The sequence below is a fragment of the Ureibacillus sp. 179-F W5.1 NHS genome, assembly GCF_045369345.1.
GTDB lineage: Bacteria > Bacillota > Bacilli > Bacillales_A > Planococcaceae > Ureibacillus > Ureibacillus halotolerans.
Map to the genome: position 1 here is coordinate 1 of NZ_JBIQFG010000006.1, position 57,671 is coordinate 57,671.

Annotated in this window: 64 protein-coding genes and 1 other annotated feature (1 of these 65 running past the window's edge); of the genes, 55 read left to right on the top strand and 9 right to left on the bottom strand. The window is 35.1% G+C overall.

Annotated elements, in window-relative coordinates:
• The first annotated feature begins 193 nt into the window (after positions 1 to 193).
• The 6 genes from ACH0B5_RS04515 (at position 194) to ACH0B5_RS04540 (ending at position 3,546) form a co-directional block, all read left to right on the top strand.
• A complete protein-coding gene (locus ACH0B5_RS04515) occupies positions 194 to 955 on the top strand; it encodes a tRNA threonylcarbamoyladenosine dehydratase (protein WP_122971413.1) in 762 nt (253 codons plus the stop codon).
• Positions 956 to 1,047: 92 nt separating this feature from the next.
• A complete protein-coding gene (locus ACH0B5_RS04520) occupies positions 1,048 to 1,470 on the top strand; it encodes a hypothetical protein (RefSeq protein WP_122971412.1) in 423 nt (140 codons plus the stop codon).
• Positions 1,471 to 1,660: 190 nt separating this feature from the next.
• Positions 1,661 to 2,176: a hypothetical protein gene (locus ACH0B5_RS04525; protein ID WP_122971411.1), complete on the top strand. Its 516-nt coding sequence runs from the start codon at positions 1,661 to 1,663 to the stop codon at positions 2,174 to 2,176.
• A 458-nt stretch (positions 2,177 to 2,634) separates the two neighbouring features.
• Positions 2,635 to 3,183 (top strand): sigma-70 family RNA polymerase sigma factor, encoded by a 549-nt coding sequence (locus tag ACH0B5_RS04530; protein WP_158599672.1) that lies wholly within the window; start codon positions 2,635 to 2,637, stop codon positions 3,181 to 3,183.
• The gene (locus ACH0B5_RS04535) at positions 3,176 to 3,337 is read left to right on the top strand and encodes a YvrJ family protein (RefSeq protein WP_122971409.1); all 162 of its coding nucleotides are present in this window, start codon (positions 3,176 to 3,178) and stop codon (positions 3,335 to 3,337) included. The genes ACH0B5_RS04530 and ACH0B5_RS04535 overlap by 8 nt, the downstream gene beginning before the upstream one ends.
• A 2-nt stretch (positions 3,338 to 3,339) precedes the next feature.
• On the top strand, positions 3,340 to 3,546 hold the full coding sequence (locus ACH0B5_RS04540) for a hypothetical protein (RefSeq protein WP_122971408.1): 207 nt from the start codon (positions 3,340 to 3,342) through the stop codon (positions 3,544 to 3,546).
• Between the two features lie 187 nt (positions 3,547 to 3,733).
• Here the strand turns inward: ACH0B5_RS04540 and ACH0B5_RS04545 are convergent, their stop codons facing one another.
• Positions 3,734 to 5,020 carry a replication-associated recombination protein A gene (locus ACH0B5_RS04545; RefSeq protein WP_122971407.1) on the bottom strand — a complete coding sequence of 429 codons (1,287 nt, stop codon included), beginning with the start codon at positions 5,018 to 5,020 and terminating at the stop codon, positions 3,734 to 3,736.
• Between the two features lie 119 nt (positions 5,021 to 5,139).
• On the opposite strand from ACH0B5_RS04545, the gene cymR reads away from it, so the two are divergent.
• From cymR to ACH0B5_RS04570, 5 genes are all read left to right on the top strand, one after another.
• Entirely contained in the window at positions 5,140 to 5,559 is a 420-nt protein-coding gene (gene cymR / locus ACH0B5_RS04550) for a cysteine metabolism transcriptional regulator CymR (RefSeq protein WP_122971406.1), read from the top strand.
• 44 nt (positions 5,560 to 5,603) lie between these two features.
• Positions 5,604 to 6,746, top strand: coding sequence for a cysteine desulfurase family protein (locus tag ACH0B5_RS04555; RefSeq protein ID WP_406927468.1), 1,143 nt, complete (start codon positions 5,604 to 5,606; stop codon positions 6,744 to 6,746).
• 21 nt (positions 6,747 to 6,767) lie between these two features.
• Positions 6,768 to 7,889, top strand: coding sequence for a tRNA 2-thiouridine(34) synthase MnmA (gene mnmA, locus ACH0B5_RS04560; RefSeq protein WP_122971405.1), 1,122 nt, complete (start codon positions 6,768 to 6,770; stop codon positions 7,887 to 7,889).
• Positions 7,890 to 8,013: 124 nt separating this feature from the next.
• Positions 8,014 to 8,673 (top strand): tetratricopeptide repeat protein, encoded by a 660-nt coding sequence (locus ACH0B5_RS04565; RefSeq protein ID WP_122971404.1) that lies wholly within the window; start codon positions 8,014 to 8,016, stop codon positions 8,671 to 8,673.
• Positions 8,674 to 8,949: 276 nt separating this feature from the next.
• Positions 8,950 to 10,164, top strand: coding sequence for a NupC/NupG family nucleoside CNT transporter (locus ACH0B5_RS04570; RefSeq protein ID WP_122971403.1), 1,215 nt, complete (start codon positions 8,950 to 8,952; stop codon positions 10,162 to 10,164).
• Between the two features lie 122 nt (positions 10,165 to 10,286).
• Here the strand turns inward: ACH0B5_RS04570 and hisA are convergent, their stop codons facing one another.
• Complete coding sequence (gene hisA, locus ACH0B5_RS04575; protein WP_122971402.1) at positions 10,287 to 11,045, bottom strand: phosphoribosylformimino-5-aminoimidazole carboxamide ribotide isomerase; 759 nt, start codon at positions 11,043 to 11,045, stop codon at positions 10,287 to 10,289.
• Between the two features lie 182 nt (positions 11,046 to 11,227).
• On the opposite strand from hisA, the gene recD2 reads away from it, so the two are divergent.
• The 5 genes from recD2 to ACH0B5_RS04600 all read left to right on the top strand — a co-directional run bounded on the left by recD2 (position 11,228) and on the right by ACH0B5_RS04600 (position 16,250).
• Positions 11,228 to 13,705 carry an SF1B family DNA helicase RecD2 gene (gene recD2, locus ACH0B5_RS04580; protein WP_122971401.1) on the top strand — a complete coding sequence of 826 codons (2,478 nt, stop codon included), beginning with the start codon at positions 11,228 to 11,230 and terminating at the stop codon, positions 13,703 to 13,705.
• Positions 13,706 to 13,717: 12 nt separating this feature from the next.
• Positions 13,718 to 14,113, top strand: coding sequence for a VOC family protein (locus ACH0B5_RS04585; RefSeq protein WP_122971400.1), 396 nt, complete (start codon positions 13,718 to 13,720; stop codon positions 14,111 to 14,113).
• A 71-nt stretch (positions 14,114 to 14,184) separates the two neighbouring features.
• Positions 14,185 to 14,835: an SIMPL domain-containing protein gene (locus ACH0B5_RS04590; RefSeq protein ID WP_122971399.1), complete on the top strand. Its 651-nt coding sequence runs from the start codon at positions 14,185 to 14,187 to the stop codon at positions 14,833 to 14,835.
• 149 nt (positions 14,836 to 14,984) lie between these two features.
• The gene (locus ACH0B5_RS04595) at positions 14,985 to 15,413 is read left to right on the top strand and encodes a DUF1801 domain-containing protein (RefSeq protein WP_122971398.1); all 429 of its coding nucleotides are present in this window, start codon (positions 14,985 to 14,987) and stop codon (positions 15,411 to 15,413) included.
• A gap of 66 nt (positions 15,414 to 15,479) precedes the next feature.
• Positions 15,480 to 16,250, top strand: a complete 771-nt coding sequence (locus ACH0B5_RS04600) for a sporulation protein (RefSeq protein WP_122971397.1) — start codon at positions 15,480 to 15,482, stop codon at positions 16,248 to 16,250.
• A 35-nt stretch (positions 16,251 to 16,285) separates the two neighbouring features.
• On the opposite strand, the gene yeiL is transcribed toward ACH0B5_RS04600, so the two are convergent.
• Entirely contained in the window at positions 16,286 to 16,948 is a 663-nt protein-coding gene (gene yeiL, locus ACH0B5_RS04605; RefSeq protein WP_241559283.1) for a transcriptional regulator YeiL, read from the bottom strand.
• Between the two features lie 167 nt (positions 16,949 to 17,115).
• Here yeiL and ACH0B5_RS04610 point away from each other — a divergent pair, with 167 nt between their 5' ends.
• Positions 17,116 to 18,270, top strand: a complete 1,155-nt coding sequence (locus tag ACH0B5_RS04610; protein WP_122971395.1) for an MFS transporter — start codon at positions 17,116 to 17,118, stop codon at positions 18,268 to 18,270.
• A 9-nt stretch (positions 18,271 to 18,279) separates the two neighbouring features.
• Here ACH0B5_RS04610 and ACH0B5_RS04615 read toward each other — a convergent pair whose 3' ends face one another.
• Positions 18,280 to 18,963 carry a TerC family protein gene (locus ACH0B5_RS04615; protein ID WP_122971394.1) on the bottom strand — a complete coding sequence of 228 codons (684 nt, stop codon included), beginning with the start codon at positions 18,961 to 18,963 and terminating at the stop codon, positions 18,280 to 18,282.
• Between the two features lie 150 nt (positions 18,964 to 19,113).
• Between ACH0B5_RS04615 and ACH0B5_RS04620 the strand changes: the two genes are divergently transcribed.
• The 15 genes from ACH0B5_RS04620 (at position 19,114) to mtnN (ending at position 32,501) form a co-directional block, all read left to right on the top strand.
• Positions 19,114 to 19,350 carry a hypothetical protein gene (locus ACH0B5_RS04620; RefSeq protein ID WP_406927469.1) on the top strand — a complete coding sequence of 79 codons (237 nt, stop codon included), beginning with the start codon at positions 19,114 to 19,116 and terminating at the stop codon, positions 19,348 to 19,350.
• A 227-nt stretch (positions 19,351 to 19,577) separates the two neighbouring features.
• A complete protein-coding gene (locus ACH0B5_RS04625) occupies positions 19,578 to 19,895 on the top strand; it encodes a GNAT family N-acetyltransferase (protein WP_406927494.1) in 318 nt (105 codons plus the stop codon).
• 66 nt (positions 19,896 to 19,961) lie between these two features.
• Positions 19,962 to 20,192, top strand: a binding site (T-box leader).
• Positions 20,193 to 20,317: 125 nt separating this feature from the next.
• Positions 20,318 to 22,978 carry an alanine--tRNA ligase gene (gene alaS / locus ACH0B5_RS04630; RefSeq protein WP_406927470.1) on the top strand — a complete coding sequence of 887 codons (2,661 nt, stop codon included), beginning with the start codon at positions 20,318 to 20,320 and terminating at the stop codon, positions 22,976 to 22,978.
• A 138-nt stretch (positions 22,979 to 23,116) separates the two neighbouring features.
• Entirely contained in the window at positions 23,117 to 23,383 is a 267-nt protein-coding gene (locus tag ACH0B5_RS04635) for an IreB family regulatory phosphoprotein (RefSeq protein ID WP_122971392.1), read from the top strand.
• A 7-nt stretch (positions 23,384 to 23,390) separates the two neighbouring features.
• Positions 23,391 to 23,807, top strand: a complete 417-nt coding sequence (ruvX, locus tag ACH0B5_RS04640) for a Holliday junction resolvase RuvX (RefSeq protein WP_122971391.1) — start codon at positions 23,391 to 23,393, stop codon at positions 23,805 to 23,807.
• A 184-nt stretch (positions 23,808 to 23,991) separates the two neighbouring features.
• Complete coding sequence (locus ACH0B5_RS04645) at positions 23,992 to 24,300, top strand: DUF1292 domain-containing protein (RefSeq protein WP_122971390.1); 309 nt, start codon at positions 23,992 to 23,994, stop codon at positions 24,298 to 24,300.
• 75 nt (positions 24,301 to 24,375) lie between these two features.
• Positions 24,376 to 24,891 (top strand): DUF1292 domain-containing protein, encoded by a 516-nt coding sequence (locus tag ACH0B5_RS04650; RefSeq protein ID WP_122971389.1) that lies wholly within the window; start codon positions 24,376 to 24,378, stop codon positions 24,889 to 24,891.
• Between the two features lie 261 nt (positions 24,892 to 25,152).
• Positions 25,153 to 26,274 (top strand): endolytic transglycosylase MltG, encoded by a 1,122-nt coding sequence (mltG, locus tag ACH0B5_RS04655; protein WP_174232656.1) that lies wholly within the window; start codon positions 25,153 to 25,155, stop codon positions 26,272 to 26,274.
• Positions 26,275 to 26,585: 311 nt separating this feature from the next.
• Positions 26,586 to 27,218, top strand: coding sequence for an O-methyltransferase (locus ACH0B5_RS04660; protein WP_122971388.1), 633 nt, complete (start codon positions 26,586 to 26,588; stop codon positions 27,216 to 27,218).
• 6 nt (positions 27,219 to 27,224) lie between these two features.
• Positions 27,225 to 28,157, top strand: a complete 933-nt coding sequence (locus ACH0B5_RS04665) for a peptidase U32 family protein (RefSeq protein ID WP_406927471.1) — start codon at positions 27,225 to 27,227, stop codon at positions 28,155 to 28,157.
• A gap of 31 nt (positions 28,158 to 28,188) precedes the next feature.
• On the top strand, positions 28,189 to 29,454 hold the full coding sequence (locus ACH0B5_RS04670; RefSeq protein ID WP_341362974.1) for a peptidase U32 family protein: 1,266 nt from the start codon (positions 28,189 to 28,191) through the stop codon (positions 29,452 to 29,454).
• Positions 29,455 to 30,093 (top strand): uridine kinase, encoded by a 639-nt coding sequence (udk, locus tag ACH0B5_RS04675; RefSeq protein ID WP_122971385.1) that lies wholly within the window; start codon positions 29,455 to 29,457, stop codon positions 30,091 to 30,093. It begins immediately after the preceding gene.
• Between the two features lie 241 nt (positions 30,094 to 30,334).
• Positions 30,335 to 30,820: a transcription elongation factor GreA gene (greA, locus tag ACH0B5_RS04680; protein ID WP_122971384.1), complete on the top strand. Its 486-nt coding sequence runs from the start codon at positions 30,335 to 30,337 to the stop codon at positions 30,818 to 30,820.
• Between the two features lie 202 nt (positions 30,821 to 31,022).
• Positions 31,023 to 31,739, top strand: coding sequence for a YrrS family protein (locus tag ACH0B5_RS04685; protein WP_406927472.1), 717 nt, complete (start codon positions 31,023 to 31,025; stop codon positions 31,737 to 31,739).
• Positions 31,740 to 31,808: 69 nt separating this feature from the next.
• Positions 31,809 to 32,501, top strand: coding sequence for a 5'-methylthioadenosine/S-adenosylhomocysteine nucleosidase (mtnN, locus tag ACH0B5_RS04690; protein WP_122971382.1), 693 nt, complete (start codon positions 31,809 to 31,811; stop codon positions 32,499 to 32,501).
• A 255-nt stretch (positions 32,502 to 32,756) separates the two neighbouring features.
• Here mtnN and sigK read toward each other — a convergent pair whose 3' ends face one another.
• Together sigK and pssA are read right to left on the bottom strand one after the other, a co-directional pair.
• Positions 32,757 to 33,500, bottom strand: coding sequence for an RNA polymerase sporulation sigma factor SigK (sigK, locus tag ACH0B5_RS04695; RefSeq protein WP_122971381.1), 744 nt, complete (start codon positions 33,498 to 33,500; stop codon positions 32,757 to 32,759).
• Positions 33,501 to 33,622: 122 nt separating this feature from the next.
• A complete protein-coding gene (gene pssA / locus ACH0B5_RS04700; RefSeq protein ID WP_122971380.1) occupies positions 33,623 to 34,162 on the bottom strand; it encodes a CDP-diacylglycerol--serine O-phosphatidyltransferase in 540 nt (179 codons plus the stop codon).
• Positions 34,163 to 34,275: 113 nt separating this feature from the next.
• On the opposite strand from pssA, the gene ACH0B5_RS04705 reads away from it, so the two are divergent.
• From ACH0B5_RS04705 to ACH0B5_RS04760, 12 genes are all read left to right on the top strand, one after another.
• Entirely contained in the window at positions 34,276 to 35,058 is a 783-nt protein-coding gene (locus ACH0B5_RS04705) for a phosphatidylserine decarboxylase (RefSeq protein WP_122971379.1), read from the top strand.
• 77 nt (positions 35,059 to 35,135) lie between these two features.
• Positions 35,136 to 35,654 carry a YqeG family HAD IIIA-type phosphatase gene (locus ACH0B5_RS04710; RefSeq protein ID WP_122971378.1) on the top strand — a complete coding sequence of 173 codons (519 nt, stop codon included), beginning with the start codon at positions 35,136 to 35,138 and terminating at the stop codon, positions 35,652 to 35,654.
• On the top strand, positions 35,654 to 36,757 hold the full coding sequence (yqeH, locus tag ACH0B5_RS04715; protein ID WP_122971377.1) for a ribosome biogenesis GTPase YqeH: 1,104 nt from the start codon (positions 35,654 to 35,656) through the stop codon (positions 36,755 to 36,757). Before ACH0B5_RS04710 ends, yqeH begins: the two co-directional genes overlap by 1 nt.
• Positions 36,758 to 36,797: 40 nt before the next feature.
• Positions 36,798 to 37,631 (top strand): shikimate dehydrogenase, encoded by an 834-nt coding sequence (gene aroE / locus ACH0B5_RS04720; protein ID WP_341362364.1) that lies wholly within the window; start codon positions 36,798 to 36,800, stop codon positions 37,629 to 37,631.
• 16 nt (positions 37,632 to 37,647) lie between these two features.
• Positions 37,648 to 37,953, top strand: a complete 306-nt coding sequence (gene yhbY, locus ACH0B5_RS04725) for a ribosome assembly RNA-binding protein YhbY (RefSeq protein ID WP_122971375.1) — start codon at positions 37,648 to 37,650, stop codon at positions 37,951 to 37,953.
• 12 nt (positions 37,954 to 37,965) lie between these two features.
• Positions 37,966 to 38,538 (top strand): nicotinate-nucleotide adenylyltransferase, encoded by a 573-nt coding sequence (locus tag ACH0B5_RS04730; protein WP_122971374.1) that lies wholly within the window; start codon positions 37,966 to 37,968, stop codon positions 38,536 to 38,538.
• Positions 38,525 to 39,088, top strand: a complete 564-nt coding sequence (gene yqeK / locus ACH0B5_RS04735; RefSeq protein ID WP_122971373.1) for a bis(5'-nucleosyl)-tetraphosphatase (symmetrical) YqeK — start codon at positions 38,525 to 38,527, stop codon at positions 39,086 to 39,088. Before ACH0B5_RS04730 ends, yqeK begins: the two co-directional genes overlap by 14 nt.
• 29 nt (positions 39,089 to 39,117) lie before the next feature.
• Entirely contained in the window at positions 39,118 to 39,465 is a 348-nt protein-coding gene (rsfS, locus tag ACH0B5_RS04740) for a ribosome silencing factor (protein WP_122971372.1), read from the top strand.
• Positions 39,465 to 40,208 carry a class I SAM-dependent DNA methyltransferase gene (locus ACH0B5_RS04745; RefSeq protein ID WP_406927473.1) on the top strand — a complete coding sequence of 248 codons (744 nt, stop codon included), beginning with the start codon at positions 39,465 to 39,467 and terminating at the stop codon, positions 40,206 to 40,208. Before rsfS ends, ACH0B5_RS04745 begins: the two co-directional genes overlap by 1 nt.
• Before the next feature lie 76 nt (positions 40,209 to 40,284).
• Entirely contained in the window at positions 40,285 to 40,971 is a 687-nt protein-coding gene (locus tag ACH0B5_RS04750) for a helix-hairpin-helix domain-containing protein (RefSeq protein ID WP_406927474.1), read from the top strand.
• A 76-nt stretch (positions 40,972 to 41,047) separates the two neighbouring features.
• Positions 41,048 to 41,620: a ComE operon protein 2 gene (locus ACH0B5_RS04755; protein WP_122971370.1), complete on the top strand. Its 573-nt coding sequence runs from the start codon at positions 41,048 to 41,050 to the stop codon at positions 41,618 to 41,620.
• Complete coding sequence (locus ACH0B5_RS04760; protein ID WP_406927475.1) at positions 41,604 to 43,913, top strand: DNA internalization-related competence protein ComEC/Rec2; 2,310 nt, start codon at positions 41,604 to 41,606, stop codon at positions 43,911 to 43,913. Before ACH0B5_RS04755 ends, ACH0B5_RS04760 begins: the two co-directional genes overlap by 17 nt.
• 25 nt (positions 43,914 to 43,938) lie before the next feature.
• Here the strand turns inward: ACH0B5_RS04760 and ACH0B5_RS04765 are convergent, their stop codons facing one another.
• Positions 43,939 to 44,103, bottom strand: coding sequence for a YqzM family protein (locus ACH0B5_RS04765; protein ID WP_122971368.1), 165 nt, complete (start codon positions 44,101 to 44,103; stop codon positions 43,939 to 43,941).
• 174 nt (positions 44,104 to 44,277) lie between these two features.
• Here ACH0B5_RS04765 and holA point away from each other — a divergent pair, with 174 nt between their 5' ends.
• The 3 genes from holA to ACH0B5_RS04780 all read left to right on the top strand — a co-directional run bounded on the left by holA (position 44,278) and on the right by ACH0B5_RS04780 (position 47,419).
• Positions 44,278 to 45,288: a DNA polymerase III subunit delta gene (gene holA, locus ACH0B5_RS04770; RefSeq protein ID WP_341362361.1), complete on the top strand. Its 1,011-nt coding sequence runs from the start codon at positions 44,278 to 44,280 to the stop codon at positions 45,286 to 45,288.
• 128 nt (positions 45,289 to 45,416) lie between these two features.
• Positions 45,417 to 46,106 (top strand): hypothetical protein, encoded by a 690-nt coding sequence (locus ACH0B5_RS04775; RefSeq protein ID WP_406927476.1) that lies wholly within the window; start codon positions 45,417 to 45,419, stop codon positions 46,104 to 46,106.
• Positions 46,106 to 47,419: a hypothetical protein gene (locus ACH0B5_RS04780; RefSeq protein ID WP_406927477.1), complete on the top strand. Its 1,314-nt coding sequence runs from the start codon at positions 46,106 to 46,108 to the stop codon at positions 47,417 to 47,419. The genes ACH0B5_RS04775 and ACH0B5_RS04780 overlap by 1 nt, the downstream gene beginning before the upstream one ends.
• A 115-nt stretch (positions 47,420 to 47,534) precedes the next feature.
• Here the strand turns inward: ACH0B5_RS04780 and rpsT are convergent, their stop codons facing one another.
• Complete coding sequence (rpsT, locus tag ACH0B5_RS04785) at positions 47,535 to 47,786, bottom strand: 30S ribosomal protein S20 (RefSeq protein WP_122971364.1); 252 nt, start codon at positions 47,784 to 47,786, stop codon at positions 47,535 to 47,537.
• Positions 47,787 to 47,951: 165 nt separating this feature from the next.
• Here rpsT and gpr point away from each other — a divergent pair, with 165 nt between their 5' ends.
• From gpr to lepA, 3 genes are all read left to right on the top strand, one after another.
• On the top strand, positions 47,952 to 48,980 hold the full coding sequence (gene gpr / locus ACH0B5_RS04790) for a GPR endopeptidase (RefSeq protein ID WP_122971363.1): 1,029 nt from the start codon (positions 47,952 to 47,954) through the stop codon (positions 48,978 to 48,980).
• 48 nt (positions 48,981 to 49,028) lie between these two features.
• Positions 49,029 to 49,892, top strand: a complete 864-nt coding sequence (spoIIP, locus tag ACH0B5_RS04795) for a stage II sporulation protein P (protein WP_406927478.1) — start codon at positions 49,029 to 49,031, stop codon at positions 49,890 to 49,892.
• Positions 49,893 to 50,191: 299 nt separating this feature from the next.
• Positions 50,192 to 52,024 carry a translation elongation factor 4 gene (gene lepA, locus ACH0B5_RS04800; RefSeq protein WP_122971361.1) on the top strand — a complete coding sequence of 611 codons (1,833 nt, stop codon included), beginning with the start codon at positions 50,192 to 50,194 and terminating at the stop codon, positions 52,022 to 52,024.
• Between the two features lie 190 nt (positions 52,025 to 52,214).
• On the opposite strand, the gene ACH0B5_RS04805 is transcribed toward lepA, so the two are convergent.
• The gene (locus ACH0B5_RS04805) at positions 52,215 to 52,394 is read right to left on the bottom strand and encodes a hypothetical protein (protein ID WP_341362298.1); all 180 of its coding nucleotides are present in this window, start codon (positions 52,392 to 52,394) and stop codon (positions 52,215 to 52,217) included.
• A 572-nt stretch (positions 52,395 to 52,966) separates the two neighbouring features.
• Between ACH0B5_RS04805 and ACH0B5_RS04810 the strand changes: the two genes are divergently transcribed.
• The 5 genes from ACH0B5_RS04810 to dnaK form a co-directional block, all read left to right on the top strand.
• Positions 52,967 to 53,290, top strand: coding sequence for a hypothetical protein (locus tag ACH0B5_RS04810; RefSeq protein WP_122971359.1), 324 nt, complete (start codon positions 52,967 to 52,969; stop codon positions 53,288 to 53,290).
• Between the two features lie 133 nt (positions 53,291 to 53,423).
• Positions 53,424 to 54,569, top strand: coding sequence for a radical SAM family heme chaperone HemW (hemW, locus tag ACH0B5_RS04815; RefSeq protein WP_341362297.1), 1,146 nt, complete (start codon positions 53,424 to 53,426; stop codon positions 54,567 to 54,569).
• A gap of 90 nt (positions 54,570 to 54,659) precedes the next feature.
• Positions 54,660 to 55,694 carry a heat-inducible transcriptional repressor HrcA gene (gene hrcA, locus ACH0B5_RS04820; RefSeq protein WP_341362296.1) on the top strand — a complete coding sequence of 345 codons (1,035 nt, stop codon included), beginning with the start codon at positions 54,660 to 54,662 and terminating at the stop codon, positions 55,692 to 55,694.
• A gap of 12 nt (positions 55,695 to 55,706) precedes the next feature.
• Positions 55,707 to 56,279 carry a nucleotide exchange factor GrpE gene (gene grpE / locus ACH0B5_RS04825; protein WP_406927479.1) on the top strand — a complete coding sequence of 191 codons (573 nt, stop codon included), beginning with the start codon at positions 55,707 to 55,709 and terminating at the stop codon, positions 56,277 to 56,279.
• Between the two features lie 63 nt (positions 56,280 to 56,342).
• On the top strand, positions 56,343 to 57,671 hold the 5' portion of the coding sequence (dnaK, locus tag ACH0B5_RS04830; RefSeq protein ID WP_122971355.1) for a molecular chaperone DnaK. It continues 504 nt past the right edge of the window; 1,329 of the gene's 1,833 nt are visible here — the first part of the coding sequence; it begins with the start codon at positions 56,343 to 56,345; its stop codon lies beyond the right edge, outside the window.

Here is a 57,671-nt window from a genome sequence, read left to right on the forward strand (position 1 = left end):
AAGCCGGTGAAATTTTACTTTTCGTAAAATTTCACCGGCTTTTTTTATTTAGAGGAGGGTTTTGTCCCAGCCTCTTTATTTTTGTGCGTATCTCTTTTTCGTATACTTTTGATTGTTTCGATACAAATTTACAGTATAATGGGCTATATGTTATAATTCCGATTAGTAAAATATAGATTGAGAGGCATAAAATATGTTACATCAGTTTTCAAGAAACGAACTTGCGATTGGAAAAGAAGGACTTGAAAAATTAAACAATACAACAGTTGCCATATTAGGAATCGGTGGTGTAGGTTCTTTTGCTGCAGAGGCATGCGCCCGCAGTGGAGTCGGACGTATTATTTTAGTTGATAAAGATAATGTCGATATTACAAATATAAATCGCCAATTAGTAGCGTACCTTTCTACAGTTGGAAAATCTAAATCTCACATTATGAAAGAACGAATTGCAGACATCAATCCTGATTGTGAAGTAATCGATATGCATATGTTCTATACAGAAGATACTTATGAAAAATTTTTCGAACAAGGAATTGACTATGTTATTGATGCATCAGATACAGTAATGTATAAAATCCATTTAATGAAAGAATGTTTAAAACGAAACATTCCAATCATTTCTAGCATGGGTGCTGCAAATAAAATGGATCCAACTCGATTTAAAATTGCCGACATTTCAAAAACCCATACAGATCCGTTAGCTAAAGTAATTCGTACAAAGCTTCGTAAAGAAGGAATTCATAAAGGAGTCATGGTTGTTTTCTCAGATGAATCACCTATTGTTGTTCGTCCTGATGTGGTTGAAGAGGTAGGAAATCCTAATGCCCAAATACGAAAAGCTAAAATGCCACCTTCATCCAATGCCTTTGTTCCTTCCGTTGCTGGGTTAATTGCAGCAAGTTGGGTCATTAATGACATATTAAAAGATGTAAAAATTACACGAGTTCAACAATAAATACTTTATAATAGTTGGGTAACCTAAAATACGGGTTACCCTTTTTACATGTTAAATAGCTTCAAACCTAATTATATAAAGGAGAAAGTAGATTGGACAATTTTACGGAGCTGGAATATAGAGGCTTAAATATATTAGATGAAATAAGTACAGTTGAGTTAGCAATCGATTGGGAATTTCAAAGAATACATGTATTGGATACAAACAAGGTTGTAGAACCGGAATATCATTTTTCAACGAAAAGCTATCAGTTGAGCGAAGGGTTCTTTAAAATGATTGATGTTTTAAATGATAAACATTTTTTGACGCTCCATTGCGATGAAGTAATTCAAAATGAATATAGCGGCTATACATGGTACTTTTACGGGTCAAGAAATTACATATTAAAATATGAGAAATCAAATATTTTCGAAGTTGAGAAAATGGATCAGTTGAATGAAGAAAAAATAAAAAATCATTATTTATATACAAAATATATAGATAAATTACAATCTTCGGGAATAAAATTGTTTTAATAAAATAATAAATTCGGTGCCTTTGGAATGAAATTTCTGAAATTAGCAGTTGAATAATCTTCAAAAATGAAGTAATTTCACATATATATCACATTTTTTTAGTAAATTTTTATTTTAAGAAAAAATTTCAGAACAATGTTGGTATAGTATGGGTACCTAAAGTTTTATGGGGAATAGGGGAGGAATGGAAATGTCAACAAAAGTTCCAATGACAAATAATGCGTTAAATTTAGTGGAGCTAAATGACCGTATGGAAGAGATTGTATTTAACTATATTGATACAACTCAAAATTGGGAGAAAGCTTATACGAACTTAGATGAATTAGTAAATAGTGCAGTCAATCACTTTAATCATTATGTAAAGGCGAATGGGGAATTGCCAAAGGAAAATACTTATTGGGTATTATATATGAATGTTGTATGTAAATTACTTTATTTCCATACAATTTCTCACTATCATGTACAAGTTAATCTAGGACGAGATGTGAAGAAAGAAATTTTAAACTTGTTAACGGTAGCTGCCAATTGTATTCCGGATGTCCATTTAGAAGATCATGCTGAATTTTTAAAAGAAGTAACAACTAGTTATGAAAATATAGAACTTTATAATGGAAAACATGGGGAATTTGAAAAAATGATTGTTGCTCAAAATAATCGAGTAATAGATTGTATAAAAACTTTTTCCACTTATTCCATGAATCGTTAAATCATAAAAAAAGGTAAAATTGCTTTGGCAATTTTACCTTTTTTTATGAAAAGAATTATTGAAGAATGGCAATTTTATTTATTCGTATAACATTTATATGTTATTCATATGCGTTTTTTACAATTTTTCAATAATTTTTATCGTTCAAAGTTGTTCTAAGGGTTGTTATTTTTGTGCTAGATTGTCCTTTATAAAGTAACTAAACAAATTATTACACCTCAAAGTAAAAAATTTTCTTAAACTATCTATAGCCTCATACAAAAAATTCTACCTTTCCAATAGTCCTAGGTTTTTCCGGTTTAAAATTCGTAAAGTTATTTACAAATTTGGTCGAAATAATAGGAACATTTTCTAAAAATAATTCCAAGAATATGGTATATGTACTCTTTTAGGCTTTTATCGTTTCCTTTTATAATTTAATAAAACAAATGTTCTATTGTTAAGGAGGGATGATGATAGTGGAAATTCAATTTAAGAACCCATTATTAAAAGCTTTTTTAGCAGACGCAGAACATTTGGAATTATATAAACAATACTGTCGTACACCGAATGATTGTATAAAACAAATGATTAATGACCGTTTTATCCAATTTTATATTCGCATTCGAGCCGTAGCCTATTTCTCAAAAATTATCCACTATACCGCTCGCAACTTTGATATAGAAAGAAGAAAGTATGATCAGCGATATGTATTAAATTTGGATAGTACAGGCAATGAATCTAATAACGAAGGGTCTATCACTTTAAAAGAACTTATCGTAGATGAATCTGCAACAAAAAGTTTTTATGAACAAATTGAAGATGACTTAGAACAACATATTCAAAATCCTAATTTATATAAAGCAATTCTTTCGTTAAACGAGAGACAAAAGCACATTTTATATCTATCATTCATTATTAATTATTCCGATACAGAAATAAGTAAAAAATTGAATGTCACGCAACAAGCAATATCAAAATCAAAAAATAATGCTTTAGCGAAAGTGAGGCGAATGATCGATGCTTGATGAGGGTCAATTAATTAACTTAATTAGTAACATTGGTTTCCCGATTGCTGTCTCGATTTACTTATTACTTCGCTTTGAAAAGAAGATTGAAGGTCTAGAACAAACGATTCAAAAGTTGGCGACGGAAGTAGAATTAATAAAAAACAAGGAGTGATTATGATTAAAGAATATATATCTCCATTGGAATTGTTGGAACTTCTAAGGCCGAAAATAAAGAAAGAATTGTATCAAACGGATGCGAGATATCGTGAAGATTTGGAACAAGAAATTGTTACGAAAATTTTAGAAGGATTAAGAACAAAAAAATTTCACAGCATCCCTACTTTTTTTGAATTAGTTGAAAAGGAAAAACAACCAAAGTAACACGATGAACAACTTGTCGGTCGTCTATTGATGTTTGAATTTGATTTACAATTACTAAAGGGGTTTAATGGAGACAAATAACAACCTCTTTTGAAAAATTTTTAATTAAAACTTTTGTAATAGTTCAAAAAGCCTTTAAAATAGGGAAAAAGAAGTTGCTCCTCATTGTCGGGGGCAACTTCTTTTTTTAAGTTCCTTTTTTAAATGATTTCAATTTATCATAAATAGCAGCCATTCGTTTTTCTTCACCAGCAATAACAGGTTTATAAAATTCTTCATTTGCTACGTTATCTGGCAAATATTGTTGATCAACCCAGCCTCCAAAGGTGCCAAGGGGATAATCATGGGGATATTTATAACCGACATGTCCCAACGTTTTCGCTCCTGCATAATGACCATCCCGGAGGTGGAGCGGAATTTCTCCCGTTTTACCTTCGTGAATTGCAGAAATTGCCGCATCTAATGCAGAGTAGGCAGAATTAGATTTCGGCGATAAACACATTTCAATAACTGCGTTGGCCAATGGGATGCGAGCCTCGGGTAGCCCTAAAGTTTTAGCTGCTTCAGTTGCAGCATAAACATGGGCGCCAACTGCTGAATTTGCTAATCCGATATCCTCATATGCCATGACAAGAAGTCTTCTACAAACAGCGATTAAATCTCCATTTTCGAGAAGATGGGCTAAATAGTAAATTGCTGCATTCGTATCACTACCACGTACCGATTTTTGCAAGGCAGATAGTAAATTATAAAAGTGGGAACCACCTTTATCACCATAAACGCCAATTCGTTCCGATAAATGTTCTACAATATGATCTTGAACAATCGTTTTATTATCAACTTCGTCAGAGGCGTAATAAATTGATTCTAATAATGTTAATGCTTTTCTTGCATCTCCGTTTGAAGCGAGGGCTATTTTTTGAATTTGTTCCTCAGATATGACGATATCGATTTTCCCTAAACCTCTTTCTTCGTCTTCAAGGGCGTTTGATATTAACTTAGCGATATCATCTTGAGAGAGCCGTTTCAGTTGAAGAATTTCCCCACAACGTGATCGGATGGCTGGATTTACATCATGAAAAGGATTTTCGGTCGTAGCTCCTATTAAAATGATGGATCCATTTTCTACGTGGGGTAATAACGTATCCTGTTGTAATTTATTAAACCGATGAATTTCATCGAGAAATAAAATCACTTTCCCAACAAGTCGCGCTTCTGACACAATTTGTTCTACATCCTTTTTCCCCGCATGGGTTGCATTTAACGAGAAAAAAGGAAGTTTCGAACTACCAGCAATGGCGTTTGCAATGGAGGTTTTCCCAATTCCGGGCTCTCCATATAAAAGCATTGAAGGGACATGACCATTTTCAATCATTTTATAAAGGGCAGTGTCTTTTCCGATTATGTGTTGTTGTCCGACGACTTCATTTAAGTTACGAGGTCGCATTCGAAATGCTAAAGGTTCGTTTTGCATGTCTTCATCCTCCAAAGATTCCTTTTACTATATTTAATATTAGACCTTTTCCAAGTGGAATTAAAGGATATATGATATACTTGAGCATAGAAATGGACAAGAAAAATAGAGGTGTTATAATGAAAATTTCTACAAAGGGTAGATATGGACTAACGATTATGATTGAATTAGCAAAACATTATGGAGAAGGACCAATTCCATTGCGCCAAATTGCAGCAGAAAAAGATTTATCTGAAGCCTATTTAGAGCAACTGGTTTCTCCCCTTCGTATTGCTGGTTTAGTAAAAAGTGTCCGTGGAGCTTATGGAGGGTATTTATTAGCATTACCACCAAGTAAAATTTCCGCTGCAGATGTAATTAAAGTTTTAGAAGGACCAATTCAACCTGTAGAAGGAATTGAAAATGAAGAAGCACCGCAACAACAATTATGGATTCGAATCCGCGATGCTGTAAAAAATGTCCTTGATACAACTTCGATTGAAGATTTAGCAAGACACGATGAAGAAACCGAATTCGACGGTTATATGTTTTATATTTAATATAAACGAAAGTGGATTCAAGATTAAAGGAGCTTTTAATGACAATGGAAACAATATATCTAGACCATGCAGCGACTTCACCTATGCATCCAGAAGTCATTCAAGCGCTGGCATCAGCTTTTGAACAAACCTATGGAAACCCTTCTAGCATTCATACAGCAGGTAGACAAGCGCGAAAGGTATTAGATGATGCTCGTACTATACTTGCAAAGGCAATCGGTGCAAAAGATACAGAAATCATTTTTACGAGTGGTGGAACTGAGGCGGATAACACGGCTATTTTTGGCGTTGTAAATAGTTTGAAGTATCAGGGAAAACACATTATCACAACGCAAATTGAACACCATGCTGTATTAAATGCATGTGAAAAGTTGGAAAAAGAAGGCTTTGATGTAACATATTTACCAGTTGATGAAAGTGGTCGTATTTCGCTGGAAACTTTTAAAAATGAGCTTCGAGAGGATACGATATTAGTTACAATTATGTATGGCAATAATGAGGTTGGAACAATTCAACCGATTGCAGAAATTGGTGAATTATTAAAGGACCATCAGGCGATTTTCCATACGGATGCAGTCCAAGCTTTTGGCATCGAAAAATTGGACGTTGATCAATTACAAGTTGATTTACTAAGCGTATCAAGTCATAAATTAAATGGTCCTAAAGGGATTGGTTTTTTATATCAACGAACTGGCACCCCATTAGTGGCAACATTTTTTGGAGGCTCTCAAGAGAAGAAAAGAAGAGCAGGTACAGAAAATGTTCCAGCTGCCGTTGGATTCGCAAAGGCAGTCGAAATTGCTCAACGGGAAATGGAAACAAAGAATGAGCAATTACAACAATTTCGTCAACTATTTTTACAAATTTTAGACGAAGAAAGTATTCAATATAAAGTAAATGGAAATAAGGAACATGTATTACATCATGTGTTAAATATTAGCTTTAAAGGGATGGAAGTAGAGTCCTTTTTAGTTAATTTAGATATGGCGGGTGTTTATGCATCAAGCGGTTCTGCTTGTACAGCAGGATCTATTGATCCATCCCATGTACTCGTTGCTATGTTTGGAAAAGATGCTGCTGAGCTACGTAATTCTATTCGTTTTAGTTTTGGATTAGGTTTGACGAAGGAGTTAATTGAAGAGGCAGCTCGTCGAACAGCAGCAATTGTAAAAAGACTTGCGAACTAATAGAGAAAAGGTGAAACGACAATGGTAGAAACAAGAGACCCATCACAAATCCGCGTTGTTGTTGGAATGTCAGGTGGGGTTGATTCCTCTGTTGCTGCCTATTTATTAAAGCAACAAGGATATGACGTAATCGGGATTTTTATGAAAAACTGGGATGATACAGACGAATTTGGTGTATGTACAGCTACAGAAGATTACGATGATGTAATCAAAGTATGTAATCAAATTGGAATCCCTTATTATGCGGTTAATTTTGAAAAACAATATTGGGATAAAGTATTTACCTACTTTTTAGAAGAATATAAAGCAGGTCGTACACCAAACCCAGATGTTATGTGTAATAAAGAAATTAAATTTAAAGCTTTCCTAGATCATGCGATGAAATTAGGGGCGGATTATTTAGCGACAGGTCATTATGCCCGAGTGGAAGAACGGGACGGAGAAGTGTTGATGCTGCGCGGTGTTGATAACAATAAAGATCAAACATATTTCTTAAATCAACTATCTCAAGAGCAATTAAAACATGTTATGTTCCCAATTGGCGATATAGCAAAACCGGAAGTTCGTAAAATTGCGGAAGAAGCAGGATTAGCTACTGCAAAGAAAAAAGATTCGACAGGGATTTGCTTTATCGGCGAACGGAACTTTAAAGAATTTTTAAGTCAATATTTACCTGCCCAACCAGGTAAAATGGAAACTTTTGATGGTCGTGTCATGGGAACTCATGATGGCTTAATGTATTATACAATTGGTCAACGCCACGGTTTAGGTATTGGAGGAGACGGTGATCCTTGGTTTGTACTAGGGAAAGATTTACAACGAAATGTGTTGTATGTTGGTCAAGGTTTCCATCACGATGCCCTCTATTCCACATCATTAAATGCTGTGAAAATGAGTTTTACCTCCGATCAACCAAAGCCTTCTAAATTTAGTTGCACAGCAAAATTCCGTTATCGTCAAGATGATACGCCGGTGGAAGTTGAACTATTAGAAGATGGTCGAGCTCATATTACTTTTGCAGAACCTGTAAGAGCTATTACACCTGGACAAGCTGTTGTTTTATATAATGGGGAAGAATGTCTCGGTGGTGGTACAATTGATGAAGTGTTTAAAGATAGTGAAAAATTAACTTATGTAGGATGACAAACGCAAATAAAGTAATCGTTTTGATTGTTTTCATGAAACGAAAGAATGAAATACTATATAAGTGCTACTCAGGCTTATCGTCAAGAGATGACGGTAAGCCTAGTTTTAAGAGGTGAGAAATTTGGATTTTAATGAAAAGGGAATACTTGCTTTCCAAGAAAAACGGTATGAAGATGCAGCGAAAGCTTTTACGGAAGCAATTGAAAATAATCCGGATGATCCGATTGGTTATGTGAATTTTGGTAACTTACTTGCTGCGATGAATGACAATGAACGAGCAGAACGTTTTTTCCAAAAAGCAATTACCGTTGATGAAACAACGGCTACAGCATACTATGGATTAGCCAATTTATATTACAATTCGGAAAGATTTATCGAAGCTGCGAAACTATACCAAAAGGCCATTGACCTAGGAATTCAAGGTGCAGATGCTTATTATATGTTAGGGAAATCCTTTGAACGGGATGAAAAATTTAAACTAGCGTTACCTTATATGCAACGTGCAGCTGAACTTGCCCCTAACGACTTACAAATAAGATTATCTTATGGTATTTTACTTTGCTCATTGGAAATGTTTGATGTTGCAAAGGGAGAATTACAATTTGTTCTTGATCAAGATCCAAAAAATGCAGATGCCCATTATAATATTGGGGTATTATATGCGGTAGCTACTGAGGATACTGAAAAAGCGATGGAGCATTTAAAAGAAGCATATACGATAGAACCGAATTTTGATCAAGCGAAATATATTTATGATATGATTAGTCAAAGGTTTAATTAAAGGATGGAAAAGTCGACCAAAAAAGGTCGACTTTTTTATTTAGCAAATAGTCATTAAGTGGAATGAAATCATGATTTAGATAAATAATAAGGTCGAAATAGAAATACCACTTTTCTGCCTTTTTAAAATACTGTGTGAACTATGAAAACTTTGAATAATTTTTTATTTCATGATTTCTACATTCATTTGATACTATATTACGTATATTTTAATTATCGGTCTTTGTCGAGTAATAATTGAGATAAAATTTGAGTTTTTACAGAAGTAGGTGTCTTGATGAATATTTTATGGGGTTTTATTGGTATTTTAGTTATTTTTATTATTGCTTTTTTAATATCAAGCAACCGTAAATCCATTAATTGGAGAACTGTATTTGCCGGTTTAGCGATACAATTAGCCTTTGCCTTTATCGTGCTGAAATGGGAATTTGGCCGCACAGTATTATTAAAAATATCAGAGGCTGTTCAAAATTTAATTAGTTACGCTAATGAAGGGATCTCTTTCGTATTTGGACCTTTAGCAGATCCTGATTTTACTGGTGCTACCGTTTTTGCTCTGAGCGTATTGACGATTATTATTTTCTTCTCTTCGTTAATTTCCGTATTGTATTATTTAGGAATTATGCAATTTGTCATTAAAATTATTGGTGGTGCACTGTCAAAAGTTTTAGGGACAAGTAAAGCGGAATCTGTTAACGCAGCGGCAAATATTTTTGTTGGTCAAACAGAAGCACCTTTAGTCATCCGTCCTTTTTTAGGGAAAATGACAAAATCTGAGCTGTTTGCTGTTATGACAGGTGGGTTAGCATCTGTATCAGGTTCTGTTCTTGTTGGATATTCATTATTAGGGGTACCGTTAGAATACTTAATTGCTGCAAGTTTTATGGCCGCTCCAGCAGGATTAGTATTAGCGAAACTGATGATTCCACAAACTGAAGAAGTCGATGATTCTGCTTTTACGTTAGCAAAAGATTCAGATTCAGTAAATGTCATTGATGCTGCAGCTCGTGGCGCGAGTGACGGAATGAAACTTGCTGTTAATGTTGGTGCGATGTTACTAGCATTTATCGCTCTTATTGCCTTAATTAACGGGATTATCGGTGGTATTGGTAGTATTTTTGGATTTGACGGAATTACCTTAGAAGGAATTTTAGGTTATATTTTCTCACCAATTGCTTTTGCAATAGGGGTACCATGGTCTGAAGCTGTACAAGCAGGTTCATTCATTGGACAAAAATTAGTTTTAAATGAATTTGTAGCTTATTCAAACTTTGCACCAGAAATCGCAAATCTTTCAGATAAAACAGTCATGATTGTTAGCTTTGCATTATGTGGTTTTGCAAACTTAAGCTCAATGGCAATTTTAATTGGTGGTTTAGGTGCAATGGCTCCTAGTCGAAGACCTGTCATTGCGAAATTAGCTGTAAAGGCTGTAATTGCAGGTACATTAGCTTCTTTACTTAGCGCATCCATCGCAGGTATGTTCTTATAAAACTTATTTATTAAAAAAATCTGCTTTTCTACGGGTGTAGGTAAAACGTTTTTTCATTCATTAAGTAATGAGCATTCAGCGTTTCATCCTACATATTCCCCGTGGAACGAGCAGATTTTTTATTATTTTCCATTGCAATATAATATAACATCCCGGTAGCTTAAATCACCGCCAAATATATTTAAGGCACTTCCAATAGTTACATGCAATTTACCCTTTGATAGTTCTTTGAATTTTTTAAGATCAGCTATTGAACGGACCCCACCAGCATAGGTTGTTGGAATGGATGTCCATTTTGCTAAATCTTGAATTAAATCTTCTTGCATCCCACTTCTTTTTCCTTCTACATCAACGGCATGGATTAATAATTCATCGCAATATTGTTCGATAAATGGAATCGTTTGTTTATTTACTTCAAATTGACTAAATTTCGCCCATTTATCCGTCACAACAAACCACTTACCATCTCGTTTACGGCAACTTAAATCAATGACAATATGTTCTTTTCCCACTGTGTTCACCAGTTTTTGTAATCGCTCCATATCGAGCATACCATCATGGAAAATATAAGAAGTTACAATAACATGGGAAGCTCCAGCCTCAATATATTTTTTGGCATTATCACTTGTAATGCCACCTCCTACTTGCAAACCGTTCGGATAGGTGTTCAATGCTAGAAGGGCTGCTTCTTCATTTCCTGACCCGAGCATAATAACATGGCCACCTGTTAACTTGTCCTTTTTAAACATATTGGCAAAATAAGCTGAATCTTGTTCTGCGACAAAATTTTCGACAACGTTTTGATCTTGATGACCTAATGTGCTTCCTACGATTTGTTTAACCTGTCCATCATGTAAATCTATACAAGGTCTAAATTCCACTTAATATCACGAGTCCCTTCCATACCTTTTCGTCTATATATACAAAACAATTTATAAATTATCATAGCATTGGTACTAAAAAATATCGAGGTTAGATTACTGGACCTTTGGATTTTGTAAGACACATAAAGGGGACATATGGTAAAATCAAATGTACTAAAGGCAAGAAAAGGAGTATTAGGATGGCAGAAAATCTTAATTTATTTGAAGTAAATAAATTGTTTATTCTTGGCCGTCCAATTGTGTCCATTTTTCATAATGCGACAAATATGTATTCGATTGTTCGGGTAAAAATACAAGAAACGAATTTACAATATGATGATAAAGAAATTATTGTGGTCGGCTATTTCCCAAAACTTAATGAGGAAGAATTATATCGTTTTACAGGGGTTTTAAAAAATCATCCGAAATACGGTCAACAATTTCAAGTAGATACATTTGTTAAAGAGGTGCCTGCAACGGAACAAGGCATTATCAATTACTTATCAAGTGATTTATTTTCTGGAATTGGGCGAAAAACAGCCGAAACAATTGTTCATCAATTAGGGGTGGATGCCATTAAGCGAATTATGGAAGATCCATCTGCATTAGATACAGTACCGCGACTGAACGAAGAAAAAAAAGAGACGATTCGCCAAACATTGGAGCAAAATTTAGGTTTGGAACGAGTCATGATCCAATTGAATGAATGGGGATTTGGTCCTCAACTTTCTATGAAAATATATCAAACTTATCGGGAAGAAACGATATCACTACTTACGGAAAATCCATATCGCTTAATTGAAGATGTGGAAGGTGTAGGTTTTGGACGGGCTGATGAACTTGGCAGAAAACTAGGGATTGAAGGAATCCATCCAGATCGGATCAAAGCTTGCATATTTCATGTTTTAACAAATGCAGCATTGTCAGACGGACATGTATACGTAGATGCAGAACAAGTTTTACCCCATGTAAAATCTATTCTTGAACAAAGCCAACCACAGGAAATTCCTTATGATGTAATTTCAAAGGCAATTATTGAAATGCGAGAGGAAGATAAAATTTGTGGGGAAGAAACACGAATTTACTTACCTTCTTTATATTTTAGTGAGATTGGCATCGCTTCGAAAATACTAGAATTATTAAATCAAAATGAAAAAGAAAGATTTTCAAAGGATGAAGTTCGAAAAGCTATTGGTGAAGTGGAAGAACGACTAGAGGTTTCCTATGCTGAAACTCAAGCAAAGGCGATTGAATGTGCTTTAAATTCCTCTGTCATGATTTTAACTGGAGGACCTGGTACGGGGAAAACGACGGTAATTCGAGGACTAGTGGAAGTATATGCTGAACTTCACGGGCTATCGCTAAACCCGAAAGATTATGCAAAAAAAGAAGAGCCTTTCCCTATTGTTTTAGCAGCTCCGACTGGGAGAGCGGCAAAAAGATTAGCCGAGTCAACGGATTTGCCAGCAATGACGATCCATCGCTTGCTTGGATTTAACGGCCAAGAAAAAGAGGAAGAAACGGAACGGGAAGTAGAGGGACGTCTTGTCATCATCGATGAAATGTCCATGGTTGATACTTGGTTAGCCCATCAACTATTAAAAGCTTTAAGCAAAGACGTTCAAGTAGTATTTGTTGGGGATCAGGATCAACTACCACCAGTAGGCCCTGGCCAAGTGTTAAAAGACTTATTGGCTTCAAAGCAAGTACCAACTGTAGAATTAACTGACGTTTACCGACAAGCGGAAGGATCTACGATTATTGAACTTGCCCATCAAATTAAAAAAGGAGATATACCAAATACCCTTTCCAATAAAACGACGGATCGCTCCTTTATAAAAGCATCGGCAGATCAAATTGCTAGTGTCGTTACTCAAGTTGTGAAAAGTGCCCTTGCAAAGGGACAGTCTATTCGAGATATACAAGTTTTAGCACCTATGTACAAAGGTCCTGCGGGAATTGATATGTTAAATAAAAAGATTCAAGAATTAGTTAATCCAAACGAAAATGGTACGAGAAAAGAACTCGTATTTGGTGATGTCGTTTACCGTATAGGTGATAAAGTTTTACAACTTGTCAATCAACCGGAAAGTAATATTTTTAATGGGGATATGGGCGAAGTAATTGCCATAATGCGGGCTAAGGAAACAGTGGAAAAACAAGATTTACTAGTCGTTTCCTACGATGGGAATGAAGTGACTTATCAGCGAAGTGATTTAAATCAAATAACCCTTGCCTATTGCTGCTCTATTCATAAATCCCAAGGAAGTGAATTCCAAACAGTGATTATGCCGATCGTTAGAAGTTATTCCAAAATGCTCCGTCGGAATCTTTTATATACCGGCATTACTCGGGCGAAAAACTTTCTAATTCTTTGTGGTGAACCGGATGTCTTTGCTAATGGACTTTCGAAAACCGATGATTTAATGCGTTTAACGACGTTAAAAGTAAGGTTAAATCCAGAGGAAAGTATGACGAAGGAAGAGCAATTAAAGGATAATGATTCTTCCCAAGACGTAAAGCAATTAAAAGAAGTTGATGAACAGCAAGCAGCTTTTTATGTAAACGGAGAAGTTGTAGCACCTATATTAAATATGGAAACGGCACCTTATATTCATCCACTAATCGGAATGGATGGAGTAACCCCGTATCACTTTCTAGAGGACGACGAAAAGTAAAGGAGTATTATAATGACAAAACTTACACCCTTCCTCATGTTTCAAGGCCAAGCTGAAGAAGCAATTCATCTTTATATAACCGTATTTCAAGATACAAATATTGTTTCACTAACAAAGTATGGGGAGGAACAACCAAGTCACAAAGGGAAAATTGCCAATGCAGTCATTTCCATTCATGGCCAAACCTTTTACTGTCATGATAGTGTCATTACTCATGAATTCACCTTTACACCGTCTTTTTCGATGTTTGTTGAATGTGATTCAGAACAAGAGCTTGAGGAAGCCTTTGCGAAGTTATCGAAAAATGGACAAGTTTTAATGCCATTAGATGGTTATGGGTTTAGTAAGAAATTTGGTTGGGTACAAGATCCTTTCGGTATTTCATGGCAACTTAATTTAAATGAATAATTTATAATTAGACAAAATTCCTACCTCCCATGCATATAGTAGTTCTATGTGAAAAGGGAAGGTGGTATTAGTTGGATCATTTAAATGTTTATCAACATCCTTCTTACAAAGTACGGGTGATTTCAGTCGTTGGAAATAGTCAGATTGAAGTAAAACCAGATTATGCCCAACTGCAAATTGAAGTGGTGACTCAAGGAGAAAATATTACGGAAGTCCAAACTGAAAATGCTAATAAAATGAACCAGGTTATAGAAGCTCTATTGGCTTTAAATATTGAACGCCAAAATATTCAAACGGCTTATTTTAATATTTTCCCCCGCTACGACTATATTGAAGGGAAGCAAGTGTTTAGAGGCTACGAAGTATCCAATGCTATTCAAGTAGAAGTTGATAACATTAGTGAAGTCGGAATGGTCATTGATCAAGCAATAAAAAGTGGAGCCAATCGTATAACGGGACTTGAATTTAAATTAAGAAATGAAGAGGCCTATTATAATAGTGCTTTGCAATTGGCGCTGCAAAATGCCCATGAAAAGGCATTAGCTATCGCTAGTTCTTTGCGTCTTTCTTATATGCCCCAACCGATTGAAATCGTTGAGGAATCTTCAGGAGGACCTATTTTATTGAAAAATGTTGCAATGACCCAACGACTTTCTGAGACACCGATTGAACCAGGTACGATTACCGTTGAAGCGACTTTGAATGTGAAGTATCAATATTAATCGAAGTTTTTATAGAGAAATTTGGAGTGCTATTGGATTAGTACTCCTTTTTTAAAGGGAAAAATAGTCTCCATATGGAATACTACTGAGAGCGTAGAAAAATTAAAATAGGAATGAATATGGAAAAGTGGTTTAAAAGGTGGTCGATTATGGGTAAGTATGAACAAAAAACAAAAAAGACAAATCAAAGCGTAATGGAATTTATTGAATCTGTAGAAAGTCCGAAGAAAAGGGAAGATGCCTACCATCTATTGCAAATTTTTGAAGAAACATCGGGGTTTGAAGGGAAAATGTGGGGACCGAGTATTATCGGATTTGGTTCTTATCATTACAAATATGCATCGGGTCATGAAGGAGATGCTCCTCTTATTGGATTTTCACCTAGAAAAGCAAAAATTAGTTTATATTTTGCCCCTGGTGATACAGACAGAGAAACATTATTAGAGAGATTTGGAAAACATACGGTTGGTAAAGGTTGTGTTTATATTAATAAACTTACAGATATTGATCAAGAAATATTAAAGCAACTCATTAGTCAATCCATTCAATTTTTACAAAAAACGTATCCTCAAAATTGAAACTTTTTTCAATCGGTAACGTAAAACAAATATAGATTGAAATTAAAAAAGGTAGGAGTGCTGAAAATGTCATTTTTTAATAAGATGTTAGCAAGTATTGGTGTAGGTGCTGCAAAAGTAGATACAAAATTAGAAAAGTCATCTTTTGTTGCTGGAGAAGTCATCCGCGGGGAAGTGGAAGTTTATGGTGGTAATGTGGAGCAAAGTATTGATGCCATCTATTTAACGTTATACACAACATATATTAAAGAAATTGATGATCATAAAGTGACAGCAAAAGCTCCAATTCAAAAATTCCGAGTAAGTGAACCATTTACAATTAATGTCAATGAAACAAAAATAATTCCATTTTCATTTACATTACCATATGATACGCCAATTACAGTTGGGAAAACAGAAGTATGGGTTGCAACAGAATTAGATATTCGTAGCGGTGTTGATTCAGATGATAAGGATTACATTGAAATTCGTCCATCTGAAATAGCGTCAAAAATTTTAGATGAAGTTCAACAGCTTGGATTTAGATTACGAAAAGCAGATTGTGAACAAGCTTCTTACAAATATGCTCGAAACTATCCATTCCTTCAAGAATTTGAATTTGTTCCAACTGGCGGAGTATTTAGAGGGAGACTCGATGAGTTAGAACTCGTTTTCCTATCTCAAACAGCTCAGTCTGCAGAAATTCTACTTCAAGTAGACCGAAAAGCGAGAGGTTTTGGTGGATTTTTAGCAGAAGCGTTAGATGTGGATGAAACGAATATAAGAATGACAATTACACAACAAGATCTACATAATTTAAATGAAGTATTAAAACAAACGATTGCAAAATATGCTTAAAAAGAAGGGTGTTCCAATGTTGGAATACCCTTTTCTTATACTTCCCGTGCAAGTTCTTGAAGCTTTTGTCTATCAATAATTTCATAGCCTTTATTACTTTTTCGAATCATGTTTGACTGACAAAAATGGGCGAAGGTGTGAAGTAAATGTCGATAGGACACGCCTAAATATTCACTAATTTCCGTATGCTTTTCTTTATAAAAATTATCGTCAGAAGACATTAAAATAAAAGCGGCTAATCGATTTTCAAGGGGATATGCTTGAGTTTGAGAAAATCGGTTTGTCGTTTGTGTCATTTTATTGCCTAAAAATAAGCAAAGTTCCCTTAAAAATACCGAATCAGCTAGTAGTTTTTGTTTACATGCATTATAAGGAATTGAGAAACAGACCGTTTTTGTTACAGCTTGAATCCCTTTTGTATATTTTTGAGCATTTAATAATTCCACTTCCCCCATAAAACTAGGGGAGGTAATAAAATTGATTAACGATACCTTTCCGTTTTTATGTGTGACATATAATTTCGCCTTTCCTTCTACCATGTAGTAAAGGGATTCAGGTAAGGAACTTTCTTGGAAAATATATTCTCCTTTTTCAAATGCACAAACTTGAACGAAGGGGGAAATATCAAAGGAAAAGAAAGATTGAAAGGAATATTGATTCATGTAATCTTCTTTTCGTTTTCCTGTTATCAATTGCACCATTATTCCTCCAATAATCATTACAAAGTTTTGTAGTACAAAACAAAAAATAGAGTAAATTCTGTTTTTAAACGGATTGTCAACAAAAGGGAAATGTGAGATATCTCACATTATTTTAAATGACAACGTGCTATTATTCAATATAGATTGGAGGTTACAGCACGGCTATGAACAATCAACGGTGGTTATCTCAAAATTTCTTTCTATTTTTCTTTACATGGGGCGTATATTTACAATATTGGTCAGGTTGGTTATCAGGTGCTAAAGGATTAACGGTTCAAGAAGTAAGTTTTATTATGGGTTTTGGTTTAGTCGCCAGAGCATTTTCAACGATGTTTATTTATCCCTTTGCTTCGAAATATTTTAGTGATAAAAAATTAACGCTATTGTTAGTAATTAGTTCCTTAATAGCGGCACTATTATACGTACCTTTTAATACCTTTCCAGCTTTATTTGCCATTACATTGATTTTTAGTTTATTTTATCCTTCGTTATTACCGGCTATTGAAAGTAGTGCTTCTACCCTTGTTCAGCAAACAAAGATACATTACGGTAAAAGCCGATCCTATGGTTCTATCGGTTTTGTCATTTCCGTTTTAATTCTAAGTGTGATGATAGGCTATGTAGGGGAAAAGGTGATTTTATGGGCAATGATTGGCTATTTAATGATTATGTTAATTCTTCAAATTATGCCTACGCCGGAAGTGTTATTAGCTAAACCGACAGTAGAAGATCGAAGTCGAGCCTTTTCTATGAGAAGTTTATGGAAAGTTAAAGGCTTTCCTGTAGTCATGATTATCGTCATCCTTTTACAAGGTTCTTTAGCATCCTACTACAATTATAGTTACATTTATTTACAACAATACTTACAAGTAAATACGTTTTATATTGGTATGATTTTGAACGTAGCAGTCCTATTTGAAATTTTATTCTTTTTAATAGCGGACCGTCTCTTTGCTAATAAGAAAATTTCAACTTTATTTTTCATTGCAGCAATTGGTTCTACATTAAGATGGATCATCATTTTTGTATTTCCAAATGTTGGGGCATTTATTTTTTCCCAAACATTACATTCGGTTTCCTTTGCAATGGCCCATTATGCCTTCATCCAATACATTACGAAAAGTTTACCAAAACAACAAATTGCCAATGCGCAAGGGTTGTATTCCGCCTTGGCAACAAGCTTAAGTGCGGCAGTTTTAACATTATTCGGAGGATATTTATACGATATTACGCCGGGTCTTGCATTTTTAGGAATGACCATTTTCACGATTCCAGCAATCATCATCATTTTACTTTCAAAAAAAGCGTATCAAATATAAAAGTCGTCCCTATTTAGGGGCGACTTTTCGCAGTTTTATAAAATATTTCGTTAGTAATCCAAAAGTAATTACGACAACGACAAGAAGAACTTCAAATGTGTAAATAGCCATTTGAGATGGGAATAGGGGAGCCATATAAGCATCCTTTGAAATCATTTTAGAAGATGTCCATGCTAATACCGCTGCGCCTAAAACAATAATAATAGGAAAACGTTCCATTAATTTTGTTACAACGGTACTTCCCCAAACAACAATCGGAATCGAAACGATTAATCCTATGGCTACGAGCAAAATATTTCCATGGGCAGCTCCGGCTACTGCAATAATATTATCTACTCCCATTAATAAATCGGCTAAAAGAATGGTCCCGATAGCTCCCCAAAAATTCTTTTTCGTTTGTTTAACATTGATTTCTTCTTCGGTAAGAAGTAGTTTGTAAGAAATATATAGTAACAATACACCACCAATTAACAATAATCCGTCAATTTCTAATAATTTAACAGCGACTAATGTTAAGACAATTCGTACGAAGATGGCACTAAAAGTTCCCCAAAAAATGACTTTCTTTTGCTGGTTTTTAGGTAAGTTTTTGGCAACTAGTCCAATTAATAAAGCATTGTCGCCAGCAAGAACTAAATCGATGAAAATAATAGAAAGTAAAGCGGTGAAAAATTCAACAGATAATAAGTCCACTATGTATTCGCTCCAATCTATAAGGTAGTCCCCTTAACAAAACAATATATGTTATTTGATTTGTTTTCAGAAGCTTTTTAATTGGTTGAAAGTTTCATTCGTATATGATAGTTTCTTAATAATTTAGATTGGGAGAAGTAGGTGAATAAGGTGATTAGAAAATTAACAGAAAAAGATAGAGAAAAGGTGATGAACTTTGTTCTAAAAAAGCCAGCCGAAAATTTATTTATCATTGGAGATATTGAAGCGTATGGTTTTGAGACAGAGTTTCAAACTGTTTGGGGTCAATTCAATGAGTATGGCGAGTTGATGGCAGTTCTATTCAAATATGAAGGAAATTACATACCGTATGCTGAAGGCGATATCAATTGCCATTATCAATGGTGACCCGAAAATGACTGATTTATCTGGTTTGAAACCAATTGTAGAAAAATTAGAATCACTAGTAGTAAAAAATATGAAAAGCAGTAATTCATTTTATTAATGCTAAATGCCAACGTTTAAAAGTTTCTAAAACAAAGGATGAACTGGAGTCTGTCGAAGTTTTAAACGTAAAAGAATTAGAAGAACTTGTAGCTCTTTTAAAAGGTGTTCCTGAATTTCAGCATGCAAACATAACAATTGAGTCGAAAAGAAGGACGCTTGAAAATAAAACCGGTAGAACGTATTTCATTCGAGTGAACGGTGAAATGGCCACAACTGCTTCCACAACGGCAGAAAATAGTTCCTCTGCCATGATTGTTGCTGTGGCAACAAAGAAACAATATAAACGGCAGGGACTTGCAACGGATTGTATGATTAAGTTATGTCAAGATTTGTTAAAAGAAGGGAAGGAACTTTGTTTATTTTATGACAATCCGGATGCTGGTAAAATTTATAAACGATTAGGTTTTGAGGATATTGGTTTTTGGAATGTTTATCGATATGAGTAAAAGTTGAAGAAAATAGTTATAATTGACATAAGGCACCCCTTTTCATATAATTTAGAACAGAATATATGAAACACGATGATGGAACAAGTACGTTACTGTATACGAACAGAAAAGGATTCCTTGGCTGAAAGAATCTTGCGTTAAACAGTTACGGAAAGCTACTCCAGAGTGCAGCTAATCCCTGCCGTTCACTTACGTTACAGTGCTTGAGATATAAGTTTGCTCTAGTCATTTCAGCTATATGAAGCTAACTTATAAATTAGGGTGGTACCGCGAGCTATAGTCTTCGTCCCTTTGTGGGATGAAGACTTTTTTATTTGGATTAAACATTGGTCTTATTAATTATTCCATCGTTTTTGAAAGGTACACTGGAACACCATCATGTTAACAAATTTATTCATTTATTGGAGGTATATTGGAAGATGAAAGCATCAGAAATTCGTCGCAAGTATTTAGAATTTTTCATTGAAAAAGGTCATGCTCAAGAACCATCTGCACCACTAGTGCCAATCAATGACCCATCTTTACTATGGATTAACTCAGGGGTTGCCACGTTAAAAAAATATTTCGATGGTCGTGTCATTCCTGACAATCCACGTATTACGAATGCACAAAAATCTATTCGTACAAATGATATTGAAAATGTAGGGAAAACAGCTCGTCACCATACGTTTTTTGAAATGTTAGGAAACTTCTCAATTGGTGATTACTTTAAGAAAGAAGCAATTCATTATGCATGGGAGTTTTTAACTGATCCAAAATGGATGGGCTTTGATCCTGAACTTTTATCGATTACGATTCATCCAGAAGACCAAGAAGCATATGATATTTGGAAAAATGAAATCGGCATTCCGGAAGAACGTTTAATTCGTATTGAAGGGAACTTCTGGGATATCGGAGAAGGTCCATCTGGTCCAAACTCTGAAATTTTCTACGACCGTGGCCCTGAATACGGTAATGATGAAAACGATCCAGAATTATATCCTGGTGGAGAAAATGAACGTTATCTAGAAATATGGAACTTAGTATTTTCACAATTTAATCATAACCCAGATGGAACATACACACCGCTACCTAAACAAAATATTGATACAGGTATGGGGTTAGAACGTATGGCATCCGTTGTACAGAATGTTCCAACTAACTTTGATACGGATTTATTTATGCCGATTATTGAAAAAATTGAAGAATTCGCAAACCGTTCCTATAAACGCCCAGGCGAAATCGATTTAAAAGAAATTTTCGGTAGTGAAGAGGATGTAAATACACCATTTAAAGTGATTGCTGACCATATTCGTACCGTTGCTTTTGCAATTGGAGATGGTGCTCTTCCTTCAAATGAAGGACGCGGTTATGTATTGCGCCGACTATTACGACGTGCAGTAAGATATGCAAAACAAATCGGTATTGATAAACCGTTTATGTTTAAATTAGTTTCTACTGTTGGCGAAATTATGCAAGATTTCTATCCAGAAGTAAAAGAAAAAAGAGAATTTATCGAGCGGGTTATTAAAAACGAGGAAGATCGCTTCCATGAAACCCTTGATGGTGGTTTAGCTATTCTGTCTGAAGTAATTGAGAAAGAAAAAGCTGCTGGAAATAATGTTATTCCTGGTAGTGATGCATTCCGTTTATATGATACTTATGGCTTCCCAGTAGAATTAACGGAGGAATATGCACAAGAAGCTGGTATGACAGTGGATTTAGAAGGCTTTGAAAAAGCGATGGATGAACAAAGGGAACGTGCCCGCGCAGCTCGAGCGGATGTCGATTCTATGCAAGTTCAATCTGAAGTATTAGCCAATTTAACGCAAGAATCGAATTTTGTAGGTTATGAAACGTTACAAACTGAAACGAAAGTCGTTGCAATCGTTTCAAATGGTCAAATGGCGGAATATGCTTCAGAAGGTGAAGAAGTTCTTGTCCTTTTAGCAGAAACACCTTTTTATGCGGAGATGGGTGGACAAGTAGCTGACCATGGTAAAATTTCTAATGATTCATTTACAGCTTTTGTAAAAGATGTTCAAAAGGCACCGAACGGTCAACCGCTTCATACCGTTGTTGTAGAATCAGGTGAAATGCGTGTGGATGATGTTGTTACAGCAATGGTGGATCGGGATGAACGTAATCTTGTAGTAAAAAATCATACAGCTACACATATTATGCAACGAGCATTAAAAGATGTTCTAGGAGATCATGTTAACCAAGCTGGTTCTTATGTAGGGCCAGACCGTTTACGTTTTGACTTCTCCCACTTTGGCCCTGCTACAAAAGAAGAGTTAGAAAAAATTGAACGTATTGTAAACGAAAAAATTTGGGATGATATTGAAGTAGTCATTGAAGAGATGCCAATTGCTGAAGCAAAAGCAATCGGAGCGATGGCACTATTCGGTGAAAAATACGGAGATATTGTTCGTGTTGTTCAAGTAAGTGATTATTCGATTGAACTTTGCGGCGGTATCCATGTAAAACGTACTTCTGAAATTGGTTTATTTAAAATCGTTTCTGAAGGTGGTATAGGGGCTGGAACACGTCGAATTGAGGCGGTTACTGGTAAAGCGGCATTCGAAGCAGTAAAAGAAGAACAACGTATTTTAGAACAATCCGCCGCTTTATTAAAGGCGAATCCTAAAGACTTAGTAGCACGTGTTGAAACTTTACAGCAAGAATTAAAAGAACAACAACGAGAAAATGAAGCATTATCCCAAAAAATTGCGAATGCACAAGCTGCTTCTGTACTAGATGCTGCACAAAAAATTGGCGATATTACAGTACTATCAACAAAAGTAGAAGCGAAAGACAACAATCAACTTCGTCAAATGATGGATGATTTAAAAGGTAAACTAGAAAAAGCTGTTATTGTACTTGGCGCAGTTGATGGCGACAAAGTCATGTTATGTGCTGGTGTAACAAAAGATATTGTCGGAGGAAAATATCACGCAGGAAATATTGTGAAATCAGTGGCAGAAGCGTGTGACGGTAAAGGTGGCGGTCGTCCGGATATGGCGATGGCAGGTGCGAAAAATGCATCAAAACTTGATGAAGCGCTAGTTTCTGTGTATGATTACGTTAAATCCATTTAAAAATATTTTCTTTCTGTTACAAAATATGGTCAGAATTCCATCCTGATATTTGATTGAAATGGTTTATCGGTTATAATAAAGAGAATAGAGATGTTTTTCCGTTAACATCTCCTTATTACTGAAAGCGAGGTGCTGGTCTTGAGTTCGTTTGATAAAACAATGAAATTCAGTTTTCCAGAAGAGTCAATGGAACAAGAAGTAAAGCAAGTGATGTTGAAGGTGTACTCTTCACTAGAAGAGAAAGGGTATAATCCTACTAACCAAATTGTAGGTTATCTTTTATCTGGTGATCCGGCATACATCCCTCGCCATCAGGATGCAAGAAACTTAATACGCAAGCTTGAACGTGATGAAATTATTGAAGAGCTCGTAAAATTTTATATTAAGAAGAATAACGAGGCATAATAGGTATATGAGAGTAATGGGTTTAGACGTTGGTTCCAAAACCGTAGGCGTTGCAATTAGTGATGCCTTAGGATGGACAGCGCAAGGTATAGAGACGATACAAATAAACGAAGAAACAGGCGATTTTGGCATCGAACGTATAAAAGAACTTGTTAAAGAATATGCTGTTACAGAATTTGTAGTAGGCTATCCGAAAAACATGAACAATACGGTCGGTCCTCGTGGCGAAGCTTCCGAGAATTATAAAAAGCTACTGGAAGATTCCTTTCATTTACCTGTAAAGCTCTGGGACGAACGTTTAACAACAATGGCTGCAGAGCGAATGCTCATTGAAGCGGATGTAAGTCGTAAAAAGCGTAAAAAGGTTATTGATAAAATGGCGGCTGTTATGATCCTTCAAGGATATTTAGATAGCAAGAATTAACATTCGCTAAAAAGAGCGAATGTTAATTCTCTGCCCCGAAAGCGAAGCGACAGGGGCAAGATACATTCGGTAAAAAGAGCGAATGTTAATTCTCTGCCCCGAAAGCGAAGCGACAGGGGCAGAAAATAAATACTAGTGATATAAAGTATATCCAGTTTTAAATTTAATGAAGAGGTGACCAATAATGGTACATGAACACGATCACGAACAACATCGTCATATTACTATCGTCGATGAAAATGGAAACGAACAACTATGCGAAGTGCTACACACTTTCGATTCTGAAGAATTTGGTAAATCCTATGTACTTTATTCATTAGTAGGTGCTGAAGAAGATGATGAAGGTCAAATTGAAATCTTTGCATCATCGTTCGTTCCTTCTGAAAATGGCGAAGATGGAGAATTAGAGCCAATTGAAACAGAAGAAGAATGGGATTTAATTGAAGATGTGTTAAATCAATTAGAAGACCAATTAGATGACGAAGAAGAATAAGAAGTAAAATAAATATTATAATAAAAAAGGTAGGCTCATTTTGCCTACCTTTTTTAAATAGTAGGAGGTACATGAATGGACGATCAATTATTTAAGCTTCAATTAGAGGATGGCTCTGAACAATTATGTAAAGTGGTTATTACATTTGATACAGATGATCAATCCTACGTTTTATATTCTTTAGTGGATGAAGAGGGGAATGAAAGCGAAGAAATTTCAGCCCTTCGTTATGAATTGGGAGACAATGGTGAAATGACGAATTTTTCTTCCCTTGAAACAGAAGAAGAATGGGATATGGTAGATGAAGTATTAAATACGTTAATTGCTGAATTTGGTGAAGATGGTAATTATTTTACGATTTCTGATGAAAACGGTGAGGAAATTGTTTGTGAAGTTATCCATCGTTTTGAATTAGAAGAATTTAATAAGTCGTATATTCTTTATACCTTTGCAGATCAAGAAGAAGTAGGGGAAATTTATGCAGCTGCATATATTCCAGGAGAGAACGGAGAAGTTCTTGATTTACTGCCAATTGAAAAGGAAGAAGAATGGAAACAGGTTGAAAAAGAAGTAGAAGCCTTAAGTGAATAGTAATGATAAAAACGTTATGACTCTCATAGCGTTTTTTTGTATTAAAAAATTTTTGTAGATAAAACATATTGCTCCTTTAGTTCCAGTAGGTACTCGTCGCAAATGAACATTACTCAAACTCAAGTTTTGAGAAGGAATATTTAACGCCTGTCGCAAGCTTTCGGCGCAGATAAACCATGTCTCTAACCCGTAAGAGACATGTTTTATTGTCACCATTTGTATTTTCTTGTATCATATTAGGAGATGTGAGGGGGTACGCTAGTGGATAGTGATTCTAAAAAACAGAAAATGATAGAGAAATTAAACGTACGAAAATCAGAAGGAAGAGTTGTAAGACGGATTGTAACGATTGTGACGCTTGCTATTTTGTTAATTGTATTGGTAGTAGGTGTTAGTGGGTTTTTCTATGTGAAATCTGCTATGAAACCAATTGATCCTGAGGCAACTGCTGAGATTGAAGTAGAAATTCCAATGGGTTCAGGGATAACAATAATTTCTAGTATTTTAGAAGAAAAGAAGGTTATCAAAGATGCCCGAGTTTTTAAATATTATACAAAGTTTAAAAATGCAACGAATTTTCAGGCTGGTAACTATGTCATGACTCAAGCAATGACTTTTGATGAAATTATCGAAAGCTTGAAGACTGGGAAAGTATATCGAGAACCTTTATTTACCCTTACCATTCCAGAAGGTTTGACGTTAGAGCAAATATCTAAAATTGTTGAAAAACATACAAATTATACGGCTGAACAGTTTATGGAAAAGGTAACAAATAAAGAATTTATTCAAAACATGATGGGGACATTCCCTGATTTAATTACGGAAGAAGTTTTTAATGAAAACATTCGCTTTGCCCTTGAAGGATATTTATATCCTGCAACTTATTCCTTCTATGAAGAAAATCCGTCATTAGATGATATTATTAAAATGATGATTTCTCAAACAAATGATATTGTTGTGGAGTATAGTGCATTGCTACAGGAAAAAGAAATGACACCACATCAATTATTAACCTTTGCCTCTCTTTTAGAAGAAGAAGCAACAGCACAGACGGATCGAGCAACTATTGCGAGTGTATTTTATAATCGTTTAGATGCAGATATGCCTTTGCAAACAGATCCAACTGTACTTTATGCATTAGGTTCCCATAAAGAACGGGTTTTATATGAAGATTTAGAAGTGGACAACCCTTATAACACGTATAAAAATCCGGGGTTACCACCTGGACCGATTGCCAATGCAGGAAAAGTTTCAATTGAATCTGCCCTTAGTCCGACCGATACTGACTATTTATATTTCTTAGCGGATAAAGAAGGAAACAATCACTTTGCCAAAACATACGATGAACATTTGAAAAATATAGACCAATATTTACAACAATAATAGTAATTCCATAACAGTATGACATAATCAGAAGGAAACGAACGTTTTTTTGGAGAGTATAGAAAAAATAGAGTTGAAACTTTTTTCTATACTCCACAATAAAGATTATTCGCTTTCCTTCTGTTTTCGTGATATTATAAGTTGTGATTTTTTGTATTCATTGAAGAAAGAGATTTGCAACGTAACAACGATTCTTTCTTTTTTTACGATTGATTTTTTGTTTTATCGTATAGTAAGTCTTTAAGCCAAATATAATGTTTGGTTTTTTCTTTTTAACGATTTTATTTTTTTATTAAAAAGGGGTTCACATAATGGAATTTTCTGATGCTTATATAGAATCCTTTATTCAACCACGCAATGCGTTATTAATGGAGATGGAAAGTTTTGCAAAGGAACATCATGTGCCGATTATGCAACTGCCTGCCATTGATGTCTTAAACCAACTCCTTCGAATCCAAAATCCATCTAGCATATTGGAGATAGGAACTGCAATTGGTTATTCTGCATTGAGGATGGCAGAAACATTACCGAATTGTAGTATTGTGACGATTGAAAGGGATTCCGAACGAGTCAATCTTGCAAAAGAATTTATTGCACGTTCAGAAGTATCAAATCGAATTACGGTAATCGAAGGCGATGCGTTAGAAGTGGATGTTGAAACAATTCAATCTACTTTTGATGCTGTTTTTATTGATGCCGCAAAAGGCCAAAATATTCGTTTCTTTGAAAAATTCGCACCACTAGTTCCGCCGGGTGGTATTTTGTATATCGACAATATATACATGCACGGTCTGTCGGATTTAGATATTAAAGAAGTTCCCCGGCGTAAAAGAACGATGATTCGTAATTTAAAACATTTCACTGACTGGATTATGCAAAATCCTAATTATGATAGTACATTTTTTCCTGTTGGTGATGGCTTATTAATTTGTTTGAAGAGGTGACAAGTAATGAAAAAACCTGAATTATTAGTTACGCCAAAATCGATACCACATATTAAAGAGTTAATTCTAGCAGGTGCAGATGCATTTGTCATTGGCGAGCAACAATTTGGTCTGCGTTTAGCAGGTGAATTTTCCGTTATCCAAGTAGAAGAAGCAACAAAGCTAATTCATGAGGCTGGTAAAAAAGTGTATGTTGCAGTAAATGCACTTTTCCACAATGACCGTCTAGAGGCTTTAGATGAATACTTAAAAGAGATGCAAAGAATAGGTGTAGACGCATTAATATTTGGTGACCCTGCCGTAGTCGTATCAGTACGTGAGCTAGGGATTACGATACCACTTCATTGGAATCCTGAAACAATTGCGACGAACTGGTTCCAAGCGAACTATTGGGGAGAACGTGGGGCAAAACGTGCTGTGTTAGCCCGTGAACTTTCTTTAGACGAAGTGTTAGAAATAAAAGAACATGCAAAACCAGAAATAGAAGTACAAGTTCATGGAATGACATGTATGTTCCAATCAAAACGTTCGCTATTAGGGAACTATTTCTTATATCGCGGAGAAGTAATGGAAGTTGAAAATCGGAAAGAAAATAAAAATATGTTCCTTCATGATAAAGAACGTAAAAATAAATATCCGATATACGAAGATTTAAATGGAACACACATTTTCTCTCCTAACGATATGTGTCTTATCGATGAATTAACGGAGCTATTTGAAGCGGGAATTGATTCATTGAAATTTGATGGTGTACTCCAAACAGAGGAATATATCGTGACTGTAACTAATTGTTATCGCCAAGCAATTGATGCCTATTTCGATCAAGGTGAAGATGCTTATGATGACTTGAAAAATAAGCTATTAGAGCGAATTGAAATCATTCAACCAAAATTACGTCCATTAGATACAGGATTTATCTTTAAAGAAACAGTGTATTAAGGAAGGAGCGGCATTTGCCTTGTTACAATTAATAGAAAACGAAAAAATTCGTGAGACGGTTAATGGTAAACGTGTTATTACAAAAAAACCTGAACTATTAGCACCAGCAGGCAGCTTAGAAAAATTAAAAGTAGCCGTTCATTACGGAGCTGATGCTGTCTTTATTGGTGGCCAAGAATTTGGCTTACGTTCCAACGCAAACAATTTTACAATCGAAGAGATGCGTGAAGGTGTAGAATTTGCAAAAAAATATGGCGCTGTTGTGTATGTAACGACGAACATTTTTGCCCATAATGAAAATATGGCTGGTCTAGAAGAGTATTTACAGGACATTGAAGATGCGGGAGTTAGAGGAATTATTGTAGCGGACCCATTTATTATTGAAACATGTCGTCGTGTAGCTCCTAAATTAGAAATTCATCTATCAACACAGCAATCCCTTTCCAATTGGAAAGCGGTTAAGTATTGGAAGCAAGAAGGGCTTCATCGCGTTGTGTTAGCCCGTGAAGTAGGCGCAGAAGAAATGCGCAAAATGAAAGAAGAAGTGGATATTGAAATTGAAGCTTTTGTTCACGGTGCGATGTGTATTGCCTATTCTGGCCGTTGTGTATTATCTAACCATATGACAGCTCGGGATTCAAATCGTGGAGGATGCTGCCAGTCATGCCGTTGGGATTATGACTTATATGAAGAAGTAGATGGCGAAGAAAAAGCGTTGTTTAACGAAGGAGACGCGCCGTTTGCAATGAGTCCAAAAGATTTAAAATTAATTGAATCTATTCCCCATATGATTGAACTTGGCATTGATTCGTTAAAAGTGGAAGGACGTATGAAATCCATTCACTACATTGCCACTGTTATTTCTGTTTATCGTAAAGTGATTGATGCCTATTGCGCGGATCCAGAAAACTTTAAAATTAAAAAAGAGTGGTTAGAAGAGTTGGATCGTTGCGCTAACCGTGCCACTGCATCAAGCTTCTTTGAAGGAGAACCAAGTTTTGAGCAACAAATGTTTGGCACTCATGCGACGAAATTAAAATGGGACTTTGCAGGCCTTGTCCTTGATTATGATCAAGAAAGTCAAATCGTCACTTTACAGCAAAGAAATTACTTCAAGCAAGGTGATACGGTTGAATTTTTCGGACCTGATATTGAATCATTTAAAATGGAAGTTGGACAAATTTGGGATGAAAAGGGTAATGAGATCGAAGTAGCAAATCATCCGTTACAAATTGTAAAATTCAAAGTGGATCGCCCATTGTTCCAATACAACATGATGCGAAAGGAGAATAAATAAATGTCCAAAAAGCGCCCTTTAGTAATAGGGATTGCGGGTGGTTCATGTTCAGGGAAAACTAGTGTGACACATGCCATTTATGATGTATTCAGAGAACACTCTGTTGTAGTTATAGAGCAAGATTATTACTATAAAAACCAAAGCCATTTAACTTTTGAAGAACGTTTGAAAACGAATTATGATCATCCACTAGCATTCGATAATGATCTACTGCTAGAGCATTTAAATCGTTTATTACAAAGAAAAGCAATTGATAAACCAGTATATGATTATGTGAATCATACTCGTGCAGAGGAAGTAATTCATGTAGATCCGAAGGACGTTATTATCCTTGAAGGTATTTTAGTTCTGGAAGATAAACGTCTACGTGATTTAATGGATATTAAATTGTTTGTTGATACTGATTCAGATTTACGTATAATTCGACGTATTGAGCGAGATATTAAAGAACGAGGAAGAACAATTGATTCAGTAATCGATCAATATTTAACGGCAGTTCGTCCAATGCATAATTTATTCATCGAACCGACTAAGCGCTATGCTGATGTTATTATTCCAGAAGGTGGAGAAAATGAAGTAGCCATCGACTTAATGGTAACAAAAATTAAAACAATTCTTGAAACTATGTCGATTGTGTAATATGATGAGTTAGTATTGGAATTTTATAGAACTTGAAGAAAAATATATAATATTACTAATAAATTCGGTTATTAGTTAAGTGGATAAAAGTACTTCTATTGGTTACTTTTCTCTCATATGCTTAATTACTAACCGGGTTTTATTATTACACTTTAAAAAAGAAAACGATTGCATTTTCATGTATAAGGTGTATAGTATTGTTTCAAGTAAAATATTGTTAGTATTTAAGGAGTGAAATGTCTTGTCAAATGAAAAACAATATCCAATGACATTAGCAGGAAAACAAAAATTAGAAGAAGAATTAGAATATTTAATAACAGTTAAACGTAAAGAAGTAGTAGAGCGCATTAAAATTGCTCGAAGCTTTGGAGATTTATCAGAGAACTCTGAATATGATTCAGCAAAAGAAGAACAAGGTTTTGTAGAAGGACGTATTTCAGCAATTGAATCAATGCTACGAAATGCATTAATTATAGAGGAATCTGAGGGCGAAAGTGATATCGTAACTTTAGGGAAAACAATTACGTTTGTTGAACTTCCTGATGGCGATGAAGAAGAATATACAATCGTTGGTTCAGCTGAGGCAGATCCATTTGAAGGACGTATTTCAAACGATTCACCGATTGCGAGAGCATTACTTGGCCATAAGGTAGATGATATCGTAAAATTAACTACACCTGGTGGAGACATGGAAGTACGCATCGTTTCCATTAAAACAGCAAAATAGTTCTACCATCCTTTCAACTGGCTTAATATACATAGCCATTCGAATTTGGAAAACATAGAAGAGTCGACGAATTTTACTGATTTGTCGACTTTTTCATTTCGTTTAAATTTCTAACAAGAATATTAAATAATGGGGTATTTAATGGTTTTCAAATGGAATATTGATACAATAAAAGTAATGGTGTAAAGGAGGATTCAATCGTATGTCTAAAAAAGGACAGGAATCTTTAACACGCTCAAATAAGCGGCGTAAAAAGACAAAGAGCAAAATGGATCGCCTCTTAAATATATTAATTGCTGTTGTTTCAATACTCATTATTTTAAACTTAGTGATTGTTCTAAATGATGATTCTGAAAAAGAAGAAAAAACTGAGGTAGCTCAAGAAAATAAAAATAATAGTAGCGATAATATGAAAGAGAATGAAGATACTAATCAAACAGATAACAACTCTTCTGATAAGGACGATGATGGAGAGGCTCTGGAAGGGGATTCTTCCCAATCGGAGGATAATCAAGATAGTACGGAATCTGACTCTGGAAAAGCAGAAGACGATAAAGAGACAAGTGAAGCCAAATTGATCGTACAAAGTTCGAACGATCCAATAGTAGAACAAGTTATTACGAATCCAAGCTGGGATGTTACGCCAACAAAGCAAAGCGGCGAACATGTATCGGCCTATGAAGAAGGGCATATTGATTACGAGGAAAAATTAAAAACGATTCGAAATGCTGTACAATTAGATGGAAATAATATCATTTATTGGTCAGTAAAAAATAATGGTAGTGCCGATAGTTCAGTTGCCGTCGTTTCAAACAATGATAAAACAGAAAAATATCGAGTTTATATTGAATGGGTTCAAAATGAAGGTTGGAAGCCTGTGAAGGTTGAGAAACTGAAAAAATTAGAAGGTACCTATTAGTTTTTCGTTGACGTATGGCCACTTATTCTTTATCTTAGTATAAGTGTCAATTATTGGAGGGATATCGGAATGAAAATTGCCGTCATTGGTGCAATGGAAGAAGAAGTAGAATTATTAAGAAATGCACTTGCAAATACAGAAACGACAACGATTGCGAACAGCGAATATACAACAGGTACATATAATGATAAAGAAGTGGTTTTATTAAAAAGTGGAATAGGAAAAGTAAATGCAGCGATGTCGACTACTGCGTTACTATATGAGTTTAAACCGGATGTGGTCATTAACACTGGATCTGCTGGTGGATATGATCCATCATTAGAAGTTGGAGCTATTGTCATTTCAGATGAAGTACGCCATCACGATGTGGATGTAACGATTTTTAATTATGAAATGGGTCAAGTACCCCAATTACCTGCAGCTTTTAAATCCGATGAACGGTTAATGAAACTGGCTGAAGAGGCTGTTACAGAGATTGGAGAACATCAATATGCGGTAGGACTTATTTGTTCGGGTGATTCCTTTATGAACGACCCTGAGCGTGTTGAAAAGGTAAGAACATACTTTCCACAAATGAAAGCTGTAGAAATGGAAGCTGCAGCCGTTGCGCAAGTTTGTTATCAATTTGATACACCGTTTGTTGTCATTAGAGCATTATCTGATATAGCAGGGAAGGAATCGAATATTAGTTTTGATGAATTTTTACCTGTTGCAGCAAAACATTCTACGGAAATTGTCTTAAAAACGATTGATAAGTTGTAATGGTTTGTTAAATAAACGTCTTGACGCTTCAGAAATAGACAAAGTAATATAGAAATATGAATGTAATGGGAGGTTAACCAATGTTATATCTTATGGGTGGTTCTGTAGTTATCACTGCAATTTTAGGTATTTTAATTTATTTTGGTGCGAATGATTCACACGTACATCATTAATGAAAAGGCTCATTAAGGTTAAATAACAACCATTAATGAGCTTTTTTTATGGTGAGATTTTATCAGTTGTTCATTGGGAGATTCAGTTTAAATGGGTGGCATCATTTTCTGATTTTCGATTTTCCTTTTCCGCTTGATTATGTTTAAATTGTTGGTAAAGTTTAACGAGGGCTCGTTTTTCAATCCGCGAAACATAACTTCGGGAAATTTTTAATTTTTTTGCGATTTCTTTTTGAGTTAATGGATCGTTATTGTTTAGTCCATAACGATAGACGATAATTTCCAATTCTCGAGGTTCAAGGGTATTTAGGTAGGAATAGAGTTGTTCAAAACTTTCTTTTTGTTCAATTTTATCGATAGCGGGTTGTTCATCTAGTTGTAATAAGTCGCGAATTTGTAATGATTGTCCTTCTTTATCTACGCCAATTGGTTCAAACAAGGAAACATCTTTTTGAACTTTTTTTTGTGCTCTTAAATGCATTAAAATTTCATTTTCAATACAACGGGCAGCATATGTGGCTAGACGTGTTTTTTTATCAGGCGTATAACTACTCACAGCTTTCATCAGACCAATTGTACCAATGGATATATAATCGTCTAGTTGTTCGTGCTGCGGATGGAATTTCTTGACGACATGGGCGACAAGTCTCATATTTCTTTCAATTAAATCGAGACGTGCTTGTTCATCACCTGCCATGAAGCGTTCGATACATTTGGCTTCTTCTTCTTTCGTAAAAGGTCGGTGAAAAGCCTGCCCCTTTAAATACCCAAGAAATGACGGAATGTCTAGCCAAAGCTGCATTAGTGATGCAAAAATTCCACTCAATCACGTCATCCTTTCTGCCTTTTTCGACATTATATGATAAACTTTTCGAGAAAATGAAAGGTATATGGGATATAAACATAAAAAAACGATGCAATCATTTAGATTTGATGCATCGTGTTTCATTATAATTTTTTTAATGAAAAGGTACTTACCATCAAAATGGAAAGGATCGGGTAGACAAATAAGTAAAAGGGCGGATTCACTACGGGTATTAGGAAATAGGATACTGTAAGAATTGTACCTGCAGCCGTAATTGGTAAACCTACAAAATAACAGTTGGATTCAGTTATGTTAAATCGTGCCAGACGGAACGCGCCGCAAGCAATATAGAAAATCGTAATAATCATTCCTAATGTACCAAAGTCATTTAAAATGCATTCATACATTAAAAGGGCTGGTGCGACACCGAACGAAATAATGTCACCCATCGAGTCTAATTGTTTACCAAGTTCCGATTCTTGATTAAATTTCCGAGCTACCTTACCGTCATAACGGTCGAGGAAAGCAGCTATAAATATAAATAATACGCTATAACTATATGATTCATTTAATGTCGCCATAATAGAAGCGCCACCAAATGACAAATTACATAAAGTAATTAGATTAGCAGCGTGCGATTTAATTTTTTTAATCGTGGAATCCACCATATGTAGAAGAAACATGGGGAAACACTCCTTTGCGCTAATTATATTTCTATATTATACTTCGAAACAGTACAAATTGTAAGTCATTCATTTTTTCTTAAAAATTAAGAATTTATTTATAGGGGGTTTATATGAAAGAAAAAATATATCAATACTTGATTGAACTGACGAATGGAAAATACAGCTCCCTGATGTTAAAAAAACTTGTCTCATCCTCATTTAGTAAAAAGTTTATTCGTGAGTATAGTAAAGTATACGGAATAGATGTCTCTGAGGTTTCAAGAGAACTACATAGTTTTGAAAGTTTACAAGATTTTTTCACAAGACAGTTAAAAGAGGATGCCAGACCAATAAATCAACATGACAAAACGTTCATTAGTCCAGTAGATGCAAAAATTGAATCGTTCGGTGAAATAGAAGATGGTGCTGTTTTTAGTGTAAAAGGCAAGCCTTATACGTTGTTTGACTTATTAGGGAAAGAACAAATGGTTGAAAAATATAAAAAAGGAAAATATATTGTTTTTTACTTAAGTCCTGCCAATTATCATCGAATTCATAGTCCGTTAGATGGTACGGTTATTCGTCAATACTTTCTTGGAAATAAATCGTATCCAGTCAATCAATTAGGGTTAACATATGGCAAAAAGCCGATTAGCCATAATTATCGTATGATTAATGAAATTCAAATTCAAAATAATAAATACTTTACCCTTGTGAAAGTTGGCGCAATGTTTGTTAATTCCATTACTTTGACGAATGTGTCCACTTCTTGGAAAAAGGGCGAAGAAATCGGTTATTTCGGTTTTGGATCAACGGTTGTCATGTTATTTGAAGAAAATGTTGTTACTTTTACAAACAATGTACAAAAAGGACATGCCGTGAAAATGGGAGAACCGATTGCAACTATGCTATAATCGACTAATAAAGAGAACCTTTATAAATAGAGGTAATATCATCCAATACTTATAGATATTATGAAGGAGTTAAGGCTTTGTATAATTTTTTATTACCAAAAGAATTTGTCTCAAGTGTATTTGAAATTACACCAGAAAAATTAGAAGCACTCAACATTAAAGGCATTATTACAGATTTAGATAATACTTTAATTGAATGGGATCGACCAGATGCAACGGAAGAGATTGCAGCTTGGATGAAAATGATGCAAGACGCAGGAATTCGTATTATTATTGCCTCTAATAACAATGAAGAACGGGTAAAACGTTTTGCTGAACCGCTAGGAATTCCATTTATTTTCCGGGCTCGAAAACCATTAGGAGCTGCCTATTTTGCTGCTATGAAACAAATTCGCTTAAAAAGTAATGAAGTGGCAATGGTTGGGGATCAATTATTAACGGATATTATGGGTGCTAACCGTTTAAAATTATATACTTTTTTAGTCCGTCCGGTTGCAGAATCGGATGGCTTTGTTACGCGTTTTAATCGTTTCGTAGAACGTCGAGTGTTTAATACGTTAAAACGCAAAGGAATTAAAACTTGGGAGGAACAGTAATGAGTGAAATGCCAAACTGCATTGGCTGTGGAGCAATTATACAAACAGAAAATCCGAAAGAGGTAGGTTATGCACCTCCTTCTTCATTAGAAAAGGAAACCGTTATATGCCAACGTTGTTTCCGATTGAAAAATTACAATGAAATTCAACCGGTAAGTTTAACCGATGACGACTTTTTACGTATATTAAACGGCCTTGGAGAACAGCAAGGGTTAATCGTAAAAATCGTTGATATTTTTGATTTTAATGGCAGTTGGTTACCAGGCTTGCACCGATTTGTCGGAAAAAATCAAGTTTTACTTGTGGCGAATAAAGCCGATTTATTGCCAAAGTCTGTAAAACCGAAAAAAGTTATTAATTGGTTAAAACGGGAAGCAAAAGCGTTAGGATTACAACCGATTGATGTAATGCTTGTTAGTGCCCATAAAGGGTTCGGAATGGAAGAAGTAGTAGATGCTATTGAAACGTTAAGAAAAGGTCAAGACGTATTCGTAGTAGGCTGTACAAATGTAGGGAAATCTACTTTCATTAACCGTATTATTAAACAGGCAACGGGAGAAGGCAATGTCATTACAACATCCCATTTCCCTGGAACAACGCTAGATATGATTGAAATTCCGCTAGATGATGGTTCAGCCCTTTATGACACGCCGGGTATTATTAACCATCATCAAATGGCCCATCATATCGATTCAAGTGAATTGAAATATATAATGCCGAAAAAAGAAATTAAACCGAAAGTATATCAACAAAATGAAGGTCAAACTTTATTTATCGGGGCTCTTGCTCGATTTGATTTCATAAAGGGTGATCGCTCTGCTTTTACAATCTATGCAGCAAATGACCTACCAATTCATCGTACTAAGTTGGAGAAGGCAGATACTTTATATATGGAACATAAAGGGGAACTCCTTTCACCACCTTCTGAAAAATATATTGATCAATTACCAGAATTAGTTCGTCATGAATTTGCTATAAAAGAAGGGAAAACCGATGTGGTTATTTCCGGTCTTGGGTGGATTACAGTCCAACATCCGAATGTAGTTGTTGCAGCTCATGCACCAAAGGGTGTTGAAGTATTTATTCGACCATCGTTAATTTAAAAAATGAAACGTATTGCTTATGGATGGGGAGGTTGAACAAATGAAGAAATGGTTTGCTGTTATTGGGGACCCGATTGCCCATTCCAAATCACCGAATATGCACAATACTTGGTTTGAAGAAATGAATATAGATGCGACATATATACCGATTCATGTAAAAGGTGATGAGTTAGAAAAAGCGGTCGCAGCTTTAAAAACATTAGGTGTTAGTGGATGGAATATCACCATTCCCCATAAACAAACGATTATTCCGTTTTTAGATGAACTTGATCCAATAGCTGAAAAAATGGCTGCAGTGAACACGGTCGTTGTCCAAGATGGAAAGTTAAAAGGATACAATACGGATGGAGCAGGTTTTGTTCATTCCCTTGAAGAAGCGATAGGACAACAAAAACAAAGTGAAGTTCTAATCATTGGATCAGGTGGAGCAGCCCGCGGAATTGCCTTTGCGTTACAACAGTATGGATATCACAATTTAACGATTACGAATAGAACCGTTTCAAAAGCAGAAAAAATAGTGAATGAATTAGGGGAAGGACGGGCACTTTCTATAGAAGAAGCAGAAAATTCCTTGGACCGTTTTAACATTCTCATTCAATGTACTTCTGCCGGCTTAGCGAATACGGATTTTAAATTGCCGTTATCCCTTGAAAAATTACAAGAGGGAGCATTTGTGGCGGATATTGTGTATAATCCATTAATGACACCATTTTTATTGGAGGCCGAAAAAAGGAAGGCAACAATTATTAATGGTCTTGGCATGTTTGTCCATCAAGGAGCAATCGCTTTTCAACATTGGTTAGGACAATATCCAAATACAAATTTAATGATAAAAAGATTAACTGAAGAATTACAAAATGAGCAGTTAATTTAGGAGGAAATTTTATTTTATGCTTACAGGCAAACAGAAAAGATTTTTACGAGCAGAAGCACACCATTTAACACCGATATTCCAAGTAGGTAAAGGTGGCGTTAATGACCAAATGCTTCGTCAATTACGGGATGCACTAGAGGCACGTGAATTAATTAAAGTGCGTATTTTAGATAATTGTGAAGATGAAAAAAACGAAGTAGCGGAAAGCTTAGCAACTGGAACTGGTGCAGAACTTGTACAGTTAATCGGTTTAACAGTTGTTTTATATAAAGAATCTCGTAACAATAAAAAAATTGTGTTACCTAAAGAGAGTAAAAAGTAAGGTGTTATGCCTATGAAAAAAGTTGGCATCTTAGGAGGAACCTTTAATCCTCCCCATATTGGACATTTAATAATGGCGAACGAAGCCTTTGATGCCCTTCAACTTGATGAAGTCCGGTTTATGCCAAATGCCATTGCACCCCATAAACAATTTGTCGATGATGCCTCGATGGAAAATCGTCTACGTATGGTAGAGCTTGCCATCGAGCCATACGATCATTTCAAGGTTGAAAAGATTGAATTTGAGCTCGGCGGTGTATCTTATACGTATCATACAATGGTTGAATTATGTAAGAGGGAGCCAGATGTACAATTTTATTTTATCATCGGTGGCGATATGATTGATTCGTTACATACATGGTATAAAATTGACGAATTGGTAAAACTGATTCAATTTGTTGGATTGAAACGTCCTGGCACCCAATCGTCTTCTACATATGATGTGAAAATGGTGGAGGCGCCTGAATTGGATTTATCTTCAACGTTAATAAGAAAGCGTATTAAAACAGGTGGTACATTAAAATTTTTACTACCTGATAGCGTTGAAGCTTATATTCGAAAGGAAGGTCTATATGGAGCGCAGTGATTATTTATCGGCAATTAAAACACGTATGCCTGAAAAAAGATATATTCATACTATTGGTGTAATGGAAACAGCCATTTTCTTAGCAGAAAAGTACGGTGAAGATGTAAAATCAGCTGAAGTTGCTGCCATTTTACATGACATCGCGAAGTATGCTGATGAAGAATGGATGAATCAAATAGTAAAAGAAAAATGTCTTGATGAACGGTTATTAGGCTGGGGTTCAGAAATTTTACATGGACCTGTTGGGGCATGGATTGCTCAAACTGAATTTAATATTACAAACGAAGATATTTTAAATGCCATCCGTTTCCATACAACAGGTCGGGCAAATATGTCCAAATTAGAAAAAATTATTTACATTGCTGATATGATTGAACCAAATCGGAAATTTGATCGAGTAGATGAATTAAGGCAAATGGCAAATGCTGACTTGGATGAAGCAATGAAAGCATGTATTTGCCATACGATTTCATTTTTAGTCCATACCGAGCAAGCAATTTTTCCGGTTTCAATAGAGTGCTATAATGATGTAATTTCAAAAAATGCATAGAGCGTTTATAAAGAGAGGAAAAGTGGAGAATGACAGAATCTTTATTACAAATTGTATATAAAGCATTAGATGATAAAAGAGCAGAGGATATTGTTGTATTAAATATGCAAAATATTTCTTTGTTAGCTGATTACTTTTTAATTTGTAACGGTAATTCAGATCGACAAGCACAAGCTATTGCACGAGAAGTTCAAGAAAAGGCCCAAGAAAATGGTTATGAAATTAAACGTATCGAAGGGTTTGACTCTGCCCGTTGGATTTTAGTGGACCTTGGGGATGTTGTAGTGCATATTTTCCATAAAGATGAACGAGCATTTTATAATTTAGAACGATTATGGGGAGATGCTCCTCAATTAGATATGCCGGCTGCTGAGTGATGACGAACAGTTATAGTCGTTTTGCATCCGTTTATAATCAGCTAATGGAAGACATTCCCTATGATCAATATGTTCATTGGATACAAACCTTTGCTCCAAGCGATAAATATCCAAAGTTGTTGGATATCGCTTGTGGAACAGGGACACTCTCCTTACTATTTCATCAAGCAGGGTATAAGGTCAGTGGAATTGATTTGTCAGAAGAGATGTTATCGGTTGCCCAAGAACGGTTTGATTCTGAAGGGGTAGATATCCCGTTATTTGCGATGTCAATGGATGAACTAGATGGTTTTTCTGAACTGGATGTCGTAACGATTCCGATTGATTCCATTAATTATTTAGTGGAACAAGATGCTTGTTTAGAAACGTTCAAACGAATTTATACACAACTTCGGGATGGTGGACAATTATTTTTTGATGTTCACTCCCTTTATAAAATGGATTTTATTTTTATGGAAAGTCCTTTTACGTATGATGATGGAGAAATTATGTATCTTTGGTATACCGAACAAGGTGAGTTTGACCATTCTGTATATCATCAAATGACGTTTTTCGTGAAAGATGAGAACAGTGGTTTATATGAGCGCTTCGATGAGGAACATTTCCAACGAACTTATCCATGGGAAATGTATGTTAAATGGTTAAAAGAAGTCGGCTTTTCGGAAGTTTCAGTTACAGCTGATTGGTCACAACAAAGTCCTTCAGAGGAAAGTGAACGAATTTTTATACGTGCAATGAAATAAAGAAAACATCTTTTCAACAGAAGGTAATTTATGTATATTATTGTTATACTCCATATGATTACCTTCTGGAGAAGAGGTGTTTTTTATATTCCAGAAAGTATTAAAGAAATATGGAAAGACAATGCTGTTCCCCGGTATTGTCGTTATCGTTCTCCTTTATTTATTCCTTCAACAAGAAGATTCTACGAAAGAATCCTATACGATTTCAACGATTCCACAAGAACAAACTGAACAATTCAATAGTAATGAGCAACAACAAATAAAAGATAAGGCAAAAGAGAAAGAAATTACTGAAGAAGAACTTAAAACAGAAAAGATTTTAGTAGATGTAAAAGGTGCTGTAAAATATCCAGGTGTCTATGAACTTACGATGGAAAATCGGGTTATTGATGCAATTGAGCTAGCGGGTGGCTACACAGAAGAGGCGGAAACGAAGGCAATTAACCATGCCCAAAAGCTACAAGATGAAATGGTCATCTTTGTTCCTAAAATAGGTGAAGTTATAGAAAATAGTTTGTCAGGCGGGATTGCAACAAGTGTCCCACCCCAAAATAGTGGGAACACAAATGATAAAGTGAATATTAATAATGCGGATGAAGCTACATTAACGACCCTTCCAGGCATAGGACCGTCCAAAGCCCAGGCGATTATTAGTTATCGAGAAGAAAATGGTCCCTTTGAATCGATTGATGAATTAAAAAATGTCTCTGGTATTGGAGATAAAACGTTCGAAAAGTTAATGGATTTAATTGATATAAAATAAACATTTCAACATTTATGACATTGCACAAACGAGTGTGAACATCTAAACTAAAGTAAGATAGTTTGGAGGTAATCATATGGAGCGAATTACTTGGGATCAATTTTTTATGGCACAAAGCCATTTGTTAGCCCTTAGAAGTACATGTAGTAGATTAGCGGTTGGGGCAACGATTGTAAGGGAGAAAAGAATTATTGCAGGCGGTTATAATGGTTCAATCTCAGGCGATGAACATTGTATAGAGAAAGGGTGTTACGTCGTGGACAACCATTGTGTTCGGACAATCCATGCCGAAACAAACGCATTATTGCAGTGCGCAAAATATGGAACACCAACGAACGGTGCAGATATTTATGTAACCCATTTTCCTTGTTTACCGTGCTCAAAAACAATCATTCAAGCAGGTATAAAAAATGTATACTACGCTAAGGATTATAAAAATAATGAATATGCGTTAGAGTTATTTGAAAAAGCCAATGTAAATGTTGCACACATTCCTTTTGATGAAGCAAAAATAGACTTTTTACAAAAAAGCAAATTACAATTAGCAGTTGACATGCTACATAAATTGAGGGATTTAGGTGCTTCAGAAGAGGAAATAAAGCCTTTTGAAGAGAAGGTGAAAGAATTATTTGATGTCGTTCAAGCATAACTGGATTTTCTATGCCTTATCGGTTCTCGTTGCTACCCTTGCAGCTTTCGAATCGGTAAGGCTTTTATTTATTTTATTACTCATAAGTGGTTTTCTAACTTATAAAAAAATAGCAATAGGACATGTAGTGGGAGTTCTAATTGTCGGAACTATTTCTTATTTTTCCTTTATTCATGAGATAAAACCTTTAAATGAACCACTTCAACTTCCTGAAGTTTTAACATGGACCGATGAATATACGATAAAAGGGAATGTATTGCGCGGTTTTATGAAAGATCGCAAAGGTAGAACTATTTATGTAAAGTATGAAATAAAATCAGAAAACGAAAAAATAAATTTCCAACAAACCCCATTAGTCGGTATGGAATTTAGAGTGGATGGCAAGTTAGTAGAACCTTCAAAGCCTAATCATGATTATGCCTTCGATATGAAACGTTATTTAAAAAGTAAAGGAGCTATGGGTATAGTTGAAATATCGGAATGGCAGTTTATAGGCATACAAGATTCCATCTCACGTAAAATTAGTTTACAACGATTTCACTTAAAACAACATATTGAAGAAACTTTTCCCCACTCTTTAGTTGGAGAAGCTCAAGCCCTTTTAATTGGTTTACAAGAAAATGTCGATGAAGAGACGTCAAGGGCATACCAAACACTCGGTATTACCCATCTGTTTGCCATTTCTGGTCTCCATATTGCCATTGTATCCTTCATTTTCTTTCAAGGGTTATTGCGTTTAAAGGTGAGGAGGGAGCTTGCTACAATTGTATTAATGATTGTTTTACCAATCTATGGGATTCTTGCCGGCGGAGCGCCTTCAGTTTGGCGTGCTATCACTATTGTTGAAATAATGATGATAAGTCGAATAAAGGGCAATAAATTATCGGTAGACGATTGCTTGGCAATTAGTTTTATTTTATTTGTATGGCTCGAACCTTGGGTCATATATCAAGTAGGGTTCCAATTATCCTATTTAGCTACGGCTAGTTTAATTTATTCTGGCCCTTTGATTAACCGGTTTTCTTCATGGATTATTCAATCTTTTTTCATTACTTTTGTTTGTCAATTACTTGTTTATCCTCTATTGCTTTTCCATTTTTATGAAATAAGCTTATCTTCCTTTATTGTGAATATATTTTTTGTTCCTTTATTTTCATTTATTATTTTACCGATTAATATCGTGCTTCTCTTCGTTTCTTATTTTCCGTTCAATCTATTATCCTTTTTATTGCATGGTTATGAGCCGGTTCGGCTATTTCTTACAACAATCATTGATTTTTTACAATCCATTCCACACCAAATGTGGAATCCAGGTAAACCAACGATAATTCTCATATTAGTAGCTTTTATTAGTGTGTTTATCGTTTTTTATTTATTAGATTGCCAAAGAAATTGGTCCATAATCCTGATTGTTTTATTTATTCCTGCATTGATAATTCATTTTAGTGGGAAGCTATCAAATGAATTAAAAATATCCTTTATAAATGTAGGACAAGGGGATTGTGTCGTCATCGAATTACCATATAGAAAACAAGTATATATGATAGATACAGGTGGTTTATTACGATTTGAACAAGAACAATGGAAAAAAAGTAATCGTTCTTATGAAATCGGAAGGGATGTTGTAGTCCCTTATTTAAAAGGAAAAGGTATCACGAAGATTGATAAATTAATTTTAACCCATGCTGATAGTGATCATGTTGAAGGAGCAGAAGAAGTTTTACAAGAGATCGAAGTAAAGGAGATACATATTACTCCAAGTTCGTATAAAGAAAAGGTAATGAACGAGCTCCTAATGGAAGCGGAGAGTAGAAAGATTCCTATCATCGAACAAATATCAAATCGATCTTGGAAAGTGGATGATATAACCTTTACTTACTTATGGCCGAAAGAAACAACTTACGAAGGAAATAATGATTCACTAGTTCTATATATGTCAATGAATCAGTTTGATGCTTTATTTACAGGTGATTTGGAGAAAGAAGGAGAACAGATAATTGTAAAGGAATATCCCGATTTATCTAAAATTGATGTTTTAAAAGCGGGACATCACGGTAGTAAAACATCAAGTAGCGAAGAGTTTATTGGAATACTACAGCCAAGCTTAACGATATTTAGTGCTGGGGAAAATAATCGTTATGGACATCCGCACCAAGAAGTAGTGGAGCGGTTTGATGCATATGATTTAACTACACTTACGACAAGTGAAGTGGGGACAATTGAAGTGACAATTTCTGATTCCAATATGGAAATCGTCACGTCAAATAAAGAAAAAAGGGAAATCTCAAAATAGAGATCTCCCTTTTTTCTTTCAGCGATTATGCTGCTACATCAATAATTGTTGCAATAATAAACATAAGTGCAAAGAATACGAAAGAAACACCAAATCCAACGCCAGCATCAATAGCTTGATTTCGCATTGAAGCGCCGTTTTTGCCTTCAAAAGGATTGTGTGTTACAACGTTCTCATCATGTGATGACATACCTATCCCTCCTACTCAAACTCAATTATAAGTGAAGATAATACAAAAATCTATATCGAATAAAACCTTTTCTCTTTAATAACCTTTCATTGTTTGCCACATTTTATACATAGATGCTAGAAAATAAAAAACGTGTATACTTATTAGTAGGTAAAGTATTAGGAGGATTTCAATATGTTTACGAAAATTTGGAAAGAAATGCAAAATGGGCAAATCGCTCCTATTTATTGTATTTTCGGAGAAGAAACTTATTTCGTTGATGAAACAATGAAGAGATTGAAAAAATCTTTAAATAAAAATGAAGAGGCGGAGATCATCACATTTGATTTAGAAGAATCGCCTGTTGATTTAGTGATTGATGAAGCAGATACATTCCCATTTTTTTCAGAAAAAAAATTAGTGATTGCGAAAAACGCATCTTTTTTAAAAGCATCGGAAAAAGGGAAAGAAAAAATAGAACATGATTTAAAAAGGTTGGAAAATTGGTTAGCCCATCCATCGGATTTTTGTATCACAGTTTTTATTGCACCGTATGAAAAGCTAGACGAACGTAAAAAAATTACAAAAGCTATGAAAGAAAAAAGTATTATGCTACATGCCGAAACACCGAAAGAAAATGATCTGGCTGTCTGGGTTCGGAATGAAGTTAAAGCATTTGAAAAAAGTATTACTGATGAAGCGGTGGATAAGTTAATTGAAATGGTTGGAGCAAATATGCTGCAATTGCAAATTGAAATTGAAAAAATATCGTTGTATTTAGGTGAAGAACAGCAAATATCCGTTCATCTAGTAGAAGAACTTGTTGCAAAAACGTTGGAGCATGATGCATTTAAAATGTTAAATGCCTATTTGTCTCATAATAGTGCAGAAGCCCTGCATATTTACCATGATTTACTGCGTCAAAAGGAAGAACCGATTAAACTTGTCGGGCTTCTTGCGTCAAATATTCGTACAATGAATAATGTTTATTATTTACAGAAAAAAGGATATCATCCAAATCAAATTTCAAAGCAGCTGAAAATTCACCCTTATCGGGTAAAGCTAATATTGGAAAATCGGGATCGGCCAAGTGAAGAAAGGCTACTCAAAGCATTAAATAAATTAGCTGAAATTGATTTACAATTGAAATCCATCAGTGGGAATCGTGAGAGGTATTTGGAAATGTTTTTACTAAGAGCGCTATAAACCATATGGAGCATTTTCCAATTTATAATTAGTTATCCATTTAACTCCATTTACAAAATCTGTTATATTTAATCTATTAAGTTTCAATTTAACCAAAAAATATAAACGTTATATTGAAAGGAATAGACATGGACTATCAATTTAGATTTTGGCATTCACTATTCAATCCTAGTAAATTAGCCTTTGCGTTAGATAACGCAGATCAAGGTTATCTAATAAAAGGGTATCGTATTAAATTTTTTATATTGTTTTTCTTCATGATCATGTTTTACATAGTAAGAGACCTTTGGGGGATGGGGACGGAAGGTCTAACCTATTTTTCCGTTTCAAATATGTATGAAGAATTTGTGGTAAGTCGATATTTGTCTACATTAGGAGCAGCGATTGAGGGAATGTTATTTTTCCTTTTTCATTATTATATTATTTCCTTTTGTTTATATGTATTAACAGACTTACCATTTCGTTCAATATCAAAGATTCAATTATTCGTTATTGCTAGTATTTTAATAGAGAAAGTGATTCTATTTATAGTATTTGTTATGGTGGGGTATACGACACCTTTATCCTTTTTATCCTTAGGGCCTATTACATCCTATTTAGTGAATGATAGTTTTGTTATATATTTTTTAAATCAAATAACGGTTGCAACCGTTGCAACCGTTGTGATTCAATACGTATTTCTTTCTAAATGGGAAGAGGAAAGCAAAGGGATATTATTAACGAAAATTATGATTGTTCAACTTTTCTTCGCCCTTATTACTGCAGCTATTAGTGTAATACCGATAAAAGACTATCTATTAAAGGTGGTAGGTCTATAATGCGGAAGGTGAAAATTTGGTGGATCATTGGTTATGGACTTTTTTTGTCCTTTCTCATTTTGAATATTCGACTTGTATTTAGTGAAGATAGTCAGATAAGTCGATCCTATTATATTTCTGAATATGAGCGTGCCACTTCAAATACAGAAAGGGCGTATATAGAAAAAGATGCTCTTATTGTTCCGAAAGAAGAAATTCATATTACAGCAAATGCAGAAGCTTTATCCCAAATATCCGTCCAACCTGGCCAAAAAATTTTAATGGATGAAGAAATAGCCGCTTATAAAACAGAAGAAGCAGCCAAGGAACGAAAAAAAATGGAGGCCGAAAGAATGGCCTATGAGAGGGAGTTAATGACTTTAGAAGAGATTGTTGCTAAATTAGAAGTTGAAGAGTTTTTAGATGAGCCTACTTCAAATTTTGATACCGAAGAAATCGGTGATGAGTTCACTTTTACTATTGAAACGCAAATCTTGAAAGAATCACCTATCGAAGCAATTGCAATCGTAGAAAGTCGTATTGCTGAAGTTCAAAGAAACATTGATATCATTGATGAACAAATGAACGAACTAACTGTATCTAATGTGTTATCTAGTCCTGTTGATGGGATGATAGGTGATGTGATTGAGGAAAATGGTTCGGTTACGTTTATACTCTATCCTAATGATAAAAATCTATTAACCTATCTTTCAGAAAAGGAATGGCAACAAATAAACGAAAACCAAAATGTAGAATTAGATCCGTTACTTGTTGGAGAGAACATTGGGCAAGCTGGAGGAGCAGAAGAACTGGAATTAGCAGCAGAAGGGGAAAAAGAATTACTAGGTGTTATAGTAGAAAAACAAAATATCCCTGCTATTAAATCGATCTGGTATAAAGAAATGGAGAAGGTCGTAAAGCTTCCGCAACCAACTGCCTATGAATTACGGATTGATCTAGATGAACAAATTATTAATAAGCCGATTGCGAGTTTGACAAAGGCTAAAATTATTATTGACGAAGCATTAAATGCTCATCGATTGAAGAAAGAATGGGTGCATACGGACAACACGTCAAACTCAAGTATTGGTGAATTTGTTTATATATTGGATGAAGAGGGGAAAATTAATCTGTCACCTGTGCATTTAGAGTTTCATGATCATGGAACGACCGTTTTTACAAGTTCTATTGAAGATGGTACAGTCATTTTAAATGATAAGGAAAGAAAATTATATAGCCGAAGTTTTTTCCCTTTTCCAACTGAATGGCCGGATAAAGAACTGTTATCAACGTTTACTTGGGAAGATTACTTCAAATACTTATTCTTATATTAATAAACGAACTATCCAGGACTTGGGTCTTTTGGATAGTTTTTTTGTGCAATGAAAAAGAGATTTTCCTCACATCATATAAAGAAATGATAGGGAAAACCTCTTAATAGTTCATCAATTAGTTAGCTTTTTTAGCTAAACGTGATTTTTTACGAGCTGCAGCGTTTTTATGGATAAGACCTTTAGAAGCAGCTGTATCAAGAGCTTTGTTAGCAGCTACTAGTAATTCTTTAGCGTTTTCAGCATTGTTAGCTAATGCTAATTCAGCTTTTTTAATTGTAGTACGCATTGCAGATTTTGCTTGAGAGTTAGCAATGTTTGCTTTTTCAGCAGTTTTAACTCGTTTAATCGCAGATTTAATGTTTGGCATATCTTTCACCTCCTAAATAAGGTACGAGATGAGTCATCTTCTCACTGTTTTCATTTGTCAATACAACAAAAATCATTCTACCAAACGACGCGTATAATTGCAATAGATAAATGCAAAGAATATTTACTTGACAGTTTGTCCAACATAGAAAATGAGGTGATAAAAATGATAGAAGTAAATTGGAGTAGAACGGACTTAATTGATGAATCCCAAGAAGTAGTTGAGCATCAGACGAAAAACCAAAAGGAAAAAATAGCCCATTCTAGCGGTGTTTCGATAGATGAGTTTAATGAAGGACGTGTAAAAGTTACAAAAGTTTTAGTAGATAAAAATGGGGAAGAACAAATCGGAAAAAAAGAAGGGAAATATATTACACTCTCCGTTCCGACTTTGACGGTAGATGATAATAATGGGTTTGAACAACTAGAAAAAGCATTTACCAAATATCTCGACGACATCCATAAAGATATAAAATTAACGAAAGATAGTAAAGTTCTTGTAATCGGTTTAGGAAACAAAACGATCACACCAGACGCCGTTGGACCTTTTGCAATTGATGCGATGCAAAATGAGCAGTCTGAAAACCCGAGTGATCATTTTATTATGTATGCGCCGGGAGTAACAGGACAAACAGGCTTTGAAACGAGTGATTTCATCCTTGCGTTAACGGAGAAAATTAAACCTTCTTTAGTTTTAGTAATCGATGCTTTAGCAACAAGGGGAAGTTCCCGATTATGTAAAACAATTCAAATTACAAATACCGGAATTCACCCTGGTTCTGGTGTAGGGAATCAGCGTACAGAAGTATCGAAGGAAGTAATGGGTGTACCTGTTACAGCAATCGGTGTTCCGACAGTCGTTGATGCGACAGTGATTATTGCAGATGCCATCGATAGTGTATTTCGTTCTATCGCTGCGAAAATAGAAGAAAGGGGAAAACCATCTGGAAAATTATCTGTTACTTCATGGACACCGGAATCCAACGATAGAGTCGATTTAAATCTTATTAAACCGATATTTGGTGAATGGTCGACATGGTCAACAAATGATCGACTACAACTTTTTGAGGAAGCATTCGCATCCCATCCTGAGAGACTAATTGTAACGCCAAAGGAAGTAGATGTTTGGATTACGAAATATTCGATTTTAATTAGTAAATGTCTCTTTAATTGGATGGAACATAAAATCAAATAGTTCTAAAATGACCTCTCCCTCCATATCGTAGTGGAAGGAGAGGATGTCATGTTAAAAAGATTAAAAGTACTATCAATTTTTCTAGTCTTCTTTTTTATGTTGCCAATTATTACAGGACTATTGCCTTTTCCCAACAATGAAAAATACGAGCCTTCTTTAGCTGAAGAAAAGAAAGTAGTCTATGCGTCAACGGAAGTTAACTCATCGGAAGTAAGTTCTGAAGGAGTAACAGCAACAGAAGTAACTGCTACAGATGTGTCAATGCCAGTCGATCCTTTTGATGTATTGTTTGTGTTTACGCATTCTCACGAAACATATAAGCCGTTTGTTGAAAATGAAAGAGGAACCGTCGCCGTTTATGATGACAAAAGTAATTTATTTTCCATGTCAAAGGTGATGGAAGATTATTTTAAATTAAACGGTTTAAATGCTAAAACCCTTGATGTAGACGTGATGTCGGTCATGAAGAAAAATGGTTCAGCATTTTCTTCCGCATATGATACTGTACGACCTTACATTAGTAAGGAACTAGAAAAAACACAGTATGACCTTATTTTAGATGTACATCGGGATGCAACTGCCCATGACAAATCGACGATAACCCATAATAAGGTTGGATATGCAAAGATCGCCTTTGTAATCGGTGCTGAAAATCCAAATTATAAAACGAATTTATCTTATGCCAACACTTTAAGTCAGACGATGAATCAAATTGTTCCAAATATTTCAAGAGGAACGATAAAAAAATCTGGTGCAGGAGTGGATGGCGTGTACAACCAAGATTTAGCAGAAAATCTTTTATTAATTGAAATTGGTGGAATTGATAATACGGAAGATGAAGTCTATCGCACTGTTGCTGTTCTTGCTCAAGCCATTGCTAAATCGTATGTAAAACAAGAAGAAAGTGCCTAGTTTGTCAATTGTGCAGACGGATAATTACGTTTTTTCTCACTACATGATTGCTAAAGGTGTTGTGTCACTGCTATAATTCAAGTTAGTTTAGCCTTTTTTCGAAGGAATTGTAAATAGAGGTAATTCAAAGCGGGTTACCAATTTTTCAGTATGAATCCGTACTGATAAAGGTTAAAGCCTCCAGCGTTTATCTAAGATTCGATACAGGTACCTTTTCGGTACAAAGTGAATCTTTGACCATTCTGCATTTAACGGCAGAATATACGCGGGAGGCGTATTTGATTAGGAGTGAACACGACATGAATCGAGAAGAACGTTTAAAACGACAAGAAAACATACGGAATTTTTCTATCATTGCCCATATCGATCACGGTAAATCTACATTAGCAGACCGAATTTTAGAAAAAACAAAAGCATTAACTGCCCGTGAAATGAAGGCACAGCTATTGGACTCGATGGATTTAGAACGTGAAAGAGGTATTACGATCAAATTAAATGCAGTCCAATTAAAATATTTAGCGAAGAATGGAGAAACGTATACATTCCATCTTATTGATACGCCAGGACACGTCGATTTTACCTATGAAGTTTCCCGTAGTCTTGCTGCGTGTGAAGGAGCTATACTAGTTGTCGATGCTGCACAAGGTATTGAAGCTCAAACGTTAGCAAACGTTTATTTAGCTTTAGATAATGACTTAGAGATTCTCCCAGTTATTAATAAAATTGATTTACCTGCAGCAGATCCTGAGCGTGTACGAGGAGAAGTTGAGGATGTAATTGGACTTGATGCATCCGAGGCTGTGTTGGCATCTGCAAAAGCGGGAATTGGGATTGATGATTTACTAGAGCAAATCGTGGAAAAAGTTCCTGCACCTACAGGAGATCCGGATGCTCCATTACAAGCTTTAATCTTTGACTCTTTATACGATGCATACAAAGGCGTAGTGACCTCCATTCGAATTGTTAATGGCACAGTTAAACCAGGAGATAAAATCCGTATGATGGCTACAGGAGCTGAATTTGAAGTTGTTGAAGTAGGTGTACATACTCCGAAGATTACGCCAGTAGCTGAATTAACAGTTGGTGATGTAGGTTATTTAACAGCTTCGATTAAATCGGTAGGAGATACAAGAGTAGGGGATACAATTACTTCTGTGACGAATCCAGCTAGTGAACCGCTGCCAGGGTATCGTAAATTAAATCCGATGGTATATTGTGGTCTATATCCGATTGATACTGCGAAATATAATGATTTACGTGAGGCCCTTGAAAAATTAGAGTTAAATGACTCGGCATTACAATTTGAACCAGAAACTTCTCAAGCTTTAGGTTTTGGTTTCCGTTGTGGTTTTTTAGGACTATTGCATATGGAAATTGTGCAAGAAAGATTAGAACGAGAATTTAATATTGATTTAATTACAACAGCTCCTTCTGTTATTTATGATGTTACTTTAACGGATGGAAGTTCTGTAAAAGTGGACAACCCTTCGATGATGCCGGATCCACAAAAAATTGACCATGTGGAAGAACCATATGTTAAGGCGACGATTATGGTGCCAAATGATTATGTAGGGGCAGTAATGGAATTATGTCAAATGAAGCGCGGTACGTTTATTGGGATGGACTATCTTGATACTACCCGTGTAAGTATCCAATATGAAATTCCATTATCCGAAATTGTGTATGACTTCTTTGATTATTTAAAATCAAATACAAAAGGTTATGCGTCCTTTGACTATGAGCTGATTGGATATAAACCTTCGAAGTTAGTAAAAATGGATATTCTACTAAATGGTGAGCAAGTGGATGCACTAAGTTTCATCGTACATCGGGACTTTGCCTATGAGCGCGGAAAAGTGATTGTTGAAAAATTAAAAGAATTAATTCCTCGTCAACAATTTGAAGTACCTGTACAAGCTGCCATTGGTCAAAAAATTATTGCCCGTTCTACTATTAAAGCGATGCGGAAAAACGTTCTTGCAAAATGTTATGGTGGAGATATTTCACGTAAACGTAAACTTCTTGATAAACAAAAAGAAGGTAAAAAACGTATGAAGCAAGTTGGTTCTGTAGAAGTGCCTCAAGAAGCGTTTATGGCTGTATTGAAAATGGATGACAATAATAAAAAATAATCATCTAACGTTTCAAAAGGTTGTGTTTTAACGTTATTGAAATATGAGCGGTGGGGATTACTACTGTTTATAATTACAACAGCATCTGCTTTTGCCATCAATGAATGAAAGGACATAGCGGTCTTCTATTATTGAAGATTTGCTATGTCTTTTATTTGATGTTACTTGTTAAAGTGTAAAGGATATTTGATTATTTACCCGTTTTATTATGAATGATCCATTCGGTTAGTTGATATGCGTGGATTAAAGAAAAGGCTATGATTTTAGAGTCCTCCCTCGAAAGTTCTAAACCATTCATAACATAATTATTACCATTGAAATAGACAGCAATCATCTTTTCTAATCTTTCAGCAACATCAATAACTTTCAATCATTAATCTCTCCTTGTCGATAGTTTTCAGCTTCGGGTCAATTGAATTGAAAGATCTATTAATACGATGTATTGCTAAACATTATAATTTAAAGGATTTATTAGATGAAAACTCTCTCTTAATCTACTTTTTCTGAAAAAAATTAGTTCGGTATAATTTAAAGCATTTCGTAGGATGAAATGGCATTATTTAGACCAATTTACGCTATTAAATATATTATTTGGAAAAACAGTAATTGAACTAGTGCAATAGTCGATAATAAAATTGGAAGGTAAGAAAAAATATTGGATACAAAATAGATAGAATTGTATACAGAAAAGTCTTACTAATATAGGTTTTTAGCAGGTTAAGCTTTCTTTTTGGAAGTTGACCTGTTTTTTATTGCAACATATAAAGAATAACGTGAAATGGACTGAAAAAAATCGTTTCATTTTTGCTCTTTATGAAATAAATTCGCTATAGTACAATTTGTCTATAAAAACCAAGCTTAGAACTAAACTTTGCTAAAAGTTGATATTTACATGATTTGATTTTCTTCATTTGATAAAACAGCGAAGGAGATGTAGTAAAGATGAGTAATATGGGGCAAGTAGAAATTCCAGAATGGTTTGAATTAGATGGCTTAGAAGTGTTGAACACAATTATAAATGATCAGCAGCTAAATGGTATTTTATTAGCCGGTGATAATTTGGAGCAAGCCCGTCCGTACAATCCTGTCGTCAGAATATACTTAATTAACTTACAACAAGAAAAATATGAGATTGTAAGGGAAGTCGGTGCAGTTACTTTTAAGTCTAAAGAAGAGGTAACTGACTTCGCATCAAATATAACATCTTATTCATTAATCGATTTATTTTATAATCTACATAATAAACAAATTGAAGTTACAATATAATTTTCATGGACCTGTTTTTACGGGTCCTTTTTTTATTAAATTAAAATGTTTTTGAACTGTAAAATTGAAATTTTATATTGAAAGGGTACAATAGAGAGAAATGGATATTTTTCATTAGAAAGAAGGGATTTTAATGGCGCGAGGTGTCTACATACATATTCCTTTCTGTCATCAAATTTGTAATTACTGTGATTTCAACAAAGTATTTTTTAAAAATCAACCAGTTGATGAATATATAGAAGCTGTTGGAAAAGAAATTGAAATGGCTGTCCGCAAATCACCGGAACAATTTCAAGAAATTGAAACGGTCTACCTTGGCGGTGGAACGCCTACCGCATTATCAGCAAAACAAATTACTAGGCTATTACATCATATCAATTCTATACTCCCGACGAATCAACTAATCGAATTTAGTTCCGAAGCAAATCCTGATGAATTAACAGAGGATAAGCTGGAAGCATTAATAAACGGTGGAGTAAATCGATTAAGTATGGGCGTACAATCCTTTGATCAACAACTATTGAAAAAATTAGGACGTACCCATACGAATGAGCATGTATATGAAACGATTGAACTGGCAAAGAAGATTGGTTTCGATAATATGAGTATTGATTTAATGTATGGTTTACCAGGTCAGACGATGGAACAATGGGAAGATACTTTAATGAAGGCATTGGAATTGGATCTTCCTCACTATTCAGCCTATTCTTTAATTGTTGAACCAAAAACGATTTTTTATATCCAGTATGCAAAAGGGAAATTAAGCTTACCTACTGAAGATTCGGAAGCAGATATGTATGAATTATTAATGAAGAAGATGGCTGAAAAACAAAAGGAACAATATGAAATAAGCAATTTTGCTATGGATGGCCATATTTCAACACATAATAAAATTTATTGGGATAATGATGAGTATGCTGGTTTCGGAGCTGGAGCCCATGGTTATTTGCGAGGAATCCGTTATTCGAATTATGCCCCAATAAAGAAATATATTGAAACAATCCAAAATAATGAACAACCGCTCCTCCGGGAACATAAAGTATCTTTTGAAGAAAAATGTGAAGAGCAAATGTTTTTAGGATTACGAAAAAATGAGGGTGTTTCCTTTGAACAATTTGAGAAAAAATTCGGTGTATCGATGAAGAAACTTTATGGGAACACAATTGAACAACTAAAAATCGAAGACTTATTGCTCGAAGATGAAAAAGGTGTGAAGTTAAGCCATAAAGGTCGTTTTGTCGGCAATGAAGTTTTTCAACGTTTTTTATTGGAAGATTAAAGCGATTCCGTTGACATCATTTGAGAGATTTGATAATTTAAATATAGTATTAGCACTCTAAGTTAATGAGTGCTAACAGAGGTGATGACTATGTTAACAAATCGACAATTACAAATTTTGCAAGTAATCGTTGATGATTTTGTTAATTCAGCTCAACCAGTAGGGTCACGCCAAATTTCGAAGAAAGAATGGATCACTTATAGCCCTGCAACTATCCGAAATGAGATGGCTGATTTAGAGGAATTAGGGTTTTTAGAAAAAACACATACTTCTTCTGGACGTGTACCTTCTGAAAAAGGGTATCGATATTATGTGGACCATTTGTTACAGCCTATTTCAATGTCTGAAAGAGAAATTGGGTTAGTTCAATCTATTTTTAAAAATCAAATTGTAGAGATGGAACAAGTAATTCGTGAATCTGCCAATATATTGTCTGATTTAACATCCTATACAACGATTTTACTTGGACCAAATGTAAGCAAACATCGTGTGAAACGATTCCAAATTGTTCCTTTAACTGAGCAAACAGCTGTTGCGATTATTGTGACAGATAATGGACACGTGGAAAATCGCACCATTACTCTCCCTCAAGGATTTATTCCTGTAGATATAGAAAAAACAGTTAACATTTTAAACGAACGTTTAGTGGGTGTTTCATTGCTCGAACTGCAAAGTCGACTTGAATTAGAAACCTTTGAAGTACTAAGGCAGCATGTAAAAACAGCAGATTCTATTATCCAATCTTTAAAAAATGTTGCTTTCGCGCAAAATGAAGGGAAAATTTATTTTGGCGGAAAAACAAATATGTTAAATCAACCCGAGTTTCACGATTTAAATAAAGTTCGCGCCTTAATGGAGATGATGGAAAAAGAGAGTCAAGTGATCTCCCTATTCCATCCTGGTGACAGAGGAATCCATATTCGAATTGGTTCTGAAAATAATCATTTGGCGATGGATGATCTAAGTGTTATTACAGCCACATATTCCGTTGGCAAAGAGCAAGAAGGTTCCATTGCGATTATTGGACCAACACGTATGGATTATCAACGTGCTGTTTCTTTATTAGATGTGATGCGAAGTGGACTTTCTCGTGTGCTCTCAAATAAATCGACTAATGGGTTATAAGGAGGATTCATTGTGTCTGAAACGACAGAAAACAAACAACAAGAAGTAACAGAACAAACAAATGAAGAAGTAACGAATAACACGGAAAATGAGCAAAACGAGGAACAAACGGAACTAACCGTTGAAGAGCAATTAAATTTAAAAATTGCGGAATTGGAAACGAAACTTCAAGAAGAAGAAAATCGTTTCTTACGTTTACGTGCGGATTTTGATAATATGCGTCGCCGTAATCAACTTGATAGAGAAGCTTCTGAAAAATATCGAGCTCAAAAATTACTGACTGACTTATTACCGGTTCTAGATAATCTTGAACGGGCGTTACAAGTGGAAGTGAGCTCCGATGATGCAGTTTCTTTATATAAAGGCATTGAAATGGTCTATAAAACATTTATCGAAGCTGCAAAACAGGAAGGATTAGAAGTCATCCCTGCTGAAGGGGAAGCTTTCGATCCAACTGTACATCAAGCAGTCATGCAAGAAAATGATTCTGAAAAAGAATCTGGCATTGTTATACGCGAACTTCAAAAAGGATATAAATTAAAAGATCGTGTATTAAGACCATCAATGGTTTCAGTAAATGAATAATAAACGTATTTAATTTAGAAAGAGCACAAATGGTGTTTTAAATAATAGGAGGTAAAATTTAATATGAGCAAAATTATTGGTATTGACTTAGGGACAACAAACTCTTGTGTAGCAGTATTAGAAGGTGGGGAACCAAAGGTAATTCCAAATCCAGAAGGTAACCGTACAACTCCTTCTGCTGTTTCATTTAAAAATGGTGAACGTCAAGTTGGGGAAGTGGCAAAACGCCAATCAATTACAAACCCTAACACAATTTTGTCTATTAAATCAAAAATGGGTACTTCTGAAAAAGTAACAATTGAAGATAAAGAATATACTCCTCAAGAAGTATCAGCAATGATTTTACAATACTTAAAAGGATATGCTGAAGAATACTTAGGTGAAAAAGTAACGAAAGCTGTAATTACTGTTCCAGCTTACTTCAACGACGCTCAACGTCAAGCAACAAAAGATGCTGGTAAAATTGCTGGTCTTGAAGTAGAACGTATTATTAACGAACCAACAGCAGCAGCCCTAGCATACGGTTTAGATAAACAAGATCAAGATCAAAAAATTCTAGTATTTGACCTTGGTGGTGGTACATTCGACGTATCAATCCTTGAATTAGGGGATGGCGTATTCGAAGTACTTGCTACTGCTGGGGATAACAAACTTGGTGGAGATGACTTCGACCAAAAAGTAATTGATTACTTAGTTGACGAATTTAAAAAAGAAAATGGTATTGATTTATCGAAAGATAAAATGGCTATGCAACGTTTAAAAGATGCGGCTGAAAAAGCGAAAAAAGATTTATCTGGTGTTACATCTACTCAAATTTCATTACCATTCATTACAGCAGGAGCTGAAGGTCCACTTCACTTAGAAGTAAACTTAACTCGTGCAAAATTCGATGAAATTACGCGTGATTTAGTAGAACGTACAATTATCCCAACTCGTCAAGCTCTTAAAGATGCTGGCTTAAGCGCATCAGATTTAGATAAAGTAATTTTAGTTGGTGGTTCTACTCGTATTCCAGCAGTTCAAGAGGCAGTTAAACGTGAAACTGGTCAAGAGCCACATAAAGGTGTAAACCCAGACGAAGTTGTCGCAATGGGTGCTGCAGTTCAAGGTGGCGTATTAACGGGTGATGTAAAAGATATCGTTTTACTTGACGTAACTCCGCTTTCTCTTGGTATTGAAACAATGGGTGGCGTATTTACAAAATTAATCGAACGCAACACAACAATCCCAACTTCAAAATCACAAGTTTTCTCAACAGCCGCTGATAACCAACCAGCTGTAGATATCCATGTGTTACAAGGTGAACGTCCAATGGCTGCTGATAACAAAACTTTAGGACGTTTCCAATTAGCTGATATCCCACCAGCACCACGTGGTGTACCTCAAATCGAA

Excerpts from the sequence above, each read along its gene's own strand:
- rpsT (WP_122971364.1), bottom strand. The coding sequence starts at position 47,786 with ATGCCAAACATTAAATCTGCGATTAAACGAGTTAAAACTGCTGAAAAA.
- yqeH (WP_122971377.1), top strand. The coding sequence starts at position 35,654 with ATGAGTGAAATGCCAAACTGCATTGGCTGTGGAGCAATTATACAAACA.
- cymR (WP_122971406.1), top strand. The coding sequence starts at position 5,140 with ATGAAAATTTCTACAAAGGGTAGATATGGACTAACGATTATGATTGAA.
- ACH0B5_RS04585 (WP_122971400.1), top strand. The coding sequence starts at position 13,718 with ATGACAAAACTTACACCCTTCCTCATGTTTCAAGGCCAAGCTGAAGAA.
- recD2 (WP_122971401.1), top strand. The coding sequence starts at position 11,228 with ATGGCAGAAAATCTTAATTTATTTGAAGTAAATAAATTGTTTATTCTT.
- ACH0B5_RS04730 (WP_122971374.1), top strand. The coding sequence starts at position 37,966 with ATGAAAAAAGTTGGCATCTTAGGAGGAACCTTTAATCCTCCCCATATT.
- ACH0B5_RS04760 (WP_406927475.1), top strand. The coding sequence starts at position 41,604 with ATGTCGTTCAAGCATAACTGGATTTTCTATGCCTTATCGGTTCTCGTT.
- gpr (WP_122971363.1), top strand. The coding sequence starts at position 47,952 with ATGATAGAAGTAAATTGGAGTAGAACGGACTTAATTGATGAATCCCAA.
- ACH0B5_RS04755 (WP_122971370.1), top strand. The coding sequence starts at position 41,048 with ATGGAGCGAATTACTTGGGATCAATTTTTTATGGCACAAAGCCATTTG.
- hemW (WP_341362297.1), top strand. The coding sequence starts at position 53,424 with ATGGCGCGAGGTGTCTACATACATATTCCTTTCTGTCATCAAATTTGT.
- yhbY (WP_122971375.1), top strand. The coding sequence starts at position 37,648 with ATGCTTACAGGCAAACAGAAAAGATTTTTACGAGCAGAAGCACACCAT.
- ACH0B5_RS04600 (WP_122971397.1), top strand. The coding sequence starts at position 15,480 with ATGTCATTTTTTAATAAGATGTTAGCAAGTATTGGTGTAGGTGCTGCA.
- ACH0B5_RS04595 (WP_122971398.1), top strand. The coding sequence starts at position 14,985 with ATGGGTAAGTATGAACAAAAAACAAAAAAGACAAATCAAAGCGTAATG.
- alaS (WP_406927470.1), top strand. The coding sequence starts at position 20,318 with ATGAAAGCATCAGAAATTCGTCGCAAGTATTTAGAATTTTTCATTGAA.
- lepA (WP_122971361.1), top strand. The coding sequence starts at position 50,192 with ATGAATCGAGAAGAACGTTTAAAACGACAAGAAAACATACGGAATTTT.
- ACH0B5_RS04660 (WP_122971388.1), top strand. The coding sequence starts at position 26,586 with ATGGAATTTTCTGATGCTTATATAGAATCCTTTATTCAACCACGCAAT.
- ACH0B5_RS04555 (WP_406927468.1), top strand. The coding sequence starts at position 5,604 with ATGGAAACAATATATCTAGACCATGCAGCGACTTCACCTATGCATCCA.
- yqeK (WP_122971373.1), top strand. The coding sequence starts at position 38,525 with ATGGAGCGCAGTGATTATTTATCGGCAATTAAAACACGTATGCCTGAA.
- mnmA (WP_122971405.1), top strand. The coding sequence starts at position 6,768 with ATGGTAGAAACAAGAGACCCATCACAAATCCGCGTTGTTGTTGGAATG.
- hrcA (WP_341362296.1), top strand. The coding sequence starts at position 54,660 with ATGTTAACAAATCGACAATTACAAATTTTGCAAGTAATCGTTGATGAT.
- ACH0B5_RS04705 (WP_122971379.1), top strand. The coding sequence starts at position 34,276 with ATGAAAGAAAAAATATATCAATACTTGATTGAACTGACGAATGGAAAA.
- ACH0B5_RS04780 (WP_406927477.1), top strand. The coding sequence starts at position 46,106 with ATGCGGAAGGTGAAAATTTGGTGGATCATTGGTTATGGACTTTTTTTG.
- ACH0B5_RS04775 (WP_406927476.1), top strand. The coding sequence starts at position 45,417 with ATGGACTATCAATTTAGATTTTGGCATTCACTATTCAATCCTAGTAAA.
- ACH0B5_RS04545 (WP_122971407.1), bottom strand. The coding sequence starts at position 5,020 with ATGCAAAACGAACCTTTAGCATTTCGAATGCGACCTCGTAACTTAAAT.
- ACH0B5_RS04645 (WP_122971390.1), top strand. The coding sequence starts at position 23,992 with ATGGTACATGAACACGATCACGAACAACATCGTCATATTACTATCGTC.
- spoIIP (WP_406927478.1), top strand. The coding sequence starts at position 49,029 with ATGTTAAAAAGATTAAAAGTACTATCAATTTTTCTAGTCTTCTTTTTT.
- ACH0B5_RS04610 (WP_122971395.1), top strand. The coding sequence starts at position 17,116 with ATGAACAATCAACGGTGGTTATCTCAAAATTTCTTTCTATTTTTCTTT.
- ACH0B5_RS04540 (WP_122971408.1), top strand. The coding sequence starts at position 3,340 with ATGATTAAAGAATATATATCTCCATTGGAATTGTTGGAACTTCTAAGG.
- pssA (WP_122971380.1), bottom strand. The coding sequence starts at position 34,162 with ATGTTTCTTCTACATATGGTGGATTCCACGATTAAAAAAATTAAATCG.
- ACH0B5_RS04525 (WP_122971411.1), top strand. The coding sequence starts at position 1,661 with ATGTCAACAAAAGTTCCAATGACAAATAATGCGTTAAATTTAGTGGAG.
- mtnN (WP_122971382.1), top strand. The coding sequence starts at position 31,809 with ATGAAAATTGCCGTCATTGGTGCAATGGAAGAAGAAGTAGAATTATTA.
- ACH0B5_RS04745 (WP_406927473.1), top strand. The coding sequence starts at position 39,465 with ATGACGAACAGTTATAGTCGTTTTGCATCCGTTTATAATCAGCTAATG.
- ACH0B5_RS04665 (WP_406927471.1), top strand. The coding sequence starts at position 27,225 with ATGAAAAAACCTGAATTATTAGTTACGCCAAAATCGATACCACATATT.
- ACH0B5_RS04685 (WP_406927472.1), top strand. The coding sequence starts at position 31,023 with ATGTCTAAAAAAGGACAGGAATCTTTAACACGCTCAAATAAGCGGCGT.
- aroE (WP_341362364.1), top strand. The coding sequence starts at position 36,798 with ATGAAGAAATGGTTTGCTGTTATTGGGGACCCGATTGCCCATTCCAAA.
- ACH0B5_RS04765 (WP_122971368.1), bottom strand. The coding sequence starts at position 44,103 with ATGTCATCACATGATGAGAACGTTGTAACACACAATCCTTTTGAAGGC.
- rsfS (WP_122971372.1), top strand. The coding sequence starts at position 39,118 with ATGACAGAATCTTTATTACAAATTGTATATAAAGCATTAGATGATAAA.
- ruvX (WP_122971391.1), top strand. The coding sequence starts at position 23,391 with ATGAGAGTAATGGGTTTAGACGTTGGTTCCAAAACCGTAGGCGTTGCA.
- ACH0B5_RS04570 (WP_122971403.1), top strand. The coding sequence starts at position 8,950 with ATGAATATTTTATGGGGTTTTATTGGTATTTTAGTTATTTTTATTATT.
- ACH0B5_RS04535 (WP_122971409.1), top strand. The coding sequence starts at position 3,176 with ATGCTTGATGAGGGTCAATTAATTAACTTAATTAGTAACATTGGTTTC.
- holA (WP_341362361.1), top strand. The coding sequence starts at position 44,278 with ATGTTTACGAAAATTTGGAAAGAAATGCAAAATGGGCAAATCGCTCCT.
- ACH0B5_RS04650 (WP_122971389.1), top strand. The coding sequence starts at position 24,376 with ATGGACGATCAATTATTTAAGCTTCAATTAGAGGATGGCTCTGAACAA.
- udk (WP_122971385.1), top strand. The coding sequence starts at position 29,455 with ATGTCCAAAAAGCGCCCTTTAGTAATAGGGATTGCGGGTGGTTCATGT.
- ACH0B5_RS04515 (WP_122971413.1), top strand. The coding sequence starts at position 194 with ATGTTACATCAGTTTTCAAGAAACGAACTTGCGATTGGAAAAGAAGGA.
- ACH0B5_RS04810 (WP_122971359.1), top strand. The coding sequence starts at position 52,967 with ATGAGTAATATGGGGCAAGTAGAAATTCCAGAATGGTTTGAATTAGAT.